Raw genomic sequence first — 43,298 nt, 5'->3', positions numbered from 1 at the left:
CGCCTCTCGCAGCCGGGCCGCCCGCTCGGCGACCTCCGCGGGGCGGCGGGCCCGGGCCGGGTCCGGGCTGGGCCTGAACCGGGTCCGGGCCTGAGCCTGAGCCGGCCTCAGCCGGGTCCGGGCCTGAGCCGGGTCCGGGCCGGGGGTCCGGCCTGGTGTGCTCCGCCGCGAGCCCCGGCCGCCTAGGCCGTGAGCTCCTGCTGGAGCGCCTCTCGCAGCCGGGCCGCCCGCTCGGCGACCTCCGCGGGGCGGCGGGCCCGGGCCGGGTCCGGGCTGGGCCTGAGCCGGGTCCGGGCCTGAGCCGGGTCCGGGCCTGAGCCGGGTCCGGGCCTGAGCCTGAGCCGGACCTGAGCCAGGTCCGGGCCGGGGGTTCGGGCCAGGGGTCCGGGCCGAGGTGCTCTGCCGCGAGCCCCGGCCGCCTAGGCCGTGAGCTCCTGCTGGAGCGCCTCTCGCAGCCGGGCCGCCCGCTCGGCGACCTCCGCGGGGCCCAGCTCGACCGCCCGCGCGCACCACCGCTGTCCCTCGGCGAGCGCCCCGCGACGGGCCGCGAGCAGCGCGAGCCGCAGCGCGGCCCGGCCGTGCCCCGACTCGGCGGCACGCGTCCACCACAGGGCGGCCTCCGGCTCGCTGCCCTCCCGGGCCAGCAGCAGCCCCAGGTTGAACGCGCCGTTGCTGCTGCCCGCCTCGGCGGCCATGCGGTACCAGCGCGCGGCCTCGACCACATCGCCGCGCGCGGCCGCGAACATGCCCACCCGCACCTGGGCCCGCCGGTGGCCCTGGCGTGCGGCGCGCTCGTACCACTCCTCGTACTCGGGGACGTGCGGCCCGGAGCCGTCGTCCGGCGGCGGGGTCGGGAAGCGGGTCCCGGACGAGCTGCCGAAGCCGGTGCCGGTCGCCGGGTCGCCGCCGACCGAGGAGCGGTCCAGCAGCGCGGCCAGCCGGAAGGCGCCCTCGGCGCTGCCGCCGCCCGCGGCGCAGCGCAGATGGCGCTCGGCCCCCTGGAGGTCGCCCTCCCGCTGGAGGGCGAGGCCGACCTGCAACGCGGCCTCGGTGTGCCCGGCGGCCGCGGCCCGCTCGTACCACTGCCGGGCCGCCCGGTCCTCGCCCCGGCCCGCGTGCAGGATCCCCAGGTTGAACGCGGCGTCGACGCTGCCCGCCTCGGCCGCCTTGGAGAACCACGGCTCGGCGCCCGCGGCGTCGCCGCGCTGGAGCAGCATCACGGCGACCGCGTTGGCGGCCTCGCGGTGGCCCGCGTAGGCGGCGCGGCGGTACCACTGCTCGGCCTGGGCGGTGCGGCCCTGCTCGGCGCAGAGCAGCCCGAGGTTGTAGGCGCCGTTGATGTCCCCGGCGTCGAGCGCGGCGCGGTACCAGCGCTCGGCGGTCTGGGTCTCGCCGCGGTCGGCGTGGAGCGCGCCCAGCGCGTTGGCGGCGTTGCCGTCGCCGTGCTGGGCCGCCCGGTGCCACCAGACGGCGGCGCTGTCGGTGTCGCCCGCGTCACGCAGCAGGAAGCCCAGCGCGCAGGCGGCCCGGGCCTCGCCGTCCTTGGCGGACATCAGGTACCAGCGCCCGGCCTCCTTGGTCTCACCGCGCTTCTCCAGCAGCGTGCCGAGGTGGAGGGCGGCGCGCCGGTGGCCGCGCGCGGCGGCCTGCCGGTACCACTGCTCGGCCTCCCCCCGGCCGCCGCCGTCGACGCCACGGCGGCGCTCGGCCGCCGACTCGTCCCCCTCGTCGCCGCGGTCGTCGAGGATGCGGGCGAGGCGGTACGCGGCCTCGCGGTGGCCGCGCTCGGCGGCCGTGCGGAACCAGCGCTCGGCCCCGATGTCGCTGCGGTGCTCCAGCAGGTCGCCCAGCGCGTACGCGCCCAGGGTGTGGCCGGACTCGGCGGACTGGCGCAGCCAGTACTCGGCGGCGGGCTCATCGCCCCGCTCGCGGTGATGGCGGCCCAGGGCGTGGGCCGCTGCGGGAGATCCGGCGACGGCGGCTATGCGCCACCAGCCGGCGGCCTCATCGGCGTAGCCGCGCTGGTGCAGCAGAACGCCGAGGTTGTTGGCGGCGGCGCGATCGCCCGCCGCGGTGGCTCCCCGCAGTTGCGGTTCGGCGCCGTCGAGGTCGCCGCGGCGCAGCAGCAGTGCGCCCAGTGCGCTCATCGCGGCGGTGTCACCGGCCTCGGCGGCACGACGGTGCCGGGTCTCCTCCTCGGCATCGTCATGCGTGTGCGCAAAACGCCCTGTCTCCAACAGACTGACCCTGTCCCCCATAAATCCCATCGTGGCATCACCCGCATCCGGCGTACACCTGGTATACCGCAGCCGAGGAGGTCACTTCAGCGTTTTGTCGACATGCCCACAGAGAGACAACCCAAACGCTTGTATCCGCATTCCCCGAGTGGACGCTCATACAACACACAACGAGGCCCGGATCCTTGCGGATCCGGGCCTCGTGTGTCAGTAGCGGGGACAGGATTTGAACCTGCGACCTCTGGGTTATGAGCCCAGCGAGCTACCGAGCTGCTCCACCCCGCGCCGTGGTGCAACCACCGTACCACGGCGCGAGGGGGCGGCCGCCCGGCCGTTCTCGCAGGTCGTCAAGGGTCAGCCGCCCTTCTTGTCGGAACCGCCGGCGGCGCTCTGGCTCCGTGGCTGGTTCTGCTGCTGCCCCTTGTCGCCGGCCGCCTTGTCCTCCGCCTTGGCGGCGCGGTCCAGCGCGTCCTTCAGATCCTCCTGGGCCCTGCCGTACGCCTCCCAGTCCTGTGGCTGCTTCTGGAGGGCGTCCTGGGCGTCCTGATAGGCGTCCGAGGCGTCCTTGAGGGCCTCCTTCACCGTCGGGTTGCTCGACGGCGGTTCCTCCTGGCCGCCGTCGCCCGGTGGCCGCTGTTCGGACGACTCGCCGAAGACGGCGTCCAGGGCCTCGCCCAGGGTGTCCTTGAAGACCGTCTCCTTGCCGTAGGATACGCCGACCTTCTTCAGCAGCGGGTAGTTGGCGCTGCCACCGCGGGCGTAGACGGGCTCGATATAGAGGAAGCCGTTGTCCAGGGGCACGGTGAGCAGATTGCCGTACTCGATGTCGGAGTCGGTGCCTCTCAGGTTCCGGACGAACTCGGCGACTTCCGGATCACCGTTGAGCTCGCTCTGCACCTGTTGCGGACCGGGCACGTTGGAGGTGACCTTCAGCAGTCTTATCGTGCCGTAGTCCTTACTGTTGGCATCCGCATCGATCGACATGAACGCCCCCAGGTTGGGACGCCCGTTGGGGGTGAAGGTCGTCGTCAGCGAGAACGTCTGCCCCTTCTGATCGGGCATCCTCATGGACAGGTAGTACGGCGGCACCGCGTTCCCGTCCTTGTGGGTCGGGTCCTCGGGCACCTGCCAGGCGTCACTGCCGCTGTAGAACTGCGTGGGATCGGTGACGTGGTAGCGGGTCAGCAGCTCGCGCTGGACCTTGAACAGGTCCTGCGGGTACCGCAGATGCTCCATCAGCTCGCCGCTGATCTTCTCCTTGGGCTCGACCGTGCCCGGGAACGCCTTCTCCCAGGTCTTCAGGACCGGGTCCTTGGAGTCCCACTCGTAGAGCTTGACCGTGCCGTCATAGGCGTCCACGGTCGCCTTGACCGAGTTGCGGATGTAGTTGACCTTGTTCTGCTGCGCGACCACCGAGCGGTCCCCGTCGCTCAGCGAGTCGGCCGTGCTGTCGCCCAGGGTCGTCCGCGAGGCGTACGGATAGCCGTTGGTCGTGGTGTAGGCGTCCACGATCCACTTGATCCGGCCGTGGACCACGGCCGGATAGGCGTCACCGTCGATGGTCAGCCAGGGGGCGACCTTCTCGACGCGCTCCTTGGGGGTGCGGTTGTACAGGATCCGCGAACCGTCCCCGATCGCGCCCGAGTAGAGGATCTGGGGCTCGCCGAACGCCACCGCGTAGGCGGCGCGGTTGACCGGGTTGGAGAGGCTGACCCCGCTCTTGCCCTTGTAGCTGGTGGTCCGCTCGCCGTTCTTCTCGTAGTCGAGTTCCTTCTGCGGGCCGCCGACTATCGAGTACTGGTCGGTCTTCTCGCCGTAGTAGACCTGTTGCTTGTAGGTGCCGACACCGCCGCCGCTGGACCCCTTGGTGGGCAGCCCGGACTCGGTGAAGTCCGGCGAGCCCGCCGGGTCCGCGTTGGGGTCGGTCGTGGTGCCCTTCGCCGCCACCATGCCGTAGCCGTGGGTGTAGGTGAAGTGGTCGTTGATCCAGTTCCGCTTGGGGATGCCGCTGAGGTTCAGCTCGCGCACCCCGACGACGGTGTCCTGGTCCTTGCCGTCGGCGCCCTTGTAGCGGTCGACGTCGAGCGTCGAGGGGAACTGGTAGTACTTGCGCTCCTGCTGGAGCTGCTGGAAGGTCGGCGAGATGACGCTGGGGTCGATCAGCCGGTAACTGGCCGTCGTATTGGCGTCCTTACGGAGCTTCTCGCCGCCGCCGTCGCTGTCGTTCTTGCCGGAGTAGTCCGCCACCTTGGAGTCATCGATGCCGTACGCCTTGCGCGTGGCCTCGATGTTCTTCTGGATGTACGGCGCCTCCTTGGCCTGCTCGTTCGGCTGGACCTGGAACTTCTGCACGATCGCCGGGTAGAGCCCGCCGATCAGGATCGCCGACAGCACCATCAGCCCGAAGCCGATGACCGGCAGCTGCCAGGTGCGGCGCCACAGCGTGGCGAAGAAGAGCACCGCGCAGATCGCCGCGATGCAGAACAGGATCGTCTTGGCGGGCAGATAGGCGTTGGCGTCCACATAGCGCAGACCCGTCCAGTTGCCCGTCGCCTTGAAGTCGCTGGACTTCACCGCGAGGCCGTAGCGGTCCAGCCAGTACGCCACCGCCTTGAGCGCCACGAAGACACCCAGCAGCACCGACAGATGGCCGGTGGCCGCGGCGGTCGCGCGGGCGCCGGGGCTGGTGACCCGCAGGCCCCCGTAGAGGTAGTGCACCAGGGCGGCGGCGATCAGCGAGAGCACGGTGGCCGCGAAGCCGAAGCTCAGCAGGAAGCGGTACCAGGGCAGATCGAAGGCGTAGAAGGCCACGTCCTTGTGGAACTGCGGGTCCTTCTGCCCGAACGGCACCCCGTTGACCCACAGCAGCCAGATGCGCCACTGGCCGGCCGCCGAGGCGCCCGCGATCAGCCCCACCAGGGCGGTGACCGCGAGCAGCACCCACTTCTTGAACGGGGCGATGCCCATCCGGTAGCGGTCCAGGCTCTGCTGCTCCATGGACATCGCGCTCAGCGGCGGCCGCAGCCGGTGGGCCAGCCAGATGTTGATCCCGACGGCCGTGGCCATCAGCACGCCGAAGACGAAGAACAGCCCGATCTTCGTCTTCAGGGTGGTACTGAAGACCGAAGAGTAATGAAGCGAGCGATACCAGAGCCAATCCGTCCAAAATCCGGCAAACATGACAAAGAGCATGGCCAACACGGCCAGCACGCCCAGGGTCATGAGCAGGGTCCTGGCACGCCGGGACGGACGGCCGACTCTCACCCGCGGCCCCGTCGGGCCTCCGCCGCGGTCCGGCATCTGGAAAGCCAAGGTGCGCACCTCGAAGTTCGCTGTCGATTGAGGAACCCTGAACTCCAGGGCCCACCTGATGCAACTTACTCAGGCTTTACTCAGTTCCCGTTTCCGGGTCCGAACAGGGCACGATATGAACCATGTCCAACGCAACCCCCGGCAGCGGCCCGCTGACCTCGAATCCACTGACCCGCGCCGTACTCGAAATCGACGAGTACGCCTCGGGGCTCGGCTGGGACCAGCCCGCACGGCTCTTCGCCCTTGTCGACACCGCCCGGCTGCGCACCGAGGAGCCCGGCCTCGCCGCTCAGCTCGGCCTTGACGAGGGCGGCGAGGAGATCGCCTCCCTGACCCCCATCGAGCAGGACGAGCTACCCTCCGGCGCCCCGCTGGACGAGTTCCTCGCCACCATCGCCTGGCCGGACGCGGTGACCGGCTGCGCCCTGACCGTGGAGCGGCAGATGCTGCCGCCGTCCGCCGAGAGCTCCGTGCCCGAGGGCCTGGACGACGCGGCGCTGGCCAAGTGGGTCGCCGACCACCCGGACCGCCAGGAGGTCCGGATGACCGTGGCCGTGCTGCGGGACGGCGCGCGCGAGTCGGCCCTGCGGCTGCGGGAGAAGGACTCCCCGACCGAGGTGCTCACCGGGGCCGGTCTGGTGCCTGGTCTGGCGGACGCGCTTGCCGCCACCTTCGCCACCGACTGACCCCGCGACCCGACCCCCCAAACGGGGGCGCCGCTCAGCCCGTCGTGCACTTCGGCAGACCGGCGGTGTCCCCCTTACGGATCTTCTCGAGCGCCGTAAGGGCCTCGTCGATCGTGTGCACCTTGACCGGTCGCAGCCCGCTCGGCACGTCCTTGGCGGCGGCCGCGCAGTTCTCCTTGGGCGTGAGGAAGTAGCGGGCGCCCGCCTTGCGCGCGCCGATCGTCTTCATCTCGATGCCGCCGATCGGGCCGACCGTGCCCTTGTCGTCGATCGTCCCGGTGCCCGCGATGAACTTCCCGCCGGTGAGATCGCCGGGCGAGAGCCGGTCCACGATCCCCAGCGCGAACATCAGGCCCGCGCTGGGCCCGCCCACGTCCGCCAGCTTGATGTCGATCCGGAACGGGAAGGTGTAGTCGACCCCGGCCTGGATGCCCACGATGGCGCGGGTCGGGCCCTTGTCCGCCTTCGTGGTGGTGATCGAGACGCGCTCCTCGCCGGTGGGCTGCTTGCCGCTCTTCTCCGCCGCCGCCACGTTCTTGGCCGGGACGACCGAGAAGACCACCTTCTGGCCCGGCTTGTGCTTGGTGACGAGCTTGGCCACGTCGTCGGGCTCGCGCACCGCCGTACCGTCCACCGACTTGATCACATCGCCCGCGTGCAGCTTGCCCTGGGCCGGGGCGCCCTTCTGGACCGCGCCGACGATGACATGCGCGGTGACCGGCTTCTTGAGCGCCCGCAGCGCAGCGACCTTGGCCGACTCCTGGGACTGGGTGAACTCCTCGGCGTTCTGCTGGTCCACCTGGTCCGGGGTCTTGTCGTCCGGGTAGAGGGTGCTGTGCGGCACGACCACGTCATCGTGCGCCAGCCAGCCGTAGACGGCCTCCACGAGGTTCATCCGGTACTCGGAGCCGGTGACCCGGACCGTGGTCATGTTCAGATGCCCGCCGGTGGTCTCACAGCTCTTGCGGCCGGAAATCTGGAGTACGCACTCCCCGTTGTGCTCGCCCAGGGTGTTGTACGTCGGCCCCGGGGACATCTCCGCGTACGGCACCGGGATCAGCACTCCTGCGCAGAGCAGCGCGATCAGCATCAGAAGGGAGGCGAGCATCGTCGCGGTGCGGCGTGGCATGGAACGACAGTACGGGACGCGTCCGTCAGTCCACCGTCGGGGCCGTCCGTATGAGGGGCGGCGCGGACGGGGTGGCGGCCTCAGGCCACGGCGTCCGAATCGGACGGCCGGCGCTCCATCGCTTCGCGGAAGCGGGCGTATCCGGCCAGCTCAGCTACATCCCCCCCGGACTTCCGTTTACCGGCTCGGGCGGCTATGCCGGCGTATATCGCCGCGCCTATCGCCGCGAACAACGGAATCAGCAACCAGAGAAGCGCGGCCACAGCAGCCTCCCGACCCCTTGAAAAATCGCGGTTCAGGACCGCGACTGACAGATGAGCAGATTAATCCTCTGCCAGCTCAACGCTTACGGCAGGGTGGGGGTTACGCAAGCGGAGTACCCCCTTCCGTGCCCCCATGCGCATGCGCATTCCCCATGCGCGCCCACCTACGCACCATCCCCCCAACGAGGCGCTACGCGCCCACCCGCCCTCCCGTCGCCCGACCACCACCCCTCAACGAGGCGCTACGCGCCCACCCGCCCTCCCGTCGCCCGACCACCACCCCTCAACGAGGCGCTACGCACCCACCCATTCTTCGGTGCCGTCCGCGAACGTCTGGTGCTTCCAGATCGGGACCTCGCTCTTGAGATCGTCGATCAGCCGGCGGCAGGCCGCGAACGCCTCCGCGCGGTGCGGGCAGGAGACGGCGACCACCACGGCCAGATCGCCGATCACCAGATCGCCCACCCGGTGCACGGCGGCCAGCGCGCGCACCGGGAAGTCGGCCACGACCTTCTCGGCCACCCGGCGCAGCTCGGCCTCGGCGGTCGGGTGCGCGGAGTAGCCCAGGGCGCCGACCTCCGCGCCTCCGTCGTGGTTGCGCACGGTGCCCACGAACAGCGCCGTGCCGCCCGCCGCGGCATCGCCCACCGCCCCGAAGACCTCGTCCACGGACAGGGGCGTGTCACGGACGGCGAGCAGCCGGATGGGCCGGGCGGCCGCGAGCTCGCCGGGATGATCGTACGAATGTGCCATGTCGTCCATCGTGCCGTACCGTCCCGCCCTCGGGGAATCAATGGAGCCACCGGACCACCGGATCCCGGAAAACACCTTCCGGGGCCGCTTGTCTCAGGCTCGGCGGCGCGCCTTACGGGCGCGGCGCACGATCGCCGCGGTGCCCACCAGGGCCACGGTCGCGCCCGCGGCGCCGAGCGTCGTGGCGTCCTTACGGCCGAGACGCCGCCCCGCGACCGTATGGCGCCCGGCGACCTCCTCCAGCAGCTCCGCCAGAACCTCCTCGTTGGTCCAGCGCGGCCGCCAGCCCGCCGCGTGCAGCCTGCTGCCGCTGACCGCCCAGGGGTGCATCGTGTACGCGAGATCGCCCGCCGGGGACGGCGTCAGACCGAGCCGGTGCAGCCGGGAGGCGGCACCCAGGGCGACCGCCGAGGGCAGCTCCATGCGCCGGATCCCGGACAGCTCCTCGACCTCCTCCTGCTCCAGCCAGCCCTCGCACCCGACCGCCAGCTCGCCCTCGACCTTCTCCAGGGCGGCGTACTCCAGCGCTCCGACCAGGTCCTCCATATGGCAGAACTGCCAGGTGGGACGGGATCCGGCGACGACCAGCAGGCGCGGCGACTCGAAGTAGCGGGTGAGCGCGGTGTCCGTGCCGCCGACCAGGAGCGCCGGGCGCACCACGGTCACATTCAGCCCCGGATGCGCCCGGGGCGCGCGCTCCCCGAGCCGCTCGATCTCCAGGAGGTCGCCGACGCCGGTGGCCTCGGCGGTCGCCCGCAGCTCCGCGTCCTCGGCCAGCGGCACGGCGTTGTCGGGGAGCGCCCCGTAGACCATCGCCGAGGTGCACAGCACCACCCGGCGCACCCCGGCCGCCGCGGCGGCCGTCAGGACGGTCTGGGTGCCGCGCACGTTGTAGGCGGTGCGGGCGGCGGCGTCGGTGCCCAGATCCAGGTCGACGGCGAGGTGGACCACCACGTCGGCGCCGCGCAGCTTCTCGGCGATGGCCGGATCGCGGACGTCCAGCACATGCCACTGCGCCTCGGTCACCTCACCGCGGCGCTCGTCGATGGCCAGGACCTGCTTGACCTCTTCGGACTCCGCGAGCCGCTGCGTGAGCAGGGCACCTGGGCCCGAGGCGGCACCGGTCACCGCCACGACGGGTCGTCGTGCGGTGCCGGCCGTATCGTTTCGCGCAGCGCGAACTTCTCGGTCTGGGGAACTCACCGGGCGTCTCCAGCGGTTGTCTTCAGTACGCAGCGCATGCACGCATACGTACCAGGTGACGTCCATCCTGCCGCAGGGCGGCGATCAGCGAAGCACCGAGCCCGGAAACCGGCGAGGTGTCTAGGCTGGGTGGTGATGTCGGGCATCCGCCACCGGCCCGTGGCCGGTGGCCCAACGAGCCGAGGAAACCCGTGAGTGACACCCCATTCGGATTCGGCCTTCCGCCGGAGGAGCCGGAGGACGGCGACGACGGCAAGAAGAAGGGCGGCCAGGGCGGCGAGCAGGGCCCCGCGAATCCCTTCGGGTTCGGCGGCGGAGCGGGCGGCGCGGAGAATCCGTTCGCCGCGATGTTCGGTTCGCTGAACCCGGGCGACCTGGGCGCCGCCTTCCAGCAGCTCGGGCAGATGCTCTCGTACGAGGGCGGCCCGGTGAACTGGGACATGGCCAAGGACATCGCCCGCCAGACCGTCGCGCGCGGCACCGCCGACGGCAGCAAGGACGAGAGCGTCGGCCCGGCCGACCGCGCCGCGGTCCAGGAGGCCGTGCGGCTCGCGGACCTGTGGCTGGACGGCGTCACCTCGCTGCCCTCGGGCTCGGGGACCGCGGTGGCCTGGAGCCGCGCCGAATGGGTCGAGGCGACCCTGCCGGTGTGGAAGGACCTGGTCGACCCGGTGGCCGAGCGCGTCGGCGCCGCCATGGGCGATGTGCTGCCCGAGGAGATGCAGGCCATGGCCGGCCCGCTGCTCGGGATGATGCGCTCGATGGGCGGCGCCATGTTCGGCACCCAGATCGGGCAGGCGCTGGGCGTGCTGGCCGGCGAGGTGGTCGGCTCGACCGACATCGGGCTGCCGCTCGGCCCGGCGGGCAAGGCGGCCCTGCTGCCGGTCAACATCGCGGCGCTGGGCTCCGGCCTCGGCGTGCCCAAGGAAGAGGTCCGGCTGTATCTGGCGCTGCGCGAGGCGGCCCACCAGCGGCTGTTCGCCCATGTGCCGTGGCTGCGCTCGCACCTCTTCGGCGCGGTCGAGGGGTACGCCCGCGGCATCAAGGTCGACACCGCCAAGCTGGAGGACGCGGTCGGCCAGCTCGACCCGACCCACCCCGAGCAGTTGCAGGAGGCGCTCCAGCAGGGCATGTTCCAGCCCGAGGACACCCCCGAGCAGAAGGCCGCGCTGGCGCGTCTGGAGACCGCTCTGGCGCTGGTGGAGGGCTGGGTGGACGCGGTGGTGCACGCCGCCGCCAAACCGCATCTGCCGTCCGCCGACGCCCTGCGCGAGACGCTGCGGCGGCGCCGGGCGAGCGGTGGCCCCGCCGAGCAGACCTTCGCCACGCTCATCGGCCTGGAGCTGCGGCCGCGCCGGCTGCGGGACGCCTCCCGGCTGTGGGCCTCCCTCACCGACGCGCGCGGCCTGGAGGGGCGCGACGGCCTCTGGGCCCACCCGGACATGCTGCCGACGGCGCAGGACCTCGACGACCCGGACGGCTTCGTCCACGGCGAGCAGCTGGACTTCTCCGAGCTGGACAAGATGCTCGGCGAGGCGGCGGGCGGCGATGAGGACCGTAAGGGCGGCTCCGAGGGTCCCGACCTCCGTAAGGGCCGCGAGAGCGGCGAGGACGACGGCGAGAGCGGCGACCGGGGCGACGGCGAGAAGTGAGTCTGCACCAGGACGCGGCGCGGGTGCTCACCGAGTGGCCCGCGCCCGATGCCGCCCAGGAGCGGCTGCGACGGCTGTACGGCGACCATCTGTCCGCGTATCCGGACGGCATGTGGAAGGCGTGCGGGGACGGCCACATCACGGCGAGCGCGCTGGTGATCGACCCGGACCGGGAGCAGGTGCTGCTCACCCTGCACCGGAAGCTGCGGATGTGGCTCCAGATGGGCGGCCACTGCGAGCCGGACGACGCCACGCTCGCGGGCGCGGCGCTGCGCGAGGCCACCGAGGAGTCCGGGATCGCGGGGCTGACGCTGCTGCCGGGCGGCCCGGTGCGGCTCGACCGGCACCAGACCCCCTGCGCCTGGCACCTGGACGTCCAGTACGCGGCGGTGGCGCCCCGGGGCGCGGTGGCGGCGATCAGCGACGAGTCGCTGGATCTGCGCTGGTTCGGCTACGACGAGGTGGCGGACGTGGCCGACGAGTCGGTGCGGCATCTGGTGACGCGCACCCGCGCGCTGCTCTGAGGCGCGCTGCTCCGAGGAGCGCGTGGGGCTGCGCTGAGGAGCCCGCTGGAATCGAGGAGCGGGCTGGATTCGAGGAACGGCTGAAATGCGGCGGCGACCTCGGTCAGTTGCTGAAGATGTTGCCCTGGTTCTGACCTCGGGCACCCTGCTGCCCCATGCCGAACTGTGCGGCCATGCCGCCCCCGACCACCGCGTTCTGCGGCGGGAGCAGCTCGCTGGGCTGCACCAGGGCGTAACCCTGGCCGAGGAAGCTGAGCTCCCAGCCCTCGCCGGTGTTGCCGCGCCGCCGCCAGACACCCGAGGAGTGCGTCTGCGCCTGCATCTGGACCCGCAGCGAGCTGGACCAGGCGACGATGGCGTCCGCGTCGGCGTTGACGTACTTGTCCGGGGTGACCTGGAGCAGCAGCGGCTGCCCCGAGGTCATCAGCGCGACCTTGCCCTGGCCGGAGATGTTGAGGTTGTACTTGCCGGACCCGGAGATCCCGAACTGGCTGTCCACCGCGATCGACTCCCAGTGCAGCGTGGAGTCCAGCGCGAGCACATAGGAGCTGTCGACGGTCAGCCCGTCGTGGTCCACCTCCATCACATGGATGTGCTGGGCGAGGTTGGCGAGGTAGACCGTGCCCTGCCCGGAGCAGCGCATCAGGTCCAGGCCCTCACCGGTGCGGGCCCGGGCCCTGTGCTGCCCGGGCGTCTGGTACTCACCGTCGAACTCGATGAGCCCCTGATAGGCGACCATGCTGCCCTTACGGGCGAGCACATCCTCATGGCCGCTCAGGGCGACCCGCAGCAGATGCGGGTTCTGGAGCGCGTAGCGGTCCTGCGTCTGGGCCTCGGTGAAGGCGAAAAGCGGGCTCTGCATCTGGTTGTCCCTCCCCCTCAGCCCCGGGCCCGGAGCCGGTCGGTGCTGTCCTCACTGGGCTGTACGACGACGAAGCCCTGCCCGGAGAAGCCGAGCTGATACGCCTCGCCGCTGCCCCGGCCGATCAGGGACGACGCCTTGAAGCTGCGCTTGCCCTTCACCTTGAGCCCGGAGGACCAGGCCACGAGCGCGTCCGGGTCCACATAGGTCTCGTCCTCGCCGCGGCCGCAGTCGACCACGATGGGGGTGCCGCGGGAGGTCAGGGCGACCCAGCCGGTGCCGGAGACGCCCACGTTGAACAGGCCCTGCCCGGCGAACTTGGCGATGCCCTTGACGCGTTCGACGCCCCACTGGAGGTGCGCGTCGAAGGCGAGGAGGTTGGTGCCGTTGACCGACAGCGCGTCCCCGTTGAGGTTGATGCAGACGACGTTGGCCCCGTAGTCGGCGAGGTAGAGCAGCCCGTCGCCGCTGCACCGCATCAGCGGGGCGCCCTCGCCGGTCAGCCACTGGGAGGCCATCTGCCGTACGGCGGGCGGGTTGGGCTCGTACTGGACGAAGCCCTCGTACGCCACCATCGAGCCGGTGCGGGCGAAGAGGTCCTGGCCGCTCTGCATGGCGACCTTGAGCATGCTGGCGCCGTGGTTCTCCATGCGGGCGGCGACCGGGGCGGGTGCGAAGCCCGAGATCATTTGCTGGTCCATATCGGGCTCCCTCAGACCTCGTAGGGCTGGACGACGATGAAGTTGCCGGGCGCGCCACGGAACTGGAGGTTCACGGTCTCCCCGCTGTGGCCGGGGTAGGCGCTGCGGCGCAGCCGCACCTGGCTGGAGATGATCACCTGGGCTCCGGCGGACCAGGCCACGATGGCGTTGCTGTCGGCGAAGGTGGTCGGGGTGACCGGGAGGACGACCGGGGTACCCTCGGTCTTCACCACGACGGTCCCGGTGCCCTGGAACTGCATGGTGAACAGCGCGCCGCCGGGGATGCCGTGGCCCTCGATCCGGCGCACCTCGTGGTGCAGCGACTCGTCGAAGGCGAGCACGTTCTCGGCGGAGACGCAGATGGCGTCGCCCTGGAGTTCGATCGGGTGGAGCTCGGCGGCGTTCTCGGCGAGGAAGACCTGGCCCTGGCCGGTGCAGCGCATCAGCTGCATCTCCTGGCCGGTCGCGTTGCCGACGATCCGGCCGCGGAAACCGGCGCCCTTATAGCTGAAGTCGACCTTGCCCTGGTAGAGCACCATCGTGCCCTGGCGGGCGAGCACGGGCTGGCCGCCGACACCGAGGTCGACCCGCATCAGCCTGGGGTTCTGCGGCGTCCAGCGCTGGCCGGTGGGGGCCTCGCGGTACTTGGAGAGCGCGGCCTGGAGCCCGGGCGCACCACCGCCCTGAGGGACACCGCCCATGGGCTGCGGCTGACCGTAAGGAGCGGGCTGACCGGGCTGGCCCGGCTGGCCCGGCTGGCCCGGCTGGCCCGGCTGACCGGGGTAGGGCTGGGCGGGCGGCTGGCCGTACGGCGCGGGCGGGGCCTGGCCCGGCTGCTGGCCGAACGGGGGCTGCTGGCCCGGGTACTGGCCCGGCGGCGGGGGTGGCGGTACCTGACCCGGGGGCGGCACCTGGCCGGGAGGCGGCACCTGGCCGGGAGGCGCGATGGGCGCGGCGATGGTGGGGGCGCCGTGCATCTGCGGGGTGCCGGGGGCGGGCGGCTGAACGCCCTGCGGGGGCGTCCCCTGGGACACGCCCGGAGGCGGCGTTCCCTGGGGCGGCGTGCCCTGAGGTGGCGTTCCCTGAGGTGGCGTTCCCTGAGGTGGCGTCCCCTGGGGAGCGCCGAAGGCGGGGGCGGGCTGCGGGGCGGACGGGGCGGGAGCCGGAGGGGCCGACGGGGCAGGGGCCCCGGCCGGGGGTGCGAAGCCCGGTGCGGGGGCGGCGTGTCCCGGCGGCGCGAAACCGGGCGTGGCGCCCTGGGCGGGCGCGGGGGCGGGCTCCTCCTCGGCCACCTCACCGCCGAAGTTCTTGAGCAGCGCCTCCAGTCCCCCGTCGAAGCCCTGTCCGACGGCGGCGAACCGCCAGACGTCCTTGAGGTAGAAGTCGCCCAGCATGACCGCGCGTTCGGTGCTGAACTCCGAGCCGGTGAAGGAGTACCGGGCCACTTCCTCGCCGCCCGCGACGATCCGCAGGTAGCCGGGGCCGACCTGCGACATCTGCCCGGCGCCGTCGATGGTCGCGGTGAAGGAGAGCTTCTGGATGGCGGCCGGCACGCTGTCGAGCGTGACGCGGAACGAATCCGTGTCACCGGCCTGCGGCCCGAGCTGCTGTATCGCTTCTTCAGGGGACTTCGGCTGGTTGAAGAAGATGAAGTAGCGGTCGTCCGACAGCCGCTCGTTCGCGTCGAGACCGAAGCAGCTGATGTCGAAGCTCAGGCCGGGTCCGGCGATCTGCACCCCGACGTACAGATCCCTCCCGGCCGTCAGATCACTGATCCTGGCCTTGTGGCCGCGCTGGAATTCCCTGGCCATACGTTAGGACCGTCCCCCATCGCCGTACCGGTGTGTGCGTTGCGCGCCAGGCTAGCCGCTGCCGCCGACTATGAGCGACGCCGGGAACCAGGATGTGGTTCCCGCACGGCTCGGGAGCTCCCGGGGGCCGATCCCGCACCGGCCGGGCGCGGTCGCCTTATGGCTGGTCGTCCGGGGGACCGGAGAGGTGTGGCAACCGTGCGGCGGCGACCACCCCTTCGAGATAGCCCCGCGCCCGCTCGGTCCGCGGATACGCCTCCAGGAGCTGCCAGAAGCGGCGGCCGTGCCCCGGCACCAGCAGATGGGCCAGCTCGTGGAGGAGCACATAGTCCACGACGTACTCCGGCATGCCCTGGAGCCGGTGCGAGAGCCGGATGCTGCCCTCGGCCGGGGTGCACGACCCCCAGCGGGTGTTCTGGTTGGTGACCCAGCGAACGGAGTCGGGCCGGGCCCGGCCGCCCAGGTACTGACCGGAGAGCCACTCGGCGCGGGCGGCCAGCTCCGCGTCGCCCAGCATCCGCTTGCTCTCCTGGGCCGCCAGCTTCTCCAGCATGACCCTCACCCAGCGCTGCTCCTCCGCCTCGGACATGCGGGCGGGGATGAGGACGACGGTGCGGTCGCCCTCGCGATAGGCGGAGACCGTCCTGCGCCGCCGGGTGCTCCGGCGGACCTCGACCGCGTTCGCGTCGGAGCCTCGGCTCTGCGGGCTCGGGACGGTGCTCGGTGCGCTCGCGGCGCTGCGGGAGACGTTCTGTCCCGCGGTGCGAGGGGGCGGGTCGGCGGACACGCCCCGACGTTACCCGCTGGCGGCCGGGGAAGTCCCGCGCCGCCAATGGTTGCGGACCGAACCACTCCACGGTGTGCACGACTTGTACGACCGGCGTTCGTACGACTTATTCCACTGCCTGTGGATAACGCGCTGCGGGGTCCGGGCGCCGAGCCGCATGCTGAAGGCGGTTCAACGGACGGCACATCAACGGAACATCAACGGCATATCGACCGCACATCGACGGCCTATCGACGGCCTATCGACGGCCTATCGACGGCACATCAAACGGGGGAGGAAACGGCGATGCATCCAATGCTCAAGCCCGCGCTGCGGCGCGGCTGGCGGAGCCGGGACACGGTGCAGTTCGGGGTGGCCCGAGCGCATGCGGTGCTGATGGGGCCGGTGGACACGGCCACGGGCAGCTTTCTGGAACTGCTGGACGGCACCCGCGGCCTGCCGCTGCTGCGGCAGGAGGCCCGCGCCATCGGGCTGCCGGAGGGGCGGGCCGACGCGCTGGTGGACCGGCTGGCGGCGGCCGGGCTGCTGGACGAGCCGAGGGACGGCGGCGAGCCCGCCGCGGCCCTGGACCGGGTGCGGCCCGACGCGGGGGCGCTGTCGGTGCTGCACCCCGAGCCCGGAGCGGCGGCGCGGCTGCTCGCCGCGCGGCGGGCGATGCGGGTTCAGGTGCGGGGCGCGGGCCGGATCGGGGCCGCGATCGCGGCCGCGCTGTCCGGATCCGGGGTCGGCCGGGTCGATGTGGTGGACGGCGGCTGTGTCGAGCCCTGGGACGTGGCCCCCGGCGGGCTGTCGGCCGAGCAGATCGGCGAGCGCCGGGATCTGGCGGCGCGCCGCGTGGTGCGCCGGGCCGCGCCCGCCCCGCTCCCCCGCCGGTCGGCGCGGCTGCGGACCTCCGCACCGGAGCGCGCCCCTTCACGCGAGAAGGCCCCTTCCCGAGAGAAGATCCCTTCCGGGGAGCGGACCGCCTCGGGCTCGGGGAAGCGGGCCGCCCCCTCGGGAATGCGGGCCGCCTCTTCGGGAGAGCGGACCGCCTCGGCCGAGCCCGGGCTGGCGCTGGCGGTGATCGCCCCGCGTGACGGCCTCGCGGCGTACGCACCGGATCCGGAGCAGACCCGGCCGCTGCTCTCCTCCGGCACACCCCATCTCTATGCGGGAGTCATCGAGGCCACGGGGGTGGTGGGCCCGCTGGTGGTGCCGGGGATCACGCCCTGCGCGGGCTGCGCCGCGGCGGGCCGCGCCGAGCGGGAGCCGGTCTGGCCGAGGATGCTCGCGCAGTGGCGGTCCGGGCGCCGGCGCACCGCCCCGGCCTGTGACACGGCGCTGGCGATGGTGGTGGCGGGGCTCACCGCGGTCCAGGCACTGGCCTTTCTCGACGGCCGTCCCTCCGGGGGCGCGGGGGTCCGGTGGGAGCTGGCGCTGCCCTCGCTCGTCTGGGAGGCGCGCCCGATCGAAGCACATCCCGGATGCGGCTGTGGAGCGGCCGGGGAGGAGGATGCCGTATATGCCTCGGCCGTAGAGGCACCGCACGCGACAATGTCCGGGTGACCCACGTCCGCGGAGTGGGCACGGGGGCCCGGAGGCCACCTTCCGGGATGGCACGGCTGTAGTTGGAGGGGCGCATGACCGATCTGCCGCGCAAGGCGATCACCCGTACCGCCAAACTGGCGGCGCTGCCCTTGGGATTCGCGGGGCGCGCCACATGGGGGCTCGGGAAGCGGATAGGGGGACGGCCGGCGGAGATCGTCGCACGCGAGGTGCAGCAGCGCACCGCGGAGCAGATGTTCAAGGTCCTCGGCGAGCTCAAGGGCGGGGCCATGAAGCTCGGACAGGCCATGTCGGTCTTCGAGTCGGCGCTGCCCGAGGAGATAGCCAGGCCCTACCGGGCGGCCCTGACCAAGCTCCAGGAAGCGGCCCCTCCCATGCCCAGCCGTACGGTCCACACAGCGCTGGAAGAGCGGCTGGGCCCGGACTGGCCGGAGCTGTTCCAGGAGTTCGACGACAAGCCGGCGGCGGCCGCCTCGATCGGACAGGTGCACCGGGCGGTCTGGCACGACGGGCGCACGGTGGCGGTCAAGGTGCAGTACCCCGGGGCCGGCGAGGCGCTGCTGTCCGATCTCAACCAACTGAGCCGGTTCGCCCGGGTGCTGGGGCCGCTGGTGCCGGGGCTGGACGTCAAGCCGCTGATCGCGGAGTTGCGCGAGCGGGTCGCCGAGGAGCTGGACTACGAACTGGAGGCGGCGTCCCAGCGGATCCACGTGGAGGAGTACGCACAGGACACGGAGATCGTGGTGCCCGAGGTGGTGCACCAGAGCGATCAGATACTGATCACCGAATGGCTGGAGGGGGTGCCGCTCTCCCAGGTGATAGCCGACGGCACACAGGAGGAGCGGGACCGTGCCGGGCAACTGCTGGCCCGCTTTCTCTTCTCGGGGGCATCCCGCACCGGGCTGCTGCACGCCGACCCCCATCCTGGGAACTTCCGGCTGCTGACCGGTGACGCCCCGGACGGGCCGCCGGAGCAGTGGAAGCTGGGCGTCCTGGACTTCGGTTCGGTGAACCGGCTCCCCGGAGGGCTTCCGGAGCCCATAGGCATCGCGCTGCGCATGGCGCTGGAGGGCGACGCCGCGGGGGTCTATGACCTGATGCGCGGGGAGGGGTTCGTCAAGCCGACGATCGAACTCGACCCGGATGATCTGCTGGACTTCCTGCTGCCGATGCTCGAACCGGCCCAGGTCGACGCGTTCGTCTTCGACCGGCAGTGGCTGCGCAGCCAGGCGGCGCGGATGGCCGACCGCCACTCCCCCGTCTATGAGCTGGGCAATCAGTTGAATCTGCCGCCCGCCTATCTGCTGATTCACCGGGTGACGCTGAGCACCATAGGGGTGCTGTGCCAGCTGGGTGCCACGGTGCGGATGCGGGATGAGCTCGAGGCATGGGTCCCCGGCTTCGCCGTGGACCCGGAGTCCGAGGACCGCGCCGAAGCGGATGCCGAAGCGGATGCCGAAGAAGGCCCCGCGGCAGACGCCGGGGAAAAGGCCGCGGACGGCGCCGAGGAGGCGCCCGAGGCCGCGGAGACCTCGGCCTGAGCTCGGAGAATTCGGGCGCCTCGGGATAGCCGGAGGGCCGGTCCGATCGGACCGGCCCCCGTGGTCACGCGATGGGTCGGCGTAGGACCCGTCGGTGTGTTGGTATCAGCCCCGCCTCTGGCCGGTGCCGCACATGGTGGTTACTGCATGACCGCCATGGCCAGGGCGCGGCGGGCGCGGAGCGAGGCACGCTCCGCACGCCGCTGCATCCGACGGGCGGCCGCGAGCCGAACGGCCTGGCGTTCGGACTCGGCCTCCTGAAGCCGGTCGTGCATATGCGCACGTGCCAGGGCTTCTTGCATGAGTTGCATTTCTCGGTTCCTGTTCTGGCGCGCCTCGGGCGCACCGGAGGTATCGGGTGCGGGTGTTTCGGAGACCGGTGGGGTCATCGTCGGGACCTGCTTCATGGGGTCGTGCGTCGCTGGGCGATCGATGGTGCCGATGGTGCTCATGCCGCGACCGGGTTCTTACGCGGACGACCACGCGGCCGCTTGCGGGCCACCACCACGCCCTGGACGAAGAGCTCGCCGCCCCAGACGCCCCAGGGCTCCCGGCGGTCCTTGGCACCGGCGAGGCAGGCCTCCCGCAGCGGACAGGTCTGGCAGAGCGACTTCGCGTACTCGACGTCGGCCGGGGACTCGGCGAAGAAGACCTCCGGGTCGTACGAGCGGCACGGAACGGCTACACCCAGGTTCTCGATGGCGTCATCGAGTTCGGTGAGGGCGGTGAGCGGGGTCAAGGAGTCCTCCGAGGAGTCAGGCGGGCGGTTCAGGTCGGTCGATGCGGACGGGGCGTGTGCGTTGAGTTGCACGGTGTGTGTTCCTCGTCTCTTCGGTCCGGCTGGTGGCCGGGCTCTGGCAAATCAAAAGGGCCGCGGATCCCGGTGTGGGTTCCGCGGCCCTGGAAGGTGCCGACCTGATCCTGGATCAGGCTGGATAACTCCAGGGTTCGAGCCTGCGGAAGGCCCACGTCTTGTGGTGCTGCTGCGTCGTCCGGGATTCGGCACCATTGGCCGCAAAGGCATAGGCCTTTGCCTGTGCCGCTGCTGCTACCGCAGGTGCCTGGATCGGTCGCTCGCTGAGACGCGCCTCATTGGCGCCGGGCATACCGGTGCCAGGAAGGGCGGAGCCGAGCAGGCATGTGGCGACGACCGACCGATCGGCCTTTTTGATGGTGTTGATGTAGCTGATCACTGGTCTTCGCCTCCTCTCGGCGTCTCAGGGACCGGTCCGAAACCAGTCCGGGTGTCCAAGTACAACACGGAATCCTCGGCTCCTGGAAGGGCCGTTGTCCTCCGTGCTCGGAAGGCTATGGGTATGCCCTCCACGCGCGCAAACTATTTTTCCGTCGAGTTTTGCCAAGGGTCACCCGAATGGCTTCCCCCGGCATCGCCGTCGCCCTCGTCGTCGAGTGCGGAGGGCAGTTCCCGGCCCGCGCACAGCGCGAGAACATCGGCCCCGAACCGGTCCAGCTTGCGCCTTCCCACACCGGAGATGCGGGCGAGCTCCGGTTCGGTTCCCGGAACGGCCTCGGCGATCGCGAGCAGTGTCTTGTCGGTGAACACGCAGTACGCCGGCTGCCCCAGCTGCCCCGCCTGCTCCGCCCGCCAGTCGCGCAGCCGCTCGTAGAGCGCCTCGTCCAGCTCGGACGGGCAACCCTCGCAGCGCATCAGCTTCATCTCGCCCGCGTCGGTCAGCGCCCGGCCGCACACCCGGCAGTGGACCGGGCCGCGCCGCCTGCGCACCCCGCCGCCCCCGCCCGGGGCCGCCACCCCGCGCTCGATTCCCCCGCCCCCGCCCGGGATGCGGGCGCCGACGGCCTGGGAGCCGGGCCGCAGCCCGTTGAGAAAGCGGGTGGGGCGGCGGGAGGCCCGGCCGCCCGGAGCCCGCGAGAGCGCCCAGGACAGCGTCAGATGACGCCGGGCACGGGTGACCCCCACATAGAGCAGCCGACGCTCCTCCTCGATCTGCTGCTCCGTCTTGGCGTAGGTGATCGGCATCATCCCCTCGGTCAGACCGACCAGGAAGACGGCGTCCCATTCGAGGCCCTTGGCCGCGTGGAGTGAGGCGAGGGTCACACCCTCGACGGTCGGGGCGTGCTGCGCCGCCGCCCGCTCATCGAGCTCCGCCACCAGATCGGAGAGCGTGGCCCCGGGGCGGCTCGCCGCGAAGTCCTCGGCGAGCCGCACCAGCGCGGCCAGGGACTCCCAGCGGTCGCGCACCGCGCCCGAGCCCGCCGGGGGCTCGGGCGTCCAGCCACGGGTGGTCAGCACGGCCCGCACCTGGGACGGGATGTCCGCGTCCGCCAGCGCCGGGTCGGTGCTGCCCCCGCGGGCCGCGCCGCGCAGCAGCAGCCCCGCCTCGCGCACCTCGGGCCGCTCGAAGAACCGCTCGGCGCCACGCAGCTGATAGGGCACCTGGGCATCCGCCAGCGCCTGCTCATAGAGCTCCGACTGGGCGTTGACCCGGTACAGGACCGCGATCTGGCTCGCCGGGATCCCGCCGCCCCCCTGCTCGACCGGGGTGATCAGCTCACGGATCCGGCGGGCGGTGCCCTCGGCCTCGGCCGGCTCGTCCGCATAGGCGGCGTAGGCCGGGTCGGGGCCCGCCTCCCGCTGGGAGACCAGCTCCAGCCGGTGCTCGGCGGCCCGGCCGCGGGCCTGGGACAGCAGCCCGTTGGCCAGGTGGACCACCTGGGGGGTCGAGCGGTAGTCCCGGATCAGTTTGACCACGGTGGCCCGGGGGTGGCGGGTGCGGAAGTTCAGCAGATGGTCGGGGGTGGCGCCGGTGAAGGAGTAGATGGTCTGGCTGGCGTCGCCGACCACGCAGAGGCTGTCCCGCTCGCCCAGCCACAGATCGAGCAGCCGCTGCTGGAGCGGGCTGACGTCCTGGTACTCGTCGACCACGAAGTGCTGGTACTGACGGCGCACCTGGTCGGCGATGTCCGGCCGCTCCTGGAGCACACCGACCGTGAGGAGCAGCACGTCCTCGAAGTCGATGACGCCGCGGTCGCGCTTCAACTGCTCATAGGTGGCGTAGATCCGGCCGATCTCGGCGGCGTCCCGGGGGGCCTCGCGGCCGGACTTGGCGGCCACGGCCGGATAGTCCTCGGGCACGGTCTGGGTGACCTTCGACCATTCGATCTCGCCGGTCACATCCCGCAGCTCATTGCGGTCCAGCCGGACCCGGCACCGGGCCGCGGCCTCGGCCACGAGCTGCACCTTGCGCTCGACCAGCCGCGGCACCTCACCGCCGACCGCCTTGGGCCAGAAGTACTGGAGCTGGCGCAGGGCCGCCGAGTGGAAGGTGCGCGCCTGCACCCCGCCCGCGCCGAGCTGCCGCAGCCGGCCGCGCATCTCCCCCGCCGCGCGGTTGGTGAAGGTGACGGCCAGCACACTGGCCGGCTGGAGTATCCCCGCGCGCACCCCATAGGCGATCCGGTGGGTGATGGCACGGGTCTTGCCGGTGCCGGCCCCGGCCAGCACGCACACCGCGCCGTGCAGGGACGTCGCCACCTCGCGCTGCTCGGGGTCGAGTCCGTCGAGCACCGCGTCGGCGTCACGCGGCGTGGCCGCGTAGGCACCCGGCGTGGAGCCCTGCGAGAACAGAGTGGAGGACGTTGCGGCAGTCACCCCGCCATGCTGCCAGGTCCCCTGAGACGCCCGATGCCGGTTGTCCACAGCCGTGGCGCTCCGGTCATATGAATCCGGGAATGACCGGCGGAAGGTGTGCGTTCACCTTCTGCCCACCCACCACGAACCCGAGGAGAGCGAAGACCGATGTCCGGCACTGTGACGATGTACAGCACCACCTGGTGCGGCTACTGCCGACGCCTGAAGGGGCAGATGGACCGCGAGGGCATCGCCTACACCGAGATCAACATCGAGCAGGACCCGGAGTCCGCGGCCTTCGTCGAGAAGGCGAACGGTGGCAACCAGACCGTGCCGACCGTTCTCTTCCCCGATGGGTCGACCCTGACCAACCCGTCCCTGGCGCAGGTCAAGGCCAAGGTCGGGGTCTGACCCGGCCTCCGGCGGTCTCTGCGTCGGTCCCGCGGCCGCAGCGTCCGCCCCACGGTCTCTGAGTCGGTTCCGCGGCCTCTGACTCAGCCCCGCGGCAGCGGCTCGCCGTACCAGAGCTCGATCAGCCGGGCCGCGATCGAGATCCCGGAGGGAGGCAGGACCTCCCCGGACTCGAACGCGGCCCGCAGGTCCTCCCGGGAGAACCAGCGCGCCTCGTGGATCTCCTCCCCGTCCACCTGGATCCGGGAGGACGTGGCCCGGGCCATGAAGCCGAGCATCAAGCTGGACGGGAACGGCCACGGCTGGCTGGCCACGTACTCGACCTCGCCGACCGTGACACCGGCCTCCTCCGCCACCTCGCGGACCACGGCCTGCTCGATCGACTCGCCCGGCTCCACGAAGCCCGCCAGCGTCGAGAAGCGCCCCTCCGGCCAGTGCACCTGGCGCCCCAGCAGCGCCCGGTCCTGATCGTCCTTCACCAGCATGATCACGGCGGGGTCGGTGCGCGGGTAGTGTTCGGCCCCGCACGCCGGGCAGCGGCGGATATGGCCCGCCGCCGCGATCACCGTGCGCTGACCGCAGCGTGAGCAGAAGCGGTGCAGCCGCTGCCAGTTCTCCAGCGCGACCGCGTGCACCAGCAGCCCCGCGTCGCGCTCGGACAGCAGCGCGCCCGCCTCGCGCAGCCCGGCGGGGCGTGCCGACTGGTCCATCCGCCCCGGCAGGGAGTCCTTCTGGAGCGCGAAGTAGCGCACGCCCTCCTCGTCGGTGCCCAGGAAGTAGCGGTGGTTCTCGGTGGGCGGGGCCTCGAAGGACGGGGTCATCACGAGTTCGGTGCGGCCGTCCGGGGCGTCGTCGACCAGGGCCTGGCCGCCGGAGACCACGAAGACGCGCGTCGTCGGGTGGCTCCACGCAGCGGCCAGCCACGCCTCGTCCAAGCGGTGGTGCGCGGAGCGGTCGATGCCGCTCGGTGCGCTGAGCGTGATCGGCCGGTCGGTGGCGTGGTCGGTCGAGGTGGTCACGGCTGCTTCCAACTCCCCCAGAGGAATGGGTGGTTCACGTAACAGAGCAAGCTAATTCCGTCCATTCTCGGCGAGATCGGCCCAGAGGTGGGCGGCCGTCTCGGCACCCTTCATGAGCAGGCCGAGCTCGACCTTCTCGTTGGGCGCGTGCCAGCCGTCGGACGGCACCGAGATGCCCAGGAAGAGCACCGGAACGCCGAGGATGTCCTGGAGGTCGGCGGCGGGGCCCGATCCGCCCTCGCGGGTGAAGCGGACCTCCTGGCCGAAGACGCGCCCCATGGCGCGGACGACCGACTGGAGCGCGGGGTGGTCCAGCGGGGTCAGACAGGGGCGGGTGGCGCCCCAATAGGTGATCTCATGGCGGATCCCGGCCGGGATCCGGGCGGCGACCCAGTCCCGCACGGCCGACTGGATCTTCTCCACGTCCTGGCCCGCCACCAGCCGGAAGGACAGCTTCAGCTGGGCGGCCGAGGGCACGATGGTCTTTCCGCCCGGCCCCTGGTAGCCCCCGCCGATGCCGTTGACCTCGGCGGTCGGACGGGCCCAGATCCGCTCCAGGGTGGAGTACCCGGCCTCGCCGAGCGTGGCCCGTGAATGCGCGGTCCGCAGCCAGGCCGCCTCGTCGAACGGCAGCTCGGCGAAGAGTTCGCGCTCACGGTCGGTCAGCTCCACGACGCCGTCGTAGAAGCCGGGGATCGCCACCTTACGGTCGTCGTCGTGCAGCGCGGCGGCCAGCCGGGCGGCCTCGGTGGCCGGGTTGGGGACCGCGCCGCCGAAGGAGCCGGAGTGGATGTCCTGCCCGGGGCCGTGGAGGTCGATCTGGCACTCGACGAGGCCCCGCATACCGGTGCAGACGGTCGGGGTGTCCTCGGACCACATCCCGGTGTCGGAGACGATCACGGTGTCGCAGGCCAGCCGGTCGGCGTGCGCGCGGACCAGCTCGGGGAAGTGCGGGGAGCCGGACTCCTCCTCGCCCTCGATCAGCAGCTTGAGGTTCACCGCGGGTGCGGCACGGCCGGTCACGGCCAGGTGCGCCCGTATCCCAAGGGTGTGGAAGAGGACCTGTCCCTTGTCGTCGGCGGCGCCGCGGGCGTAGAGCCTGCCGTCCTCGACGACGGGCTCGAAGGGGTCGGTGCGCCAGCCGTCCGCGCGGTCGGCGGGCTGGACGTCGTGGTGGCCGTAGACGAGCACCGTAAGGGCGTCGGGATCACCGGACGGCCATTCGGCGAACACTGCCGGGGCGCCCGGTGTGTCCCATATCTCAGTCACCGGGAAGCCCGTGGCGGCCAGGTGGTCCCTGAGCCACTGGGCGCCGCGCCGGACGTCCTCGGCGCGGGCGGGGTCGGCGGATACGGACGGGATGCGCAGCCACTCGGAGAGCTCGGCGAGGAAGGCGGCGCGATGGCCGTCCACAAAGGCGCGGACGGCGTTGTCCGTGTCCGGGGTGTTGCTCATGCATGCGAGCCTATCCGGCCCGCGGCCGGGCGAGGGCGGGGGCCTCCGGGCCGCTCAGGTGCGCTCGCTCTCGGTGACGGCTTCGCCATCGATACGGTCATTTCCGGTCGTATCCGCGTCTCCGTCCCGGCCGACGTCCGCGCCTCCGTTCGGGCCGACGTCCGCGCCTGCCTCCCCGCCGATGTACGCGTCCCCCGGTTCCCCGAGCAGGACGCGCTCGAGCCCGGCCCGGCCGGGCAGCCCGGCGGGGCGGACCACCTCGCCGCTGCGTACGTACACGAAGGCCGCCGTGACCGCCGACAGGGGCAGCCCGTGCTGTTCGGCCCAGGCGACGCGGTAGATGGCCAGCTGGAGCGGATCGGCGTCCTGGGAGCGGCCGGTCTTCCAGTCGACGATCTCGTAGCGCGGGCCGTCGTCGGGGCCCGTACCCGACTCGCGGTACACCGCGTCGATTCGGCCGCGGATGGTGCGGCCCGCCAGGGTCAGCTGGACCGGCACCTCCACTCGGTAAGGGGTGCGACGGGCGTACGGCGTGCGGGCGAACGCCTCCTTGAGCGCGGCCAGATCCCGCTCGTCGGCGATCTCCGCCTCGTCGTCCTCGCCGCCGGGCAGCTCGTCCGGGCCCAGGAAGGGCAGCGGCAGCGCCTCGAAGCGCGACTCGACCCAGGCGTGGAAGCGGGTGCCGCGCCGCGCGGCGGGGCGCGGCGGCCGGGGCATGGGGCGGGCCAGCTCCCGTGCGAAGCCGTCCGGGTCGGCGGCGAGGCGCAGCAGCTGGGACGCGGTGAGCGTGCCCGGCAGTGGCACCTCGTGCACGGTCTCGCGGGCCCGGCGCAGCTCTCCGGCGAGCGCGTCCAGATCGCGGTCCCAGGACCCGATCAGCCGGGCCTCCTCGGGCGTCGGCTCGCCCTCGGCCCGTTCTGACGTGATTTCGGACACATCGGGTTCCGGTACGCCAGGTTCCGGTACGCCGGGTTCCGGCACGCCGTGAGGGTCGGGGGGCGGCGCGCCGTCGTACGGCTCGTCCTCGTACGAACCGTAAGGATCCTCCGGAGGCTCGGGCCACTCCGGGTCCTCCGGGGGTTCGAGCTCCTCCGGGGGCTCCGGAAAGAGATCCCCGTCCGACGAGGGGTGCTCCTCCGACGAGGGGTGCTCCTCGTCCCGCGCGGTCGGCTCATCCCCCACCGTCTCGATGCGCGCCAGATGGGCGAGCACCACATCGGCGGCGCGGCGCCGGTGGCGCAGCGCGGCCGGGTCCAGCGGAAGCGGCCAGGCCCGGTCGGCCGCCGACTCCCGCAGGGCCGGGTTCTCCGAGCCCTCCTCCGGCGGTGCGGCCCATGCCTCGATCTCGCCGTACCCCGCCTCGCAGTGCTCGCGCAGCGCGTCCAGGAAGCCCGACGGGCCGCGCGGACGCTTCTGGGTGGGGCCCCACCAGTGCCCGGAGCCCAGCAGCAGCGAGCGCGGCCGGGTGAAGGTCACATAGCCCAGCCGCAGCTCCTCGGTCCGCTGGTGCCCCTTCATGGCGTCCTTGAAGGCGGCGATCCCCTTGCTGTCCCAGGCGGTGATGTCCGGGAGGGTCCGCGCGTCCCCGCGCAGCTCGTGCGGCAGCACTTTGGCGTTCGCCGTCCAGGACTCGCGGGACTGTTCGCTCGGGAACTGCTTGGCGACCAGCCCCGGCACCGCCACCACGTCCCACTCCAGCCCCTTGGCCTTGTGGGCGGTGAGCACCTTGACCGTGTTCTCGCCGCCGGGCAGGGCGTTGTCGAGCCCCTTCTCGTACTGCGCGGCGGTGCGCAGAAAGCCGAGGAAGCCCTGAAGGGTGGCCTCGCCGTCCACGGCCGCGCCGCCCTCCCGGCCCGCGAAGGAGGCCGCGACGTCCAGGAAGTTGCCGAGCGTCTCGCGGCGGCGCGCGGCCAGGGCCTGCGGTGAGGCGGACAGCTCGACCTCGAGCCCCGTGGTGGCCAGGACCCGGTGGAGGACGTCCATCAGCGGATCGGCCAGCGAGCGGCGCAGCTCGCGGAGTTCGGCGGCGAGCCGGGCGAACCGGACCCGTGCGTCGGCCGAGAAGGGCAGCCCGTCGTCCGGGCCGCCGCCCGCCTCCAGGAAGGTGTCGAGGGCGTCGGCGAGGGAGATCACCTCGGCGGGGTCGGTGCCCTCGACGGCCTCGGCGAGCCGTCGGTCCGGATCGTCCTCCGCCCCGTCCGGCCCGCCGTAGGAGACCAGCGCGCGGGCGCGGCGGCCGAGCAGCGCGAGGTCGCGGGGACCGATCCGCCAGCGCGGCCCGGTGAGCAGACGGACCAGCGCGGCGTTGGCCCCCGGGTCCTGGAGGACCTCGCAGACCGCCACCAGGTCGGCCACCTCCGGCAGGTGCAGCAGCCCCGACAGGCCCACCACCTCCACCGGAACGTCCCGCTCCACCAACGCGCCCTGGATCTGTGCGAAGTCACCCGCCGTACGGCACAGCACCGCGATCTCACCGGGCGCGGTGCCGGTGCGCACCAGGTGGGCGATGGAGTCGGCGAGCCAGGCCAGCTCCTCGGCGTGGGTGGGCAGCAGCGCACAGCGCACCGCCCCGTCCCGCTCGGCGCCGGGCGCGGGGCGCAGCGCCTCGACGCCCTCGTGCATGGCGCGCAGCGGGGCGGCCAGCCCGTTGGCGAGGTCCAGGAGGCGGCCGCCGCTGCGCCGGTTCTCGCTGAGCGCGAAGCGCTCGGCCGGGCGGCCGTCGGCGTGCGGGAAGTGCTCGGGGAAGTCGTCCAGGTTGGCCACGGAGGCGCCGCGCCAGCCGTAGATGGCCTGACAGGGGTCACCGACGGCGGTGACGGGGTGTCCGGTGCCGCCGCCGAAGAGGCCGGACAGCAGCAGCCGCTGGGCGACGGAGGTGTCCTGGTACTCGTCGAGCAGCACGACCGCGAACTGCTCGCGCAGGATCCGGCCGACCTCCGGGTGGTCCAGGGCCAGGGTGGCCGAATGGGCGATCTGGTCGCCGAAGTCGAGCAGATCGCGGCGGCGCTTCTCGTCGCGGTACGCCTCGACCAGGCCCAGCAGCTCCTGGCGGGCGCGGGCGGCCTCGGGCACCTTGCGCAGCGCCTCGTTGGTGAGCCGCGTGCCCTCCAGCGTCCGCAGCAGCTCGGTGTCGTACGCGCGCAGCCGCCCGGTGGGGACGAGGTGCTCGGCGAGCTCGGCGTCGAGCGCGAGCAGATCGGTGACCAGGTCGGAGAAGGGGCGGGTGAGCGCCGGATACGGGCCGGGGGCGGAGCGCAGGACGCGCGCGGCGAGCTGGAAGCGGGTGGCGTCGGCGAGCAGCCGGGCGCTCGGCTCGAGGCCGATGCGCAGCCCGTGGTCCTTCAGCAACTGTCCCGCGAACGCGTGGTAGGTGGAGATGGCGGGCTCGCCCGGGGCCTCCTCGGTGGCGCCCGGATCCGGGTCCGGGTCCACGATGCCCGCCGTGACGAGGGCCTTGCGGACGCGCTCCGCCAGCTCTCCGGCGGCCTTGTTGGTGAAGGTGAGGCCGAGCACCCGGTCGGGCGCGACCCGTCCGGTGCCGACCAGCCAGACGACGCGGGCGGCCATCACCGTGGTCTTGCCCGAACCCGCCCCGGCGACGATTACCTGCGGGGCGGGCGGTGCGGTGATGCACGCCACCTGCTCCGGGGTGAACGGGATCCCGAGGAGTTCCTTGAGCTCCTCGGGATCGGTGATGCGGGCTGACACTCCAGTGAGGCTATCGGTGCCCACCGACACGCCCCGCCGCGCCGGTCGACGGCCGCCCCGGGGTCACGGCTAGAGGGGCCATGGCGTCGGCCCGGCGCCGCGCCGCTCCAGCCTGGTGCCGCGCCGCTCCAGCCCGGTGCCGCGCCGCCCCGGCCCCGTGCGCGCCGGCGTCACTCGACCACATGGCGCCCCTCCGCCCGCGCGCTGCACGCGCCCCGGAAGGCGCAGCGCTCGCAGTGGTCGCCCGTGCTCGGGGTGAACCGCTCGTCCAGGACGCGCCCGGCCGCGGTGGCGAGCAGCTGCCCGACCCACTCCCCGTCCGGCGGCTCCTGGGCCTGGACCTTGGGGACGTCGTCGCCGCCGTCCTTCTTGGCGGCGCCCTGCCGCAGCTGGACGAGCTCCGCGCCGCCCGGCTCTGGGCGCCCGCCGTCGAAGACGTCGTCCACGGCGCCCTCGCGCACCGCCAGCTGATAGACCGCCAGCTGGGGGTGGTGCTCGACGTCGCCGCGGGTCACGGCCTGCCTACCGGTCTTGAAGTCGACCACATAGGCGCGCCCCCGCTCGTCCGTCTCGACGCGGTCCATGCTGCCGCGGATGCGCACCTTATAGACGTCGGCTTCGAGCGTGACGTCGAAGGAGTGCTCGGTGGCGACCGGGGCGCGGCCGCCGCGCTCCATCACGTGCCAGCGCAGAAAGCGCTCCAGGGCCGCCCGTGCCTGCTCCTTCTCCTGCCGTGACTTCCAGGGGGCGTCGAAGGCGAGCGCGTCCCATACGGAGTCCAGGCGCTCCATGAGGACCGCGAGATCGGCCGGGGTACGGCCGGAGGCGACCTCGTCGGCCAGGACGTGCACGACGTTGCCGAAGCCCTGGGCGGCCGTCGAGGGCGCGTCCGCCTTCACCTCGCGCCCCAGGAACCACTGGAGCGAGCAGGTGTTGACGAGCTGGTCGAGCGCGCTGCCGGACAGCGCCACGGGCCGGTCCCGGTCGCGCAGCGGGACCTCGCTGTGCGTCGGCTCGTACAGCCCCCACCAGCGGTAGGGGTGGGCGGCCGGGACCAGCGGGCGGCCCTCCTCGTCGCGCAGCGCCGCGAGCCGCGCCAGCCGGCGCGCGGCGGCGTCGCGCAGCACCTCCGAGGCGTCCGGGTCGACGGTGGTGGCGCGCAGCTCGGCGACGAGCGCGGCGACGGACAGCGGGCGGCGCGGCCGGTGGACGACGTCGGTGGGCGGGACGCCCAGTTCGGCGAGGAAGCGGGAGGGCTGGTCCCCGTCCTCGGAGGCGGCCTTGACGGCGGTGACCACGAGCCGCTCCTTGGCGCGCGTCGCCGCCACGTAGAACAGCCGCCGCTCCTCGGCCAGCAGGGCGCCCGGCGGCAGCGGCTCGGCCAGCCCGTCCCGGCCGATCCGGTCGGCCTCCAGGAGCGAGCCGCGCCGCCGCAGATCGGGCCACAGCCCCTCCTGCACCCCGGCGACGACGACCAGGGCCCATTCGAGCCCCTTGGAGCGGTGGGCGGTCATCAGCCGTACGGCGTCGGGGCGGACCATCCGGCGGGAGAGGGTGTCGGCCGCTATGTCCTGGGCGTCGATCTCCTCCAGGAAGTTGAGGGCGCCACGGCCGCCGGTGCGCTCCTCGGCGCGCGCGGCGGTCTCGAACAGCGCGCACACCGCGTCCAGGTCGCGGTCGGCGTTCCGCCCGGAGGTGCCGCCGCGCTGGGCGGCCCGCTCCAGGCGGCCGGGCCAGGGAGTGCCGTCCCACAGCCCCCACAGCGCCTGTTCGGCGGTGCCGCCCCGGGCCAGCTCCTCCCGGGCCGTGCGCAGCAGCCGCCCGAGGTTCTGGGCGCCGCGCGCGTACGCCGGGTCGTGGACGGCCAGCCGCTCCGGCTCGGCGAGCGCCTCGGCGAGCAGGACGTCGGAGGGGCGCGGCACCGCCCGCCCGGCCGACCGCTCCTCCTCGCGCAGCGCGCGGCCCAGGCGGCGCAGGTCGGCGGCGTCCATACCGCCCAGGGGCGAGGCGAGCAGGGTCAGGGCGGTCTCGACGCCGAGGACCGCGGACAGCCCGCCGCTGTCCGGCAGCGCGGCCGTGGCGGCCGCCCGCAGCGCCGTCAGCAGGGGGGCCACGGCGGGCTCATGGCGCAGCGGGATGTCATCGCCGTCCACCTCGACGGGGACACCGGCCGAGGTGAGCGCCCGGCGCACGCCCGGGATCGAGCGCCCCCCGGCGCGCACCAGGACGGCCATCTCGCGCCAAGGCACCCCGTCCTCCAGATGGGCGCGGCGCAGGATGTCGGCCACATTGTCGAGCTCGGCGCCCGCGGTCGGGTAGGTGTACGCCTCGACGCGGCCGCCGTCGCGGGTGGCCGCGAGTTCCCGGTGCGCCCTTACGGCTCGCGCGGGCAGCCGGGTGAGCGGCATCCGGACGGAGATCTGCCGGGTGGCCGCGAGCAGGGCGGCCCCCGAGCGCCGGGAGACGGTGAGGACCTCCATGTCGGCGGGCCGCCCGTCCGCCCTCGGGAAGTCCTCGCGGAAGCGGAGGATGCCGCCCACGTCGGCGCCGCGGAAGGCGTAGATCGACTGATCGGGGTCGCCGAAGGCGAGCAGGGTCCTGCCGCCGCCCGCGAGCGCCCGCAGCAGCCGCCCCTGGGCCACGTCGGTGTCCTGGTACTCGTCCACGAACACCGCGTCGTACCGCCCCGCCAGCTCGGCCGCGACCTCGGGCCGTCCGGCGAGCAGCACCGCCCGGTGCACCAGCTCCGCGTAGTCCAGCACCCCCTGGGCGTCCAGGACGTCGAGGTACTCGGCGAGGAAGCCGGCCGCGGCGGACCAGTCGGGGCGACCGGTGCGCTCGGCGAACTCCCCCAGCGACCGTGGGCCGAGGCCCAGCTCCCGGCTGCGGGCCAGCACCGCGCGCACCTCGTCGGCGAAGCCCCGCGTGGTCAGGCAGGCGCGCAGGTCGTCCGGCCAGCGGACGGAGGCCCGGCCCTCGCTCGCCAGCTCGGCCTGACCGGCGAGCAGTTCCCGGACCACGACGTCCTGTTCCGGTCCGGAGAGCAGCCGCAGCGGATCCACGAAGAGGTCGACGTCCTGGTGGGCGCGGACCAGTGCGTAGCAATAGGAGTGGAAGGTCGTGGCCCGCGGGGCGCTCGCGCCGCCCAGCCGCGCGGACATGCGGTCGCGCAGTTCGACGGCCGCCTTACGGCTGAAGGTGAGCACCAGGAGCCGCTCGGGATCCGCGCCCTCGCGCACCCGGCGGGCCACCGCCTCCACGAGCGTCGTCGTCTTGCCCGTGCCGGGCCCGGCGAGCACCAGCAGAGGACCGCCCCGATGCTCAACCACAGCGCGCTGCCGTGCGTCCAGGACAGGAAGGGCACCTGGCTCCGGCCGCTGACGGAGCAGGCGGTAGACGCCCTGGGCCGACTGCCGTGAGGACGGCTGCCGCGCCTGCCGCTGCCGTGGAAGGGACGAGGGGGAGGAGCTCACGTTGGATCGCCGGTCCTGGTGGGTTGGCTGGGTGCGGGACAGCCTCTCATGTGCTGTCGGGCCTCACCCGGATGGCTGTGGATACCGCCGGTACGACCGCGAGCCCGCCGCACGCGCTCCCAGCCTCAGGCTCGCCGGACGCCGGTACCAACGCGGGCCCGCCGCATACGCGTACGGCCCCGCGCTCACCGCGCCCCGGCACGGCCGCGCGTCCGCCGCCCCCGAGGACGGCCGCCCCGGGCCCGCCGCGCTTGCGAAAGCCGTCCCGCTAGCGGCCGTGGTCCTGCCCGCCCCCGTCCCACCGCGCCCTGGCCATGTCGATCCGCGGCACATGGCCCTCGGCCGAGCGCGCCGCCTCGCGCAGCGGGGTGCCCTCCTCGCGGTAGTGGCCAAGGGCGCGCAGCTCATGGCCCGGCAGCAGCACACCGTCCGCGCGCACCACCCGCCACCACGGCACGGCGCCCCCGTAGAGCGCCATCACCCGCCCCACCTGGCGCGGGCCGCCCTCCTCCAGCCATTCGGCGACATCCCCATAGGTCATCACGCGGCCGGAGGGGATCAGCTCGGCCACCTCCAGCACCCGCTCGGCGTACTCGGGCAGCTCCTCGGAGCTGTCCCCGTACTCCGGCTCCCTGCTCTCCCGGCTCATCCGTCCCATCCTGCCGCACCCCTCCGACAGCCCCGACGACAGCCGCGCCCCACGCGTCCGCCGCACGCATGCCCGCACGCCCCTCCGCACGCCCCGCGGAGCGCACTCCCGCGCGCCCCGCGCAGGGTCGCGACGGGTCCGCTCCGGGACGGATCGCGGTTCGATCACGCATTGTGCGGGAATCCTCAGCAGGGCGTACCATTCGGGGTCCACGTCCCCGAAATGCACCCTGATGCCCCCCTCCGCAGCCCGGGCATGCCACCATCTTCCGGGCGGTGACTGGTGATACGAGATCAAGAAGAGACGGCGAAGCAGCAGGGTGCGCAGCCTCCGGAGGAGGAGGCCCGCACCCCGGAGTCGTTGCCGCACTCCACGACACCGCCCGGTCGGCCAGACGCAGAGGCCCCGGGCTCGGGGGATGACTGCGGCCCGGACGGACCGGAGGGCCATGTGGACCGGGTCTCCGGCGACGAACCGCTGCTGCCGGCCCGTGTGCACCGCCCCTCCGATCTGCTGCGGACGCTGCTCGGGATCCTCGGCATGGCCATCGTGCTCGCCATCGCGGCCTTCGCACACGGCACCACCGCGGGTCTGGAGAAGGACATCGGGCACGGCGCCAACCAGGCGCCCCCGCTACTGATCGACTTCGCGGGGCTCACGGCCGGGGTGGCCGTCCTCGTCCTGCCGGTGGCCTTCGCCTTCGAGCGGCTGATCAAACGGGACGGACTGCGGATCGCCGACGGCGTGCTGGCCGCGGTGCTGGCCCACGGGGTGTCCCTGGCCATGGACCTCTGGGTCGCCAGAGGCGCCCCCGGCTCGCTCCGCGAGGCGCTCACCCAGCCCGCGCCCGGCGGCACCTTCAGCGACCCCGTGCACGGCTATCTCGCCCCCGTCATCGCCTATATGACGGCCGTCGGCATGGCCCGGCGCCCGCGCTGGCGGGTGGCCATGTGGTGCGTACTGCTGCTCGACGCCTTCGCGGTGCTCGTGGGCGGCTACACCACACCGTTCTCGATCATCCTTACGGTGCTCATCGGCTGGGCGGTGGCCTATGGCACGCTCTACGCGGTCGGCTCCCCCAACGTTCGCCCCACCGGACAGCACCTGCTCGCCGGGCTGCGCCGGGTCGGCTTCAACCCGGTCAGCGCCATGCGCGCCGAGGAGCCCGAGGACGAGCACGGCGGCCATGGCGACCGGGGCCGCCGCTATCTGGTCACCCTGGAGGACGGCCCGCCCCTGGACGTCACGGTCGTCGACCGGGAGCAGCAGGCCCAGGGCTTCTTCTACGGCGTCTGGCAGCGGCTGACCCTGCGGACGATCACCCCGCCGCGCAGCCTCCAGTCGCTGCGCCAGGCCCTGGAGCAGGAGGCGCTGCTCGCCTACGCGGCCATCGCGGCCGGGGCCAACGCGCCCAAGCTGATCGCCACCTCCGAGCTCGGCCCGGACGCCGTGATGCTCGTCTACGAGCACGTCGGCGGGCGCCCGCTGCACGCCCTGCCGGACGAGGCGATCACCGACGAGCTGCTGGCCGGGGCCTGGCACCAGGTCCAGGCGCTCCAGTCGCGGCGGATCGCCCACCGGCGGCTGGACAGCGACGCCCTGCTGGTCGACCGCAACGGCACGGTCTTCCTGACCGATCTGCGCAGCGGTGAGATCGCGGCCGGCGACGTGGTGCTGCGGATGGACATCGCCCAGCTGCTGACCACCCTGGGGCTGCGGGTGGGCGCCGAGCGCTCCGTGACCGCCGCGGTGGAGGTCCTCGGCCCGGACGCGGTCGCCGGAAGCCTTCCGCTGCTCCAGCCCCTGGCGCTCGGCCGGGGCACCCGCGCGACCCTGCGCCAGCTCGCGCGCGAACGTGCCCAGCGCCACCGGGAGGCCGTCCTGGAGGCGTCCCACGCCGCCAAGGAGGCCAAGGAGGCCCGGGAGGCCGAGGCGCGGGAGGCACAGGAGGCCGCCGGGGGCCCGGAGGCGGCCGTGGGCGACCGCAAGACGGCCAAGGCCGAGAAGCAGGCGGAGAAGCGCGCCATCGAGGAGGCCCTGGAGGACGCCCGCGAGGAGGATCTGCTCTCCCAGATCCGCCAGCAGGTACTGCTGGTGCGGCCCCAGGCTCCGATAGAGCCCGAACGGCTGGAGCGCATCAAGCCGCGCACCCTGGTCAGCTTCTGCGCGGGGGCCTTCGCCGCGTACTTCCTGCTGTCCCAGTTCACCCACCTCAAGCTGGGCGCCCTGGTCGGCGAGGCCAACTGGATCTGGGTCATCTTCGCGCTCGTCTTCTCCGCGCTCACCTATCTGGCCGCGGCGCTGAGCCTGCTCGGCTTCGTCCCGGAGAAGGTGCCGCTCGGGCGGACGGTGCTGGCGCAGGTGGCCGCCTCGTTCGTGAAGCTGGTGGCGCCCGCGGCGGTCGGCGGGGTCGCCCTCAACACCCGCTTCCTCCAGCGCGCGGGGGTGCGGCCGGGGCTCGCGGTGGCCAGTGTGGGCGCCTCCCAGCTGTTCGGGCTCGCCAGCCATATCGTGCTGCTGCTGACCTTCGGCTACATCACCGGCACCGAGCGCACCCCGGCGCTCTCGCCGTCCCGGACGGTGATCGCCGGGCTGCTGACGGCCGCCGTCCTGGTCCTGGTGGTGACCGCCATTCCCGTGCTGCGGAAGTTCGTCTCCACCCGGGTCCGGTCGCTGTTCGCGGGCGTCGTCCCGCGCATGCTGGACGTGCTTCAGCGGCCGAAGAAGCTGCTCGCCGGTATTGGCGGCACCCTGCTGCTGACCGCCGCGAACGTGATGTGCCTCGACTCCGCGATCCGGGCGTTCGGCGGTGAGCTGAGCTACGCGAGCATCGCGGTCGTCTTCCTCGCGGGCAACGCCCTGGGGTCGGCGGCGCCCACCCCCGGCGGTGTGGGCGCGGTCGAGGCCGCCCTGATCGCGGGCCTGACCTTCGCCGGACTGCCGTACGAGACGGCGGCGCCCGCGGTGCTGCTCTTCCGGCTGATGGTCTTCTGGCTGCCGGTGCTGCCCGGCTGGGTGGCCTTCACCCACCTCACCCGCAAAGAGGCGCTGTAGCGCCGGTGCTCGCCCGCGAAAGGGCGCTGGACAGGCTCGGCCGCGAAGAGGCGCCGTAGCGCCCGTGGAGGCCCCGCTGAGGCCCTTCCGCGGCCTCCGGGCACCCGGGCCTCCCCTCACCCGTACGCCCCCGCTGTGCGCGCGTGCGGCGGCCACGGACCTCACGATGGCGGTACCCCCACCCCTGGGAGAGCCGCCGTGTCCCGACCTCTGCGCCTCGGTGCGCTGTCCGCCGCCCTGCTGCTGACCGCCCTGGCCGCCGGATGCGGCGGCGACGGGGGGCGTCCGGACACCTCGGCCCACCAGAAGCCGGACTGGTCCAGCTGCCCCGCCCCCTCCCCGAGCCAGGACGCGGCCGCCACCAAGGCCCCCGGCGGGGAGTGGGAGTGCGCGACGCTCCACGCGCCGCTGGACTACCGCAAGCCGCACGGCAAGACCATCGGCATCGCCATGATCCGCGCCAAGGCCACCGACCGGCGCCACCGGATCGGCTCGCTGATCTTCAACTTCGGCGGCCCCGGCGGCTCGGGCGTGGCCACCCTCCCGGCGCTCGCGGGCAGCTACAAGCAACTGCGCACCCGCTACGACCTGGTCAGCTTCGATCCGCGCGGGGTCGGCCGCAGCAGCGGGGTGCGCTGTCTCGGGGACCGGCAGCTCGACGCCTACTACGCCGCCGACTCCACCCCGGACGACAACGCCGAGGTGAAGAGCCTGGTCCGCCGGGTGAAGACCTACGCCACCGGATGCGAGAAGAACTCGGGCACGATCCTGCCGTACGTCGGCACCACCAACGCCGCCCGTGACATGGATCTCATGCGACGCGTCCTCGGCGACAAGAAGATGCACTACTTCGGCGTCTCCTACGGCACCGAACTCGGCGGCGTCTACGCCCATCTGTACCCGAAGCAGGTGGGGCGCGCCCTCTTCGACGGGGTCGTGGACCCCATGCAGACACCCGAACAGGGCGCGCTCGGCCAGGCCAAGGGGTTCCAGCGCGCCCTCGACGACTACCTGAAGGCGTGCACCAGGACCAGCGTCTACAGCTGCCCCACCCAGAACCGGATCCGCACGCTGCTGAAGCGGCTGGACGGCCGTCCGGTGCGCGGCTACGGCGGCCGGAAGCTGACCGAGTCCCTGGCCGACGGGGGTATCGCGCAATCCCTGTACTCGCGGGAGTACTGGCAGTACCTCACCCAGGGGATCGCCGCAGCCCAACAGGGCGACGGCAGGATCCTGCTGGCCCTGGGGGACGCCATGAACGGACGCGGCCCGGACGGCCGCTACAGCACCCTCCAGTCCGCCCTTACCGCCATCACCTGCGCCGACTTCAAGCAGCGCTATACGGTCCCGGACATCGAGCGGAAGCTGCCCACCTTCCGTAAGGTCTCCCCCGTCTTCGGCGACATGATGGCGTGGGGCCTGACCCAGTGCGCCGACTGGCCGGTCCACGGCGCCTGGACCACGCCCGACGTGAGCGCCAAGGGAGCCGCGCCGATCCTGGTCGTCGGCAACACCGGTGACCCGGCGACCCCGTACGAGGGTGCCGCGCGGATGGCGAAGGAGCTGGGCCCCGGGGTCGGCGTCCAGCTCACCTACAAGGGCGAGGGCCATGGGGCGTACGACAGCGGCAACGCCTGTGTCCGAAAGACGGTCAACGCCTATCTGCTCCGGGGCACGGTGCCTCCAAAGGGCAAGGTCTGCGCCTAAAGCCGACATAGGATCTCCGGATATGCCGAGTTCCCCACGCACCATACGGACCAGGGCGCTGGTCTCCATGACCGCCATGGTCACCCTCCTCTCCGTCGCGGGCTGCGACGACGACGGGGGGAACGAGCAGGGCAAGGCGTCGTCCGAGCCCTCGGCGTCGGCCCCGGCCGCGCCCTCGGGTTCCGGGCTGCCGGGCTCGCTCACCGGTCAGAAGCTCAACTGGTCGTCCTGCCCCGCCCCGACCGCGATGCAGGGCACCGGTGAGAAGCCGGGAAGCGAGTGGGAATGCGCCACTCTCAAGGCGCCACTGGACTACGCGAAGCCCAGAGGCGAAACGATCGATCTGGCCATGATCCGCGCCAAGGCCACCGGATCGGGCAAGCGCATCGGCTCCCTGGTGTTCAACTTCGGCGGACCCGGCGGCTCCGGTGTCTCCTCGCTCCCCGGTTTCGCCGCCGCCTACGACACCCTGCGCTCACGCTATGACCTGGTGAGCTTCGATCCGCGCGGGGTCGGCGAGAGCGCCGGGGTGCGGTGCCAGAGCGACAAGGAGATCGACGCCTCGGACGCCGTGGACAGCACCCCGGACGACGACGCCGAGGTCAAGGCCGCGATGGCGGACGCCAAGGCGTTCATCAAGGGCTGCGAGAAGCGTTCCGGCAAGGTGCTCGGCCATGTGGACACCGTGAGCGCCGCGCGTGACATGGACCTCATGCGGCAGGTGCTGGGCGACGACAAGCTGTCGTACTTCGGCATCTCCTACGGCACCGAACTCGGCGGCGTCTACGCCCATCTGTACCCGAAGCGGGTGGGACGCGCGGTCCTGGACGCCGTGGTCGACCCCACCGAGGACCCCGAGCAGGGCTCCTACGGCCAGGCGAAGGGGTTCCAGCTCGCGCTCGACAACTACCTCGAGGACTGCGCCAAGAAGGGCACGGCCTGCCCCACCGGCGGTGACCCGGCGGCCGGTGCCGACCGGATCGTGGCCTTCCTGAAGAAGCTCGACAAGAAGCCGCTGTCCACCGAGAGCGGCCGCAAGCTCACCCAGGACGGGGCGCTGAGCGGTATCGCCGCCGCGCTCTACGACAAGGAGAGCTGGAAGTACCTGACGCTCGGGTTGCAGGAGGCGATGCAGCTCGAGGAGGGCAACATGCTGCTCGCCATGGCCGATTCGATGTCCGGCCGCGACGAGAACGGCCACTACAGCAACATCAACGCCGCCAACGCGGCCATCAACTGCGTGGACGACAGGCAGCGTTACACGGTGACCGATGTGAAGGCCCAGCTACCGCGCTTCCGCAAGGCGTCACCGGTCTTCGGCGAGTATCTGGCCTGGGGCATGCTCGGCTGCACCGGCTGGCCGGTGGACGGCACCACGGACACCCCCGACGTCAGCGCCGAGGGCTCGGCGCCGATCCTCGTGGTCGGCAACACCGGCGACCCGGCCACCCCGTACGAGGGGGCCCGGAAGATGGTGCGGGAGCTGGGCGAGGGCGTGGGCGTCGAGGTCACCTACAAGGGGCAGGGCCATGGCGCGTACAACAGCGGCAACGCCTGCATGACGAAGACCGTGAACGCCTATCTGCTGGACGGGAAGGTGCCCGCGGGCGGCAAGACGTGCCGCTGACGCTCTCGTGGCAGCCGTAAGGGCGCCGACGACAGCCGTAAGGGGCCGGATCGCCGTCGGCGCGGCGGTCCGGCCCCGTTACGGGCGGTGCGTACCGAAGATCAGTAGACCGGCTTGTCGGGCTCGATCTGGTTGACCCAGCCGATCACGCCGCCGCCCACATGGACGGCGTCGGAGAAGCCCGCGGACTTCAGGACGGCCAGGACTTCCGCCGACCGGACACCCGTCTTGCAATGCAAGACGATCTTCTTGTCCTGCGGAAGGTCCTGGAGGGCGCCGCCCATCAGGAACTCGTTCTTCGGGATCAGCCGGGCGCCGGGGATCGAGACGATCTCGTACTCGTTCGGCTCGCGGACATCGATGATGTCGATGTTCTCGCCGTCGTCGATCCACTCCTTGAGCTGCTTGGGAGTGATCGTCGAACCGGCCGCCGCCTCCTGGGCCTCGTCCGACACCACACCGCAGAACGCCTCGTAGTCGATCAGCTCGGTGACGGTCGGGTTCGGGCCGCAGACCGCGCAGTCCGGGTCCTTGCGGACCTTGACCTGGCGGTAGGTCATCTCCAGGGCGTCGTAGATCATCAGGCGGCCGACCAGCGGGTCACCGGTGCCGGTGAGCACCTTGATGGCCTCGGTGACCTGGATGGAGCCGATGGAGGCGCACAGCACGCCCAGCACGCCGCCCTCGGCGCAGGACGGGACCATGCCGGGCGGCGGGGGCTCCGGGTACAGGCAGCGGTAGCAGGGGCCGTGCTCGGACCAGAACACCGACGCCTGGCCGTCGAAGCGGTAGATCGAGCCCCACACGTACGGCTTGTTCAGCAGCACGCACGCGTCGTTGACCAGGTACCGGGTGGCGAAGTTGTCGGTGCCGTCCACGATCAGGTCGTACTGGGAGAAGATCTCCATCACGTTGTCCGCCTCGAGACGGCCCTCGTGCAGCACGACGTTCACGTACGGGTTGATGCCGAGGACCGAGTCACGGGCGGACTCCGCCTTGGACCGGCCGATGTCCGCCTGGCTGTGGATGATCTGGCGCTGCAAGTTGGACTCGTCGACCTCGTCGAACTCCACGATGCCGAGGGTGCCCACGCCGGCCGCGGCGAGGTACATCAGGGCCGGGGAGCCGAGGCCGCCCGCGCCCACACAGAGCACCTTGGCGTTCTTCAGCCGCTTCTGCCCGTCCATCCCGACATCGGGGATGATCAGATGGCGCGAGTACCTGCGGACCTCGTCGACGGTGAGCTCGGGAGCCGGCTCGACCAGGGGTGGCAGCGACACGGGGACTCCGTAAGGGGAGGGAGCAGACGGTTCACCCCCGCGTGAGCGGGGTGGTTTTCTTCTCGTAACACTGCCACGCCCCATCTCATTCCATGACACGTGGTCCGAGTCGCGAGACGATTTCGTCCCAGTAGCCGGGCAGGGCCGTCCAGGGGGAATCGGTGCAGGTCCGCCCCTCGGGATGAGCCGTACGGTCGGTGAAGTAGATCGTGCCCGCACCCTGCCAGCGGGCGATCCTCAGCGCTTCCTCGAGATGCCGGCGCGGTACGCCGTGCACCTGGTGGCAGAACCGTTCGGGCGGATACCCAGCGGTCCACTCGGCCACCTGGGACCAACGGTAGTCGGGCCATGAGCCCCGGAAGGTCACCAGCTGGTCGGCGAGCTCCATATAGCCCTCATGCGGATGGATGCCCTGGCCGAGCACCAGATAGGCGCCGCCCAGCAGCGCGCGCAGCGTGGCCGCCGTACGGCGCACCTCGGACAGTCCTGGGCGGTCCACCGGGCAGCGCTCCAGACAGAAGCCGTCCACCTGGTACCAGTCCAGGAAGTGGTTCGCGTCACTGATCACCTCGCCGAAGGGGCGGGTGCCGCACCGCAGGTCGAGATGGCCCAGCACCCGTACGCCCGTGGCGCGCAGCCGGGCCGCCGCCGTAAGGCAGTGCGGATCCCGGCGCGAGCCGGGGCCGCGGGCGACGTTGAGGACCGCCCAGTGCAGGGGCGCGCCGGGGCGGGTGAGCTCGGCCCACTCGGTGGGCGCCACCAGGGGGTGGGCGTAGCCGGGCACTCCGAAGCCCAGCCGGGCGGTGATGGCCGGGACCTCGTGCCCCGGGTCCGCGGGAATCAGATGCGACATGCCGCCTCCATCCAGATGTCGGCGAGCGACTCCTCCAGCGGGATCCTGGAGCGCCAGCCGAGCCGGTCGCGGGCGGTGCGCACATCGGCCTGCTGCCAGCTGCCGCAGCCGTCCGGGTAGGGGTAGGTGGTGGCGCCGCCCGCGCCTGCCGGGCCGCCGCCGTGCTCGCCCGCCACCTGGGGGTGGGCGGGGGCGGTGGCATGGCCGTGGGCCGCGCCGTGGGGATGGGCGGGCGCCGGGACGTGGACCGCGGCGGCCGGGACGTGATGCGGTCCCCCGCGCCCCGGCGGGGTGTCGATCTCGTGCAGGGCGCCGCCGAAGCCGGCGACCCTGGCGAGCACGGAGGCCGCCTCGCGCAGCCTTACGGCGCGTCCGCTGCCGATGTTGACCACGCCCTGCGCGGCCGACAGCGAGGCGGCGTGGACCGCCCGCGCCACATCCCGTACGTCCACGAAGTCGCGCTGCACGCCCAGGCCGCTCAGCTTGAGCTCGTTCTCCCCGGACTGCATCGCGCGCCGCATCGCCTCCGCGAGCCGCCCCAGCGGCGAACCGGCCGGAGTGCCCGGGCCCACGGGCGAGAAGACCCGCAGCACCACCGCGTCCAGCCCGGAGCCCAGCACCAGCTCGGTGGCGGCGAGCTTGCTCACGCCGTACGGGCCGCCGGGGCGCGGCACGGCGTCCTCGGCGGTCGACGAGCCGGGCTGCGAGGGCCCGTACTCGGAGGAGCAGCCGATCTGGACGAGGCGGGCGCCGCAGCCGCTGCGGCGCAGCGACTCGCAGACGGTGGCCACGGCGACGGTGTTGTGCCGGGTGAGCTCGCGCGCTCCGCCGCGGGTGGCCCCGGCGCAGTTGATCACCACGCCGGGGTGGACCGCGTTGAGGAAGCGGGTGAGCGCGCCCGGGCTGCCATTGGAGAGGTCGAACCGCACATCGGCGTCGTCGCCGCGGCCGAGCGCGGTGAGCTGGACGGCGGGGTCGGCGAGCAGGTGTTCGGCCACATAGCGGCCGAGGAATCCGCCGGACCCGAGCAACAGGACTCTCATCGGTCGCGCCTCCCCGTACCGGCGCGCTGATCGGTCATGTCGCAGCTCATGTGGTTGCTCCTCGGACTCATTGAGGGGGAAGGACGGGGGGTGGCGGGTTCGGTGGGCGCCTTACGGACGCGGTGCGCGCCTTACGGGCGCGGTGGCGTTACGGACGCGGTGGGCCCCTTCCGGGGCGCGGTGGACGCCTTATGGGGCGCGGTCCGGGGCGGTGCGGGTCGTACGGGTGTCATGAGCGGCCCGGGCGGTATGCGCGCCGGGGTCGCCATGGGCGGAGGCCCGGCACAGGGCGCCGAACGCGTGGACCAGCAGGACGAGCGCGGTGGCGCCGCAGGCGGCCGCGGGGACGGCGGCCGCGCCATGGGCGGCGGTCAGCCGTGCCACGGGCTCCCCGAGCGGCGCG

General features: G+C 72.6%; 31 protein-coding genes, 1 tRNA gene and 1 pseudogene. 9 read left to right on the top strand and 24 right to left on the bottom strand.

The features are described from left to right. Nucleotides 1-419 precede the first annotated feature (419 nt). From ABD329_RS41475 to ABD329_RS41465, 3 genes are all read right to left on the bottom strand, one after another. Entirely contained in the window at nucleotides 420-2,267 is a 1,848-nt protein-coding gene (locus tag ABD329_RS41475) for a tetratricopeptide repeat protein (RefSeq protein WP_198278542.1), read from the bottom strand. 181 nt (nucleotides 2,268-2,448) lie between these two features. Further along, nucleotides 2,449-2,522: transfer RNA gene (locus ABD329_RS41470), tRNA-Met, on the bottom strand. 69 nt (nucleotides 2,523-2,591) lie between these two features. Continuing rightward, nucleotides 2,592-5,537 (bottom strand): UPF0182 family membrane protein, encoded by a 2,946-nt coding sequence (locus ABD329_RS41465; RefSeq protein ID WP_198278543.1) that lies wholly within the window; start codon nucleotides 5,535-5,537, stop codon nucleotides 2,592-2,594. Between the two features lie 134 nt (nucleotides 5,538-5,671). On the opposite strand from ABD329_RS41465, the gene ABD329_RS41460 reads away from it, so the two are divergent. Further along, nucleotides 5,672-6,235: a PPA1309 family protein gene (locus ABD329_RS41460; protein ID WP_037952339.1), complete on the top strand. Its 564-nt coding sequence runs from the start codon at nucleotides 5,672-5,674 to the stop codon at nucleotides 6,233-6,235. 34 nt (nucleotides 6,236-6,269) lie between these two features. On the opposite strand, the gene ABD329_RS41455 is transcribed toward ABD329_RS41460, so the two are convergent. The 4 genes from ABD329_RS41455 to ABD329_RS41440 form a co-directional block, all read right to left on the bottom strand. Further along, the gene (locus ABD329_RS41455; protein ID WP_198278541.1) at nucleotides 6,270-7,364 is read right to left on the bottom strand and encodes a YlbL family protein; all 1,095 of its coding nucleotides are present in this window, start codon (nucleotides 7,362-7,364) and stop codon (nucleotides 6,270-6,272) included. 80 nt (nucleotides 7,365-7,444) lie between these two features. Beyond that, nucleotides 7,445-7,627: a hypothetical protein gene (locus tag ABD329_RS41450; protein WP_309142787.1), complete on the bottom strand. Its 183-nt coding sequence runs from the start codon at nucleotides 7,625-7,627 to the stop codon at nucleotides 7,445-7,447. Between the two features lie 294 nt (nucleotides 7,628-7,921). Further along, nucleotides 7,922-8,389 carry a molybdenum cofactor biosynthesis protein MoaE gene (locus tag ABD329_RS41445; protein ID WP_198278540.1) on the bottom strand — a complete coding sequence of 156 codons (468 nt, stop codon included), beginning with the start codon at nucleotides 8,387-8,389 and terminating at the stop codon, nucleotides 7,922-7,924. 84 nt (nucleotides 8,390-8,473) lie between these two features. Next, a complete protein-coding gene (locus tag ABD329_RS41440; RefSeq protein ID WP_198278539.1) occupies nucleotides 8,474-9,583 on the bottom strand; it encodes an NAD-dependent epimerase/dehydratase family protein in 1,110 nt (369 codons plus the stop codon). Nucleotides 9,584-9,774: 191 nt separating this feature from the next. On the opposite strand from ABD329_RS41440, the gene ABD329_RS41435 reads away from it, so the two are divergent. Continuing rightward, nucleotides 9,775-11,235: a zinc-dependent metalloprotease gene (locus tag ABD329_RS41435; RefSeq protein WP_198278538.1), complete on the top strand. Its 1,461-nt coding sequence runs from the start codon at nucleotides 9,775-9,777 to the stop codon at nucleotides 11,233-11,235. Beyond that, nucleotides 11,232-11,759 (top strand): NUDIX hydrolase, encoded by a 528-nt coding sequence (locus tag ABD329_RS41430; protein ID WP_198278537.1) that lies wholly within the window; start codon nucleotides 11,232-11,234, stop codon nucleotides 11,757-11,759. Before ABD329_RS41435 ends, ABD329_RS41430 begins: the two co-directional genes overlap by 4 nt. Nucleotides 11,760-11,862: 103 nt before the next feature. On the opposite strand, the gene ABD329_RS41425 is transcribed toward ABD329_RS41430, so the two are convergent. The 4 genes from ABD329_RS41425 to ABD329_RS41410 all read right to left on the bottom strand — a co-directional run bounded on the left by ABD329_RS41425 (nucleotide 11,863) and on the right by ABD329_RS41410 (nucleotide 15,920). After that, nucleotides 11,863-12,621 (bottom strand): AIM24 family protein, encoded by a 759-nt coding sequence (locus tag ABD329_RS41425; RefSeq protein ID WP_198278536.1) that lies wholly within the window; start codon nucleotides 12,619-12,621, stop codon nucleotides 11,863-11,865. A 17-nt stretch (nucleotides 12,622-12,638) separates the two neighbouring features. Further along, nucleotides 12,639-13,322: an AIM24 family protein gene (locus tag ABD329_RS41420; protein ID WP_014054765.1), complete on the bottom strand. Its 684-nt coding sequence runs from the start codon at nucleotides 13,320-13,322 to the stop codon at nucleotides 12,639-12,641. 11 nt (nucleotides 13,323-13,333) lie between these two features. Further along, on the bottom strand, nucleotides 13,334-15,133 hold the full coding sequence (locus ABD329_RS41415; RefSeq protein WP_344317764.1) for a TerD family protein: 1,800 nt from the start codon (nucleotides 15,131-15,133) through the stop codon (nucleotides 13,334-13,336). 157 nt (nucleotides 15,134-15,290) lie between these two features. After that, complete coding sequence (locus tag ABD329_RS41410) at nucleotides 15,291-15,920, bottom strand: M48 metallopeptidase family protein (RefSeq protein ID WP_198280911.1); 630 nt, start codon at nucleotides 15,918-15,920, stop codon at nucleotides 15,291-15,293. Between the two features lie 285 nt (nucleotides 15,921-16,205). Between ABD329_RS41410 and ABD329_RS41405 the strand changes: the two genes are divergently transcribed. Both ABD329_RS41405 and ABD329_RS41400 read left to right on the top strand, forming a co-directional pair. Beyond that, nucleotides 16,206-17,465, top strand: a complete 1,260-nt coding sequence (locus ABD329_RS41405; protein WP_344317763.1) for a ThiF family adenylyltransferase — start codon at nucleotides 16,206-16,208, stop codon at nucleotides 17,463-17,465. A gap of 74 nt (nucleotides 17,466-17,539) precedes the next feature. Beyond that, the gene (locus ABD329_RS41400) at nucleotides 17,540-19,006 is read left to right on the top strand and encodes an ABC1 kinase family protein (protein ID WP_198280913.1); all 1,467 of its coding nucleotides are present in this window, start codon (nucleotides 17,540-17,542) and stop codon (nucleotides 19,004-19,006) included. Between the two features lie 140 nt (nucleotides 19,007-19,146). Here ABD329_RS41400 and ABD329_RS41395 read toward each other — a convergent pair whose 3' ends face one another. From ABD329_RS41395 to ABD329_RS41380, 4 genes are all read right to left on the bottom strand, one after another. Continuing rightward, complete coding sequence (locus ABD329_RS41395; RefSeq protein WP_137979441.1) at nucleotides 19,147-19,458, bottom strand: hypothetical protein; 312 nt, start codon at nucleotides 19,456-19,458, stop codon at nucleotides 19,147-19,149. Next, nucleotides 19,455-19,817: a WhiB family transcriptional regulator gene (locus ABD329_RS41390; RefSeq protein WP_037952306.1), complete on the bottom strand. Its 363-nt coding sequence runs from the start codon at nucleotides 19,815-19,817 to the stop codon at nucleotides 19,455-19,457. The genes ABD329_RS41395 and ABD329_RS41390 overlap by 4 nt, the downstream gene beginning before the upstream one ends. A gap of 115 nt (nucleotides 19,818-19,932) precedes the next feature. Then, complete coding sequence (locus ABD329_RS41385) at nucleotides 19,933-20,199, bottom strand: hypothetical protein (RefSeq protein WP_078559187.1); 267 nt, start codon at nucleotides 20,197-20,199, stop codon at nucleotides 19,933-19,935. A gap of 143 nt (nucleotides 20,200-20,342) precedes the next feature. Then, nucleotides 20,343-22,637 carry an ATP-dependent DNA helicase UvrD2 gene (locus ABD329_RS41380; protein WP_425574441.1) on the bottom strand — a complete coding sequence of 765 codons (2,295 nt, stop codon included), beginning with the start codon at nucleotides 22,635-22,637 and terminating at the stop codon, nucleotides 20,343-20,345. Nucleotides 22,638-22,784: 147 nt separating this feature from the next. Here ABD329_RS41380 and ABD329_RS41375 point away from each other — a divergent pair, with 147 nt between their 5' ends. Then, on the top strand, nucleotides 22,785-23,027 hold the full coding sequence (locus ABD329_RS41375; protein WP_020868579.1) for a mycoredoxin: 243 nt from the start codon (nucleotides 22,785-22,787) through the stop codon (nucleotides 23,025-23,027). 83 nt (nucleotides 23,028-23,110) lie between these two features. Here the strand turns inward: ABD329_RS41375 and nudC are convergent, their stop codons facing one another. The 5 genes from nudC to ABD329_RS41350 form a co-directional block, all read right to left on the bottom strand. Then, nucleotides 23,111-24,046: an NAD(+) diphosphatase gene (nudC, locus tag ABD329_RS41370; RefSeq protein WP_198281159.1), complete on the bottom strand. Its 936-nt coding sequence runs from the start codon at nucleotides 24,044-24,046 to the stop codon at nucleotides 23,111-23,113. A gap of 51 nt (nucleotides 24,047-24,097) precedes the next feature. Then, a complete protein-coding gene (locus ABD329_RS41365) occupies nucleotides 24,098-25,501 on the bottom strand; it encodes a dipeptidase (RefSeq protein ID WP_198281160.1) in 1,404 nt (467 codons plus the stop codon). 54 nt (nucleotides 25,502-25,555) lie between these two features. Next, a complete protein-coding gene (locus ABD329_RS41360) occupies nucleotides 25,556-29,209 on the bottom strand; it encodes an ATP-dependent helicase (protein WP_344317762.1) in 3,654 nt (1,217 codons plus the stop codon). A gap of 170 nt (nucleotides 29,210-29,379) precedes the next feature. Beyond that, nucleotides 29,380-32,559, bottom strand: a complete 3,180-nt coding sequence (locus tag ABD329_RS41355; protein WP_246618574.1) for an ATP-dependent helicase — start codon at nucleotides 32,557-32,559, stop codon at nucleotides 29,380-29,382. 391 nt (nucleotides 32,560-32,950) lie between these two features. Then, nucleotides 32,951-33,331 carry an MGMT family protein gene (locus ABD329_RS41350; RefSeq protein ID WP_425574440.1) on the bottom strand — a complete coding sequence of 127 codons (381 nt, stop codon included), beginning with the start codon at nucleotides 33,329-33,331 and terminating at the stop codon, nucleotides 32,951-32,953. Nucleotides 33,332-33,613: 282 nt separating this feature from the next. Between ABD329_RS41350 and ABD329_RS41345 the strand changes: the two genes are divergently transcribed. The 3 genes from ABD329_RS41345 (at nucleotide 33,614) to ABD329_RS41335 (ending at nucleotide 39,719) form a co-directional block, all read left to right on the top strand. Continuing rightward, nucleotides 33,614-36,385, top strand: coding sequence for a flippase-like domain-containing protein (locus tag ABD329_RS41345; RefSeq protein ID WP_198278107.1), 2,772 nt, complete (start codon nucleotides 33,614-33,616; stop codon nucleotides 36,383-36,385). A 198-nt stretch (nucleotides 36,386-36,583) separates the two neighbouring features. Next, complete coding sequence (locus tag ABD329_RS41340; RefSeq protein WP_198278106.1) at nucleotides 36,584-38,092, top strand: alpha/beta hydrolase; 1,509 nt, start codon at nucleotides 36,584-36,586, stop codon at nucleotides 38,090-38,092. A gap of 22 nt (nucleotides 38,093-38,114) precedes the next feature. Continuing rightward, nucleotides 38,115-39,719 carry an alpha/beta hydrolase gene (locus ABD329_RS41335; protein ID WP_198278105.1) on the top strand — a complete coding sequence of 535 codons (1,605 nt, stop codon included), beginning with the start codon at nucleotides 38,115-38,117 and terminating at the stop codon, nucleotides 39,717-39,719. A gap of 101 nt (nucleotides 39,720-39,820) precedes the next feature. Here ABD329_RS41335 and moeZ read toward each other — a convergent pair whose 3' ends face one another. From moeZ to ABD329_RS41315, 4 genes and pseudogenes are all read right to left on the bottom strand, one after another. Then, nucleotides 39,821-40,999, bottom strand: coding sequence for an adenylyltransferase/sulfurtransferase MoeZ (gene moeZ / locus ABD329_RS41330; RefSeq protein ID WP_037952294.1), 1,179 nt, complete (start codon nucleotides 40,997-40,999; stop codon nucleotides 39,821-39,823). 85 nt (nucleotides 41,000-41,084) lie between these two features. Further along, entirely contained in the window at nucleotides 41,085-41,852 is a 768-nt protein-coding gene (locus tag ABD329_RS41325) for a spherulation-specific family 4 protein (protein ID WP_198278104.1), read from the bottom strand. Then, nucleotides 41,840-42,895 carry an SDR family oxidoreductase gene (locus ABD329_RS41320; protein WP_344317760.1) on the bottom strand — a complete coding sequence of 352 codons (1,056 nt, stop codon included), beginning with the start codon at nucleotides 42,893-42,895 and terminating at the stop codon, nucleotides 41,840-41,842. Before ABD329_RS41320 ends, ABD329_RS41325 begins: the two co-directional genes overlap by 13 nt. A gap of 189 nt (nucleotides 42,896-43,084) precedes the next feature. Further along, a pseudogene (locus tag ABD329_RS41315) lies at nucleotides 43,085-43,298 on the bottom strand (hypothetical protein); the annotation flags it as partial.

It is taken from the genome of Streptomyces javensis (assembly GCF_039525925.1).
Classification (GTDB): Bacteria; Actinomycetota; Actinomycetes; order Streptomycetales; family Streptomycetaceae; genus Streptomyces; species Streptomyces asiaticus.
The sequence above is the reverse complement of the archived record's forward strand: the minus strand, read 5'-3'. Positions and strand labels throughout refer to the sequence as shown.

Excerpts from the sequence above, each read along its gene's own strand:
- ABD329_RS41475 (WP_198278542.1), bottom strand. The coding sequence starts at position 2,267 with ATGGGATTTATGGGGGACAGGGTCAGTCTGTTGGAGACAGGGCGTTTT.
- ABD329_RS41465 (WP_198278543.1), bottom strand. The coding sequence starts at position 5,537 with ATGCCGGACCGCGGCGGAGGCCCGACGGGGCCGCGGGTGAGAGTCGGC.
- ABD329_RS41460 (WP_037952339.1), top strand. The coding sequence starts at position 5,672 with ATGTCCAACGCAACCCCCGGCAGCGGCCCGCTGACCTCGAATCCACTG.
- ABD329_RS41455 (WP_198278541.1), bottom strand. The coding sequence starts at position 7,364 with ATGCCACGCCGCACCGCGACGATGCTCGCCTCCCTTCTGATGCTGATC.
- ABD329_RS41445 (WP_198278540.1), bottom strand. The coding sequence starts at position 8,389 with ATGGACGACATGGCACATTCGTACGATCATCCCGGCGAGCTCGCGGCC.
- ABD329_RS41425 (WP_198278536.1), bottom strand. The coding sequence starts at position 12,621 with ATGCAGAGCCCGCTTTTCGCCTTCACCGAGGCCCAGACGCAGGACCGC.
- ABD329_RS41420 (WP_014054765.1), bottom strand. The coding sequence starts at position 13,322 with ATGGACCAGCAAATGATCTCGGGCTTCGCACCCGCCCCGGTCGCCGCC.
- ABD329_RS41415 (WP_344317764.1), bottom strand. The coding sequence starts at position 15,133 with ATGGCCAGGGAATTCCAGCGCGGCCACAAGGCCAGGATCAGTGATCTG.
- ABD329_RS41405 (WP_344317763.1), top strand. The coding sequence starts at position 16,206 with ATGCATCCAATGCTCAAGCCCGCGCTGCGGCGCGGCTGGCGGAGCCGG.
- ABD329_RS41400 (WP_198280913.1), top strand. The coding sequence starts at position 17,540 with ATGACCGATCTGCCGCGCAAGGCGATCACCCGTACCGCCAAACTGGCG.
- ABD329_RS41395 (WP_137979441.1), bottom strand. The coding sequence starts at position 19,458 with ATGAGCACCATCGGCACCATCGATCGCCCAGCGACGCACGACCCCATG.
- ABD329_RS41375 (WP_020868579.1), top strand. The coding sequence starts at position 22,785 with ATGTCCGGCACTGTGACGATGTACAGCACCACCTGGTGCGGCTACTGC.
- ABD329_RS41365 (WP_198281160.1), bottom strand. The coding sequence starts at position 25,501 with ATGAGCAACACCCCGGACACGGACAACGCCGTCCGCGCCTTTGTGGAC.
- ABD329_RS41350 (WP_425574440.1), bottom strand. The coding sequence starts at position 33,331 with ATGAGCCGGGAGAGCAGGGAGCCGGAGTACGGGGACAGCTCCGAGGAG.
- ABD329_RS41335 (WP_198278105.1), top strand. The coding sequence starts at position 38,115 with ATGCCGAGTTCCCCACGCACCATACGGACCAGGGCGCTGGTCTCCATG.
- ABD329_RS41325 (WP_198278104.1), bottom strand. The coding sequence starts at position 41,852 with ATGTCGCATCTGATTCCCGCGGACCCGGGGCACGAGGTCCCGGCCATC.
- ABD329_RS41320 (WP_344317760.1), bottom strand. The coding sequence starts at position 42,895 with ATGAGAGTCCTGTTGCTCGGGTCCGGCGGATTCCTCGGCCGCTATGTG.